This window comes from Achromobacter aloeverae, from assembly GCF_004121055.1.
Classification (GTDB): Bacteria; Pseudomonadota; Gammaproteobacteria; order Burkholderiales; family Burkholderiaceae_B; genus Bordetella_C; species Bordetella_C aloeverae.
In genome coordinates this window covers 343,019-400,689 of record NZ_PYAL01000006.1, presented here as the reverse complement: position 1 = coordinate 400,689, position 57,671 = coordinate 343,019, and the positions used below count along the sequence as shown (strand labels likewise).

47 protein-coding genes (1 of these 47 cut by a window edge) are annotated in these 57,671 nt (G+C 67.7%); 38 read left to right on the top strand and 9 right to left on the bottom strand.

The window, feature by feature from the left end:
* Positions 1–3: 3 nt before the first annotated feature.
* Entirely contained in the window at positions 4–2,814 is a 2,811-nt protein-coding gene (locus tag C7R54_RS21005) for an autotransporter outer membrane beta-barrel domain-containing protein (RefSeq protein ID WP_240039645.1), read from the bottom strand.
* A 249-nt stretch (positions 2,815–3,063) separates the two neighbouring features.
* On the opposite strand from C7R54_RS21005, the gene C7R54_RS21000 reads away from it, so the two are divergent.
* A complete protein-coding gene (locus tag C7R54_RS21000; protein ID WP_129152361.1) occupies positions 3,064–3,387 on the top strand; it encodes a putative signal transducing protein in 324 nt (107 codons plus the stop codon).
* On the opposite strand, the gene C7R54_RS20995 is transcribed toward C7R54_RS21000, so the two are convergent.
* Entirely contained in the window at positions 3,361–4,308 is a 948-nt protein-coding gene (locus tag C7R54_RS20995; protein ID WP_129152360.1) for a LysR family transcriptional regulator, read from the bottom strand. The genes C7R54_RS21000 and C7R54_RS20995 overlap by 27 nt on opposite strands.
* A gap of 313 nt (positions 4,309–4,621) precedes the next feature.
* On the opposite strand from C7R54_RS20995, the gene C7R54_RS20990 reads away from it, so the two are divergent.
* From C7R54_RS20990 to C7R54_RS20930, 13 genes are all read left to right on the top strand, one after another.
* Positions 4,622–5,617, top strand: a complete 996-nt coding sequence (locus tag C7R54_RS20990; protein WP_129152359.1) for an N-carbamoyl-D-amino-acid hydrolase — start codon at positions 4,622–4,624, stop codon at positions 5,615–5,617.
* 8 nt (positions 5,618–5,625) lie between these two features.
* On the top strand, positions 5,626–6,660 hold the full coding sequence (locus tag C7R54_RS20985; RefSeq protein WP_240039636.1) for a threonine ammonia-lyase: 1,035 nt from the start codon (positions 5,626–5,628) through the stop codon (positions 6,658–6,660).
* Between the two features lie 182 nt (positions 6,661–6,842).
* Positions 6,843–7,832 carry a Bug family tripartite tricarboxylate transporter substrate binding protein gene (locus tag C7R54_RS20980; RefSeq protein ID WP_240039635.1) on the top strand — a complete coding sequence of 330 codons (990 nt, stop codon included), beginning with the start codon at positions 6,843–6,845 and terminating at the stop codon, positions 7,830–7,832.
* Positions 7,833–7,933: 101 nt separating this feature from the next.
* Complete coding sequence (locus C7R54_RS20975; RefSeq protein WP_129152358.1) at positions 7,934–9,457, top strand: N-acyl-D-amino-acid deacylase family protein; 1,524 nt, start codon at positions 7,934–7,936, stop codon at positions 9,455–9,457.
* 126 nt (positions 9,458–9,583) lie between these two features.
* Entirely contained in the window at positions 9,584–10,828 is a 1,245-nt protein-coding gene (locus tag C7R54_RS20970) for a putative Na+/H+ antiporter (RefSeq protein ID WP_129152357.1), read from the top strand.
* A gap of 256 nt (positions 10,829–11,084) precedes the next feature.
* Entirely contained in the window at positions 11,085–12,671 is a 1,587-nt protein-coding gene (locus C7R54_RS20965; protein ID WP_129152356.1) for an aldehyde dehydrogenase (NADP(+)), read from the top strand.
* 350 nt (positions 12,672–13,021) lie between these two features.
* Entirely contained in the window at positions 13,022–13,936 is a 915-nt protein-coding gene (kdgD, locus tag C7R54_RS20960) for a 5-dehydro-4-deoxyglucarate dehydratase (RefSeq protein ID WP_129152355.1), read from the top strand.
* Positions 13,937–14,320: 384 nt separating this feature from the next.
* The gene (locus C7R54_RS20955; protein ID WP_129152354.1) at positions 14,321–15,055 is read left to right on the top strand and encodes a FadR/GntR family transcriptional regulator; all 735 of its coding nucleotides are present in this window, start codon (positions 14,321–14,323) and stop codon (positions 15,053–15,055) included.
* A 294-nt stretch (positions 15,056–15,349) separates the two neighbouring features.
* The gene (locus C7R54_RS20950; protein WP_129152353.1) at positions 15,350–16,366 is read left to right on the top strand and encodes an amino acid ABC transporter substrate-binding protein; all 1,017 of its coding nucleotides are present in this window, start codon (positions 15,350–15,352) and stop codon (positions 16,364–16,366) included.
* Positions 16,367–16,448: 82 nt separating this feature from the next.
* Positions 16,449–17,657, top strand: coding sequence for an aminotransferase class I/II-fold pyridoxal phosphate-dependent enzyme (locus tag C7R54_RS20945; RefSeq protein ID WP_129152476.1), 1,209 nt, complete (start codon positions 16,449–16,451; stop codon positions 17,655–17,657).
* Positions 17,658–17,660: 3 nt separating this feature from the next.
* Positions 17,661–18,851: an amino acid ABC transporter permease gene (locus C7R54_RS20940; RefSeq protein WP_129152352.1), complete on the top strand. Its 1,191-nt coding sequence runs from the start codon at positions 17,661–17,663 to the stop codon at positions 18,849–18,851.
* A 1-nt stretch (position 18,852) separates the two neighbouring features.
* Positions 18,853–19,953 (top strand): amino acid ABC transporter permease, encoded by a 1,101-nt coding sequence (locus C7R54_RS20935; protein ID WP_129152351.1) that lies wholly within the window; start codon positions 18,853–18,855, stop codon positions 19,951–19,953.
* Between the two features lie 154 nt (positions 19,954–20,107).
* Positions 20,108–20,848: an amino acid ABC transporter ATP-binding protein gene (locus C7R54_RS20930; RefSeq protein ID WP_129152350.1), complete on the top strand. Its 741-nt coding sequence runs from the start codon at positions 20,108–20,110 to the stop codon at positions 20,846–20,848.
* A 25-nt stretch (positions 20,849–20,873) separates the two neighbouring features.
* Here the strand turns inward: C7R54_RS20930 and C7R54_RS20925 are convergent, their stop codons facing one another.
* A complete protein-coding gene (locus C7R54_RS20925) occupies positions 20,874–21,767 on the bottom strand; it encodes a LysR family transcriptional regulator (RefSeq protein WP_129152349.1) in 894 nt (297 codons plus the stop codon).
* A 182-nt stretch (positions 21,768–21,949) separates the two neighbouring features.
* Here C7R54_RS20925 and C7R54_RS20920 point away from each other — a divergent pair, with 182 nt between their 5' ends.
* The 9 genes from C7R54_RS20920 (at position 21,950) to C7R54_RS20885 (ending at position 33,512) form a co-directional block, all read left to right on the top strand.
* Positions 21,950–23,311, top strand: a complete 1,362-nt coding sequence (locus C7R54_RS20920; RefSeq protein ID WP_129152348.1) for an acyclic terpene utilization AtuA family protein — start codon at positions 21,950–21,952, stop codon at positions 23,309–23,311.
* A complete protein-coding gene (locus C7R54_RS20915; protein WP_240039634.1) occupies positions 23,308–23,709 on the top strand; it encodes an AtuA-related protein in 402 nt (133 codons plus the stop codon). Before C7R54_RS20920 ends, C7R54_RS20915 begins: the two co-directional genes overlap by 4 nt.
* A gap of 97 nt (positions 23,710–23,806) precedes the next feature.
* A complete protein-coding gene (locus C7R54_RS20910) occupies positions 23,807–24,769 on the top strand; it encodes a Bug family tripartite tricarboxylate transporter substrate binding protein (RefSeq protein WP_129152347.1) in 963 nt (320 codons plus the stop codon).
* Positions 24,770–24,806: 37 nt separating this feature from the next.
* Complete coding sequence (locus C7R54_RS20905) at positions 24,807–25,571, top strand: SDR family oxidoreductase (protein ID WP_204524364.1); 765 nt, start codon at positions 24,807–24,809, stop codon at positions 25,569–25,571.
* 144 nt (positions 25,572–25,715) lie between these two features.
* Complete coding sequence (locus C7R54_RS20900; RefSeq protein WP_338026220.1) at positions 25,716–29,114, top strand: chemotaxis protein CheB; 3,399 nt, start codon at positions 25,716–25,718, stop codon at positions 29,112–29,114.
* Complete coding sequence (locus C7R54_RS29440; RefSeq protein WP_338026224.1) at positions 29,077–29,895, top strand: ATP-binding protein; 819 nt, start codon at positions 29,077–29,079, stop codon at positions 29,893–29,895. The genes C7R54_RS20900 and C7R54_RS29440 overlap by 38 nt, the downstream gene beginning before the upstream one ends.
* Before the next feature lie 71 nt (positions 29,896–29,966).
* Positions 29,967–30,827 carry a gluconate 2-dehydrogenase subunit 3 family protein gene (locus tag C7R54_RS20895; protein ID WP_129152346.1) on the top strand — a complete coding sequence of 287 codons (861 nt, stop codon included), beginning with the start codon at positions 29,967–29,969 and terminating at the stop codon, positions 30,825–30,827.
* On the top strand, positions 30,824–32,596 hold the full coding sequence (locus C7R54_RS20890; RefSeq protein ID WP_129152345.1) for a GMC family oxidoreductase: 1,773 nt from the start codon (positions 30,824–30,826) through the stop codon (positions 32,594–32,596). The genes C7R54_RS20895 and C7R54_RS20890 overlap by 4 nt, the downstream gene beginning before the upstream one ends.
* A gap of 1 nt (position 32,597) precedes the next feature.
* Positions 32,598–33,512 carry a c-type cytochrome gene (locus tag C7R54_RS20885; protein WP_240039633.1) on the top strand — a complete coding sequence of 305 codons (915 nt, stop codon included), beginning with the start codon at positions 32,598–32,600 and terminating at the stop codon, positions 33,510–33,512.
* A gap of 671 nt (positions 33,513–34,183) precedes the next feature.
* Here the strand turns inward: C7R54_RS20885 and C7R54_RS20880 are convergent.
* The gene (locus C7R54_RS20880) at positions 34,184–35,392 is read right to left on the bottom strand and encodes a zinc-dependent alcohol dehydrogenase (RefSeq protein ID WP_129152344.1); all 1,209 of its coding nucleotides are present in this window, start codon (positions 35,390–35,392) and stop codon (positions 34,184–34,186) included.
* A gap of 171 nt (positions 35,393–35,563) precedes the next feature.
* Between C7R54_RS20880 and C7R54_RS20875 the strand changes: the two genes are divergently transcribed.
* The 13 genes from C7R54_RS20875 (at position 35,564) to C7R54_RS20815 (ending at position 51,157) form a co-directional block, all read left to right on the top strand.
* Complete coding sequence (locus C7R54_RS20875; protein ID WP_129152343.1) at positions 35,564–38,314, top strand: ATP-binding cassette domain-containing protein; 2,751 nt, start codon at positions 35,564–35,566, stop codon at positions 38,312–38,314.
* 264 nt (positions 38,315–38,578) lie between these two features.
* Positions 38,579–39,892: a glycosyltransferase gene (locus C7R54_RS20870; RefSeq protein WP_420809126.1), complete on the top strand. Its 1,314-nt coding sequence runs from the start codon at positions 38,579–38,581 to the stop codon at positions 39,890–39,892.
* A gap of 130 nt (positions 39,893–40,022) precedes the next feature.
* On the top strand, positions 40,023–40,751 hold the full coding sequence (locus tag C7R54_RS20865) for an SDR family oxidoreductase (protein WP_129152342.1): 729 nt from the start codon (positions 40,023–40,025) through the stop codon (positions 40,749–40,751).
* Entirely contained in the window at positions 40,742–41,353 is a 612-nt protein-coding gene (locus C7R54_RS20860; RefSeq protein WP_129152341.1) for a D-glycero-alpha-D-manno-heptose-1,7-bisphosphate 7-phosphatase, read from the top strand. The genes C7R54_RS20865 and C7R54_RS20860 overlap by 10 nt, the downstream gene beginning before the upstream one ends.
* On the top strand, positions 41,350–42,546 hold the full coding sequence (locus tag C7R54_RS20855; RefSeq protein ID WP_129152340.1) for a glycosyltransferase family 9 protein: 1,197 nt from the start codon (positions 41,350–41,352) through the stop codon (positions 42,544–42,546). Before C7R54_RS20860 ends, C7R54_RS20855 begins: the two co-directional genes overlap by 4 nt.
* Before the next feature lie 15 nt (positions 42,547–42,561).
* Positions 42,562–44,307: a carbamoyltransferase family protein gene (locus C7R54_RS20850; protein ID WP_129152339.1), complete on the top strand. Its 1,746-nt coding sequence runs from the start codon at positions 42,562–42,564 to the stop codon at positions 44,305–44,307.
* Positions 44,304–45,296: a glycosyltransferase family 2 protein gene (locus tag C7R54_RS20845; RefSeq protein WP_129152338.1), complete on the top strand. Its 993-nt coding sequence runs from the start codon at positions 44,304–44,306 to the stop codon at positions 45,294–45,296. Before C7R54_RS20850 ends, C7R54_RS20845 begins: the two co-directional genes overlap by 4 nt.
* A complete protein-coding gene (locus C7R54_RS20840; protein WP_129152337.1) occupies positions 45,293–46,417 on the top strand; it encodes a glycosyltransferase family 9 protein in 1,125 nt (374 codons plus the stop codon). The genes C7R54_RS20845 and C7R54_RS20840 overlap by 4 nt, the downstream gene beginning before the upstream one ends.
* Positions 46,414–47,463, top strand: a complete 1,050-nt coding sequence (locus C7R54_RS20835) for a UDP-glucuronic acid decarboxylase family protein (RefSeq protein WP_129152336.1) — start codon at positions 46,414–46,416, stop codon at positions 47,461–47,463. The genes C7R54_RS20840 and C7R54_RS20835 overlap by 4 nt, the downstream gene beginning before the upstream one ends.
* On the top strand, positions 47,417–48,130 hold the full coding sequence (locus C7R54_RS20830; protein WP_129152335.1) for a PIG-L deacetylase family protein: 714 nt from the start codon (positions 47,417–47,419) through the stop codon (positions 48,128–48,130). The genes C7R54_RS20835 and C7R54_RS20830 overlap by 47 nt, the downstream gene beginning before the upstream one ends.
* Before the next feature lie 20 nt (positions 48,131–48,150).
* Entirely contained in the window at positions 48,151–49,137 is a 987-nt protein-coding gene (locus C7R54_RS20825; protein ID WP_129152334.1) for a glycosyltransferase family 2 protein, read from the top strand.
* On the top strand, positions 49,134–50,177 hold the full coding sequence (gene galE / locus C7R54_RS20820; protein ID WP_129152333.1) for a UDP-glucose 4-epimerase GalE: 1,044 nt from the start codon (positions 49,134–49,136) through the stop codon (positions 50,175–50,177). The genes C7R54_RS20825 and galE overlap by 4 nt, the downstream gene beginning before the upstream one ends.
* A complete protein-coding gene (locus C7R54_RS20815; RefSeq protein ID WP_192903713.1) occupies positions 50,174–51,157 on the top strand; it encodes a glycosyltransferase in 984 nt (327 codons plus the stop codon). Before galE ends, C7R54_RS20815 begins: the two co-directional genes overlap by 4 nt.
* 93 nt (positions 51,158–51,250) lie before the next feature.
* Here the strand turns inward: C7R54_RS20815 and C7R54_RS20810 are convergent, their stop codons facing one another.
* Genes C7R54_RS20810 through C7R54_RS20795 form a run of 4 tightly spaced genes read right to left on the bottom strand, consistent with a single transcriptional unit; the run spans position 51,251 to position 55,473 of the window.
* A complete protein-coding gene (locus C7R54_RS20810) occupies positions 51,251–52,432 on the bottom strand; it encodes a VWA domain-containing protein (protein WP_129152332.1) in 1,182 nt (393 codons plus the stop codon).
* Between the two features lie 16 nt (positions 52,433–52,448).
* Positions 52,449–53,399 carry a DUF58 domain-containing protein gene (locus C7R54_RS20805; protein WP_129152331.1) on the bottom strand — a complete coding sequence of 317 codons (951 nt, stop codon included), beginning with the start codon at positions 53,397–53,399 and terminating at the stop codon, positions 52,449–52,451.
* Positions 53,377–54,390 carry an AAA family ATPase gene (locus C7R54_RS20800; protein ID WP_129152330.1) on the bottom strand — a complete coding sequence of 338 codons (1,014 nt, stop codon included), beginning with the start codon at positions 54,388–54,390 and terminating at the stop codon, positions 53,377–53,379. The genes C7R54_RS20805 and C7R54_RS20800 overlap by 23 nt, the downstream gene beginning before the upstream one ends.
* Positions 54,391–54,402: 12 nt before the next feature.
* Positions 54,403–55,473: a S1C family serine protease gene (locus C7R54_RS20795; protein ID WP_129152329.1), complete on the bottom strand. Its 1,071-nt coding sequence runs from the start codon at positions 55,471–55,473 to the stop codon at positions 54,403–54,405.
* A 73-nt stretch (positions 55,474–55,546) separates the two neighbouring features.
* Between C7R54_RS20795 and C7R54_RS20790 the strand changes: the two genes are divergently transcribed.
* A complete protein-coding gene (locus C7R54_RS20790; RefSeq protein ID WP_129152328.1) occupies positions 55,547–56,611 on the top strand; it encodes a VWA domain-containing protein in 1,065 nt (354 codons plus the stop codon).
* Here C7R54_RS20790 and C7R54_RS20785 read toward each other — a convergent pair.
* Positions 56,601–57,554, bottom strand: a complete 954-nt coding sequence (locus C7R54_RS20785; RefSeq protein ID WP_129152327.1) for a GlxA family transcriptional regulator — start codon at positions 57,552–57,554, stop codon at positions 56,601–56,603. The genes C7R54_RS20790 and C7R54_RS20785 overlap by 11 nt on opposite strands.
* Positions 57,555–57,658: 104 nt before the next feature.
* On the opposite strand from C7R54_RS20785, the gene C7R54_RS20780 reads away from it, so the two are divergent.
* On the top strand, positions 57,659–57,671 hold the start of the coding sequence (locus C7R54_RS20780; RefSeq protein WP_129152326.1) for an SDR family oxidoreductase. 746 nt of this gene lie beyond the right edge of the window; the window shows 13 of its 759 coding nt (coding positions 1–13); it begins with the start codon at positions 57,659–57,661; its stop codon lies beyond the right edge, outside the window.

Sequence of the window (57,671 nt, the reverse complement as noted above, 5' to 3'; positions counted from 1 at the left end):
GCCTCAGAAGCGCCAGGTCAGGTTCACACTGGCCGTATGGTCGCGCGCGCCGCCGCCGAACTGGCCGGCATAGTCCACCCTGACCGCGGTGGACTTTCCGACCCGGACCTGGAACCCCGTTTCCACCAGCACGCTATCGCGCGCCACGGGCGCCCCGGTGACGGTAAAGCTGTCGCCCGCGTCGAAGGACAGGGAGGCCCGTGTCCGCAGGTTTCCCGCGTTGCGGCGCCACGCCAGCGCACCCGTCGCCAGCGCTTCATGGCGGCCCAGCTTCAGCGCCTGCGCGCCCCGCACGCCCACCGTCGCCGTCGTGGTATCGCCGCGTTGACGGCGTCCGGACAACGCCGCGCTACCGCCGCGCTCCGTGAAGGCGCGGCGGCGGTAGTCGGAATAGGACAGGCCCGCGTAGGGCTGCACGGTCAGTTCGGGCGTCACCGGAGTGTCGTAGCCCAGCTCCGAGAACAACTGCACCGTGTTGGCGGCGTAGTCGCCGCGCAGCTGCTGGTCCAGGCCGCCGCCGGACACCCGGCGCCTGGTCCGCACGTCGTGCCAGGTGTAGGCGCCGCCCAGCGCCAGATGGATGGCGCCCGGTCCCGCGGGGATGGCCTTGCCGCCGTAGACGATCGCGCTGTAGCTGGCCATCGTGGCCGAGGAGCGCAGGCTGGGAACGCTCAGGCGGCTATCCATGTAGCCCAACGCGCCGCCCATGCGCCAGCCGTCGCCGACCGCCGCATCGGCCCCCATGAAGACGCCCGCGCTGTTCTGGCGCCCTTTCGCGCTGTGTGCGCGGCCGCCCAGGTTTTGCCAATTTCCGACGATTTGCGCCCAGACCGGACGCTTCGCCGTGGATGGCAAGACGTCCGCCAAGGGCTCCGCATCGCCCAGGCCCGCGTCGGCGGTGTAGGCGCCCGGTTCGGGACGGCCATGCACGCTTGCGCGCAGCCGTGCCAGGGGCAGCTCCCGTTGCGTGTCGATGGAAGCGCGCATGCCTGCTTCCACCGTGGGGTGCAGTTCGCCGGAGACCGTATTGGTGAAGGACGCCAGGGCGCTCGGGTCCATCGCAAGTAGGTCAAGCGCGGCCTGCCGGACCGGATGCGAGGCGGGCAAGGCGTCCACGGCAGCGGCCGTGGACTTCTGGTTGGGGGTGGTGAGGAAGTCGGCAAGCTTGGGAGCGGGCGGGGTTTCCTCGAAGGAGGCCTCCGCCTGGATGGGGAGAGGGACGTCTTCCACGATCGCGGCGGCGGTGGCGCCCGCTTCGGCGATCGAATGCGGGTCGGCGTCCGCTTCCGGATCGCTTGTTTTCGGATCGCTTGTTTTCGGATCGCTTGTTTTCGGATTGGCTGTTTTCGGATCGGCTGCTTGCGGATCGGCTGCTTGCGGATCGGCTGCTCGTGGATCGGCTGCTCGTGGATCGGTTGTTTGCGGATTGGTTGTTTCTGGATTGCTTCCTTGTGGAATGCTTCCCTTTGGATTGCTTTCTTGTGGATCGCTTGCTTTCGGATCCGCAGTCTCTTGACGGGTAGCGCGTGGACCCTTCGCCTCTGTATCGGCTTGCGCCGGATGGTCGGCTGGCGCGGCGGCCGGAGCCGGACCGGCTGCCGGGGGATCGACCGCCATTGGACCCGTTGCGGCCGGCCGGCCCGCCATCGGACCATCAACCGCCGGGTTGACCGCAACGCCACCCCCCTCCTCCACGCGGACCGGCTCCGTTCCACCGCCCTCGATAGTCTCGCCCTCGAACACGCTCGTATCCGCCGATGCATCCTCCGCATCGTGGACGAGAACGGGGCCCGTCTTATCGTCGTTGAAGCCTGTGCTCCTGGGAACGTGGACGACAAGTACCGGCTCCGGGGCTGCATCGCCGCCCGGGCGTGTCGGCGGCGTCACCACATAGCGCCCTTTCGGCAAATCGTTCGCCCCGATCACCTCCTCGAACAGGATGTGCGGCGGATGCTGGGCGACATCCAGGCTTTGCATGGGAGGCCGCGGGTCCAGCCCGGGCTGGCCGGCTTTCTCTTTGTAGATGTAGTGAAACGTCGGCGCGGCACGCACAGTCGTCGTCACGCCCAGCTTCCTCTCGTTCTCCGGGGACTGGTAAGACACCAGCACCGGAGTGTATTCCCGCACGGCGTCGTCGACACCGGCGTGCCATTGCACGGTTTTGATTCCTACCCCGCCCTGCTGGTCAGCCGCGAATGCGCCGGTCCCAAGTTCGAATATCTCTCCCGGGCGCGGCACCGACGCCACGCCATCCCGCGGCTGCAGGACCAGGAGCGTCCGATTTCCGGTCGCGCTGTTGGCATGTATCGTCTGCCCCCTGTTCTTGTCCACGATCATTTCCAAGGCGTTATTGGTTCCCATGTCCAGGTGGCCAAGCTCGTGACGTCCTTCGTCCTGCAATTCAAGGCGTCCGTACTTGCCCAGAAAGGTCACGCTCTTGGGGGGCTTTGCGCGATTGCTCAATAGGAAGGCCCCGCCGCGGCCCCCCATCTCAAAATTCAGGTCGCTGTGCCAAGGCGAGTTCCACGTGTAGGCATAGTCCGTCACCCTGAGCACCCCGTCCCGTGGCCGCCCGGAAGGATCGAGAGGGCCCCCTCGCTTCGATCGGGTTGACGCGGCATGGATTTCCAGGCTGCCCGCCCAGGCGTCATCGCCGCCGCCGAGGGCGGCCGTCCCGCCCATCGTGACCCCCAACGCCAATGCCATGCGCAGACGCCGTCTCGGCGGTCGCTGCATCGCTCGGCGTACCCGCAGTTCATGAAACGTCCCAGGTTGACGGGATCTTCGTAAAGCATATCTTCTAATGGACGACATCTTGACCACCTATTCCAATGCTCAATGAAATGAGCCAACTAGCGACTCAACCTTTACATTCGAGGCGATCAGTAACTCACTTGCCCAGATAGTTTCAGAAGACGGAAAATTGAATGCGACTTATCTAACTTTATTAACGCTCATGCTTAAACGCGTCGCGCCATCCCGTATCACACGGCTTGCCCGGCAACGCGGCAACCGCATCGCCTTATCGTCGAGAAAGACCGGCCCACATCCATCGGAGACATCATGATCAGACTGCGGCGCGCGCCCAATCTGTTGATAGCCCAGCATTGGATCAACCTGCTGGAGCAGGCCCGCATCCCGTGCGAGCTGCACAACCGGTACATGCAGGGCGCGATGGGCGACATTCCCGTCGATCAATGCGGGCCGGAGGTCTGGCTGGAACATGCGGCGGACCTGCCCGCCGCGACGGGCATCATCGACGGCGAGGCGTCGTTGGCCGGCAGTTCACCGGTGCGCTGGCGTTGCGGGTCCTGCCGCGAATGGCTGGAGCCGCAGTTCACAACTTGCTGGAACTGCGGATCATCGTTTAGCGATTTCCAGCGCTGAAGCGGGGGTTTCCTTGATCACCTGGCGCAAGGCGCCGGCAAAGCGCCTTGCCGTGGTCGATAACGGACTGTTCGCCGCGTGCAGCAGCTGGATCTTGTGCGACAGGACCGGGTCCGTGGGACGAAAGACAAAATCGCGCTGGAAGTCGGGGTGGTAGCCGAAGGACTCGACCAGCGCCACGCCCACGCCCTGCCGCACCAACGCCAATGCCTCGGGCGTCGCGCGGATTTCGATGTCGGGCCGCACAGGGCTCGTGCCCGAGTTCAGGAAACGCGCGGCCAGGCGGCCGAACGGGGTCTGCGCCTCGTACCCGATCAGCAAATGGCCATGCAGGTCGTCCGCGCGGATACGCGAGCGCGCGGCCAGCGGATGGCCGCGGGGAATCGCGCAGCCCAGCCAGCCCTCCCCGATTTCCTCGGCCACGATGTTGGTATTGGCGGGCGGCGACATGGACGCGATGCCGAAGTCCGCATGGCCCAGCAGGATGTGCGGCAACAGCATATCGAACGCCAGGGGCCGGTAGCGTATCGCCGTGCCGGGATGCTTCTCGCGGAAGCGCTGGATGGTGCGGGGAATCAGCCACTCGCTGAAGCTGGGGCTCGAGACCAGGCTCAGCGTCCCGGCCGCGCCCGACCCCAGGCCGGTAGCCAGGGCGTTGAAGCGGCTGACGCGATCGAAGACCTGTTCGGATTCCTCGAACAGCCGCCGCGCTTCCGGCGTCGGCCGCAGGCGGCCCTTGACCCGCTCGAACAGCGGATAGCGCAGGCGGTTTTCCGCCGACGCCAGGATGCGGCTGACAGCCGGCTGGGTGACGAACAGCATGCGGCCCGCCTCGCTCAGCGAACCGGTCAGCATGATCGCGTGGAAGACTTCGATCTGCCGCAGGCTGAGGGCGGCGCCCTGGGGATGCAGGCCGGTCATGGTTCAGGTAAGGACGGAAACAAGCTTGCGATTGTAGGCGGTGGCTGCAGGCGGTGGGCGAGCGGACGCCGCTGCGGTCCACGCAACAGCCACGCATGATGAATTGCCCAGGGCCTATAACAAAAAGCGCATCCGGGTTTCCCCCTGCCCTGTCGGGACAGTCAAAAATCCTTCTTTCTTATCAACGACTTGCCGCGCCCCGCAGCCATCGATGCTGCGCCGCACCAGGGTCTACCCTTGGATTTACACCCCCGGCGCGACGGCCCATGCTTCACCGCAACAACGCCACGAACACTCCGAGGAGCCGCCTGCCATGTCCCGCACCATCACCGTCGCCGCCGCCCAGCTCGGCCCCATACAGAAATCGGAAGGCCGCGAGGTCGCCGTGGGCCGCATGCTGCGCCTGCTGGAGCGGGCCCATCAACGCGGCGCCGAGGTGGTGGTGTTTCCGGAGCTGGCCCTGACCACGTTCTTTCCGCGCTGGTACACGGAGAACCTGGACGACGCCGATCACTGGTACGAGCAGACCCTGCCGTCCGCGCAGACCCAGCCGCTGTTCGACGCCATCCGCCGCTATGGCCTGACCATCTACCTCGGCTATGCGGAGGTCACCCACGAGGCCGACGAGCAAGGCATCCCGCGCAAGCGCCGCTTCAACACGTCCGTGATCATTGCGCCGAACGGCGAGGTCATCCTGAAGTATCGCAAGGTCCACCTGCCCGGCCACGCGGAATTCGCCGCCCACCGCAAGGTGCAGCACCTCGAAAAACGCTACTTCGAAGTCGGCAACCTGGGCTTCCCGGTGGTACGCGCCCCGATCGGCCGGTCCGGGCTGGAAGTGAACGTGGGCATGCTGATCTGCAACGACCGCCGCTGGCCGGAAGCCTGGCGCGTGCTGGGCCTGCAGCAGGTCGAACTGGTCATGCTGGGCTACAACACGCCCGCGATGAACCAGGATAACCGCGGCTTCGAAGCGCATCACTTGCGGGTGGCGCACTCGCAGCTGTCGATCCAGGCCGGCTGCTACCAGAACGCCTGTTTCGGCGTGGCGGTGGCCAAGGCCGGCACGGAGGACGGCTTCGAACTGTTCGGCCACTCCATCATCGTCAACCCGCAAGGCGAGATCATCGCCATGGCGACCTCGTGGGACGACGAGCTGATCGTGGCCGACTGCAATCTGGACATGTGCGAGCTGGGACGCACCACCATCTTCAATTTCGAAAAGCATCGCCGGCCCGAAGCCTATGGCCGGATCACGCAACAGACCGGCAGCGTGGCGCCTCCGGTGTGGACCCCTACGCAGCCCTGACATCCAACATGAACCTGACGCCCCTCCCCGCCACCATCGAGCATGAAATGCTGGGCACCCTGCGCGTGCCCGGCTACGAAGATGTGCTGGCCGCCGCCGACCGTATCGCGCCCTATGTGCGCCGCACCGCGCTCCTGCGCTCGCCCACGCTCGATGACCTGGCGGGCGCGCCCGTCTGGCTGAAACTGGAAAACCTGCAGGTCACCGGATCGTTCAAGGCGCGCGGCGCCTTCAACGCCTTGCTCAATCTGCCGCCGTCCGTGCGCGCGCGCGGCGTCGTGGCTTACTCGACGGGCAATCACGGCCAGGCCGTCGCCTGGGCCGCGCGCACGCTGGACATTCCCGCGACCATCGTCATGCCGGCGGACGCCCCGGCCAACAAGGTGGACAAGGCGCGCCGCCATGGCGCCCAGGTCGTGCAATACGACCGCCAACGCGAGAGCCGCGAGACGATAGGCATGCGCCTGCTGGCGGAAACCGGCGCCACGCTGGTGCCGCCGGGCGACCACCCCGATGTGCTGGCCGCGCAGGGCACGCTGGCGCTGGAAGCCTTGCGCGACCTGCCGCCCGCTGCCCTGGAAAACCTGGGCCTGTTCGCCACGCCCTGCGGCGGCGGCGGCATGGCGGCCGGGTGCGCGCTGGCGCTGCAAGCCCTGGCGCCGCATGCCCGCCTGGTGGCGGCGGAGCCGGCCGGCTATGACGATACCGTGCGTTCGCTGGCCAGCGGCCAGCGCGTGTCGAATGTACCCGGGGCAACCACGCTGTGCGACGCCCTGATGGCCAGCATTCCGGCTGAACTTCCGTATGCGATCAATGGCCGTCGCCTGGATGGCGCGGTGGCCGTGACCGATGACGAAGTCTCGGCCGCCGTCCGCTTCGCCCTGGAGGAATTGCGCCTGGTGGTGGAACCCGGCGGGGCCGTGGCGCTGGCTGCCCTGCTGGCCGGGCATGTTTCCACCCAGGGCAAGGACGCTGTCGTCGTGCTGTCGGGCGGCAACATCGACCTGCCGCTGTTGGCGCGCATCGTGGCCACGGCATCTTAGTCGTAGCGCCGTAGTCGTAGCAGCGTAGTCGTAGCACCGTAGTGGCAGGGCCCAACAGCAGCACCGTAGTCGCAGCACTTATTCGCAACACCTATTCGCAACACCTCAGTCGTTTCAGGCGCGCCGCTCGCAGGGGGCGCGCCGCCAAAAAACTTCTATAACAGTCCAAGGAAGGAACCATCATGTCGTCTTCGTTCATGCGGCGCGCCGTGCGCCTGTTCACCGCCGGCTGCGTCGTGGCCTCGGCCGCGGCGCCCCTGGCCGCGCACGCCGAGTATCCCGACCGCCCCGTCACCATCGTCGTTCCCTTCAACACGGGCACCACGCCCGATATCGTGACCCGCCTGCTGGCGTCGGTCATCAGCAAGGACACCGGGGGCAATTTCGTCGTGCAGAACAAGGTGGGCGCGTCCGGGATCATCGGCACGCAGTACGTCGCCAACCAGCCGGCCGACGGCTATACGCTGGCCTTCGCCAACGTGGCGACGCTGGCGATCAATCAATCGCTGTATTCCAAACTGCCTTATGACGCCGACAAGCAGCTGGCGCCCGTCGCGTTGACCGGCTCGGTGCAGAACGTGCTGGCGGTACGGCCCAGCCTGGGCGTGAAGACGGTCGCCGACCTGATCGCGCTCGGCAAGAAGGAACCCGGCAAGCTGGTCTTCTCGTCCGGTGGCAACGGCACCACGGGCCACCTCAGCGCCGCGATGTTCGGCACCATGGCGGGCGTCAAGATGATGCACGTGCCCTACAAGGGTGGGGTCGAGGCCGACCTGGCGGTCCTGCGCGGCGAGGCCGACCTGGTGTTCGACAACATCTCCTCCATCGCGTCCTTCATGGACCAGGGCAAGGTCATCCCGCTGGCCGTGACCGGCGCCACGCGGGACCCGCTGCTGCCCAACCTGCCGACGCTGGACGAGCTGGGCCTGAAAGGCTACCGTGCCGTGGCCTGGACCGGCTATGTCGCCCCCGCGGGTACCGATCCCAAGATCCTCGATTGGCTGAACGCCGCCATGAACAAGGCGCTGGCCGAGCCGGAGGTGCAAGAGAAACTGAAGACGCTCGCCTACGTCCCGGCGATCAAGCCCCGCCAAGCCTTGTTCGACCTCGCCCACGAAGAGCGCCCGGTCTGGGCCAAGGTGATCAAGGACGCCGACGTCCACATCGATTGACGCCGTAATTCGGCCCCCCGGTTCCATGCCGCCCGCGCCGTCGCCGACAACAGGGGCCATCCGCGGCTCCCGTCGCGACGGCGCTTTTTTTCCGGACAACCATGCCCAGCACAGCCCACCCTCACAGCGCGGCCCGGTCACGCAGCGCAAACCGATCGCACTACGACATCGTCATCCGAGGCGGCATGCTCGTCGACGGGTCTGGCGGCCCGCGCCAGGTCGCCGACCTCGCCATCGAGGGCCAGCGCATCGCTGCCATCGGCGACCTCGCTGGCGCCAGCGCGGACCGGGTGATCGACGCCACCGGCAAGGTCGTGGCGCCCGGCTTCATCGATTCCCACACGCATGACGACCGCTACCTGATCGTGGACCCGGCAATGCCCGCCAAGCTCAGCCAGGGCGTCACCACCGTCGTCACCGGCAACTGCGGACTGAGCCAGGCGCCGTGGCTGCCCGGCAAGCGCAAGGAGGTGCCCGCGCCGATCAACCTGTTAAGCACCGACGCAGCCGATTTTCCTTTTGCGACCTTCCGCGCGTACCTGGAAAACCTGGAGCGCCACCCCGCCGCCGTCAATGCCGCCTGCCTGGTCGGCCATACCTCGCTGCGCGCGGCCGCCATGGACGATCTGGACCGGCCCGCCAACGATGCGGAAATCGCCCACATGCAGGCGCTCTTGCGCGAAGCCATGCAGGCGGGCGCCATCGGCCTGTCGACCGGCACGGCCTATCCCACCGCCATGCCGGCCACCACCGACGAGTTGATGGGCGTCGCCCAGGTGCTGCGTGAATACGGCGGCATCTATGCCAGCCACATCCGCGACGAAGCCGACCAGATCTTCGCGGCGCTGGACGAGGCCTTCGCGGTCGGCGCGGCGGGACAGGCGCCGGTACTGGTGTCCCACCACAAATTGATAGGGCCGGCCAACCATGGCCGCTCGGTGCAAACCCTGGCCCATATCGCCGAGGCCGCCGCGCGCCAGCCCGTGCGGCTGGACGCCTATCCCTATGTCGCGGGGTCGACCATCCTGCGCAAGGACCGCCTGGCCGTGTCCAGTCGGGTCATCGTCACCAAGTCGGCGCCGCTCCCGCAATACGCCGGCTGGGACCTGGACAAGATTGCCGCGGACCTGGGGGTGACGCCCGAGGAGGCGGTCGACGCCTTGCAGCCGGCGGGCGCCATCTACTTCATCATGGACGAGCGCGATGTCGAGCGCATCCTGGCCTACCCCGGCACGATGATCGGCTCCGATGGCATGCCGCACGATCCCGCGCCGCACCCGCGGCTATGGGGCACCTTCCCGCGCGTGCTGGGCCACTACTGCCGGGAGATGCGGCTATTCACGCTGGAAGAGGCCGTGCACAAGATGACCGGCATGACGGCGGGCTACTTCGGCCTGCCCGAACGCGGCCTGCTCAAGCCCGGCCACTACGCCGACATCGTGGTTTTCGATCCCGAGACCATCGCCGACACCGCCACCTGGTCGTCGCCGACGCGGCAGGCGCGGGGCATCGATTGCGTGCTGGTGAACGGGTCCATGGCCTGGCGCGATGGCGCGGGCACCGGTTCGCGCACGGGCGCCGTGCTGCGGCCGTCCAGGCACTGTGGAAGCGGTGGACGCGGCTGACGACCCGCATAAACGACGCTGGTAAACTTCCTGACCACCCGCTGACCGGCTCCGCGCAAGGTTGCAACTCAGTGCACCGTGCCGTGCCACGCCGGCGCAAGAAAAAGGAAGAACCGAGTGTCGACGATGAACTACGTCGCGGCCGCGCTGTTCGCGGTCGCGCTGCTTCACACTTTCTGCGCGCCGCTTTTTCTCAAGGCCGCCCATAAGAGCACGCGCCACAGCGGGCTGTTGCACCTGCTCGGCGAAGTGGAAGTGGTCTTCGGGTTCTGGGCCGCCATCCTGCTGATGGTCATGGCCCTCGTGGACAGCGGCGAAGGCGCCTTGAAGTATGCGGAGACACGCAACTATACGGAGCCGGTCTTCGTTTTCGTGGTGATGGTCATCGCCGCGTCGCTGCCCGTGCTGACGGCGGTGATGCGCTGCGTGGAAACCGCCGCTCGCCGGCTGCCGGTTCCCACCCCGGTCGCCAAGGCCTGGCTGTGCCTGAGCGTCGTGCCGCTGGCGGGTTCCCTGGTCACCGAACCCGCGGCCATGACCATCGCGGCGCTGATGCTGGCCCCGCAGGTCTTTCATCGCGAGATGCCGGAACGACTCAAATATATTGCGCTGGGCGTGTTGTTCGTCAACATCTCCATCGGCGGCACGCTGACCTCGTATGCCGCGCCGCCGGTGCTGATCGTGGCCCATACCTGGGGCTGGGACTCGGCCTTCATGCTGCAGCACTTCGGCTGGAAGGCGGCGCTCGCCGTGGCGGTCAACGGCACGCTGGCGACCTTGCTGCTGCGGCGCCACCTGCGCTCGACGGACACCCTGGGCGGCGCCGCCCCGGCCAGGCCGGTGTCCGCCACGGCCATCGCCGTGCACCTGGTCTTCCTGGTCCTGGTGGTGGTGATGGCGCACCACCCCATCATCTTCATGGGGCTGTTCCTGTTCTTCATCGGCTACACGCAGGCATACCAGAAAAGCCAGGACCGCCTCATCATCCGGGAAGCCTTGCTGGTCGGATTCTTCCTCGCCGGCCTGGTGGTGCTGGGCGGCATGCAGCAGTGGTGGCTGCAGCCCATCGTCAGCGCGCTGGAGCCCAAGGTGCTGTTCTTCAGCGCGGCGGCGCTGACGGCCATCACCGACAACGCCGCCCTGACCTACCTGGGATCGCTGATCCAGGGCATTTCCGACCAGGCCAAGTACATGCTGGTCGCGGGCGCCGTGGCCGGCGGCGGCCTCACCGTCATCGCCAACGCCCCCAACCCCGCCGGCGTCTCCCTGCTGCGCGGCAATTTCCGCGACGGCGCGGTCAGCGTGGGCGGCCTGTTCCTGGGCGCCCTCGTCCCCACCGCCATCGCCTGCGCCGCGCTGTTCCTGCTGTAGGCTGCCCGCGGCGACCGGCGGACGCCTGGCGGACGGTGGCGGACCGTGACGAGCCCGGCGTCGGCGCTCGCCATGGATGGCTGGATAGCTGGAGAGCTGGATTGAGGCTGGCCTCGCGTTGTTGTACGATGACATACGAGAACTGTCCCTCGCAGGTGCAATGATCCTATGGTCCGCCCCCGCGGCCGGGCATCACCCTTCCCCACACCCCACCCGCGCCGGCCGTCCCCGGCGCGCGCTTATCTCGGAGATATGCATGAACCTCACCGGATCCATGTTGATCGGCGCTTCGGCCGTGCGCGGCAGCGGCCGCGACCTGTACGCCATCGACCCGGCCCGCGGCGTCAAGCTGGAGCCCGCCTTCCCCGCGGGCACGCGCGACGACGTGGAACGCGCCGCCTCCCTGGCGCAGGCCGCCTTCGACACCTACCGCAACGTTCCGCTGGAAACCCGCGCCAAATTCCTCGAAACGATCGCCGAGAACATCCTGGCGCTGGGCGATGCGCTGATCGAGCGCACCCATCTGGAAACCGGCCTGCCCCTGGCCCGCCTGCAGGGCGAGCGCGCCCGCACGGTCGGTCAACTGCGCCTGTTCGCCCGCGTGGTGCGCGACGGCTACTTCCTCGACGCCACCATCGACCCCGCCCAGCCGGAGCGCCAGCCGCTGCCGCGCGTGGACCTGCGCCTGGCCAACGTTCCGCTGGGCCCGGTCGTGGTCTTCGGCGCCAGCAACTTCCCGCTGGCCTTCTCGGTCGCCGGCGGCGACACCGCCTCCGCCCTGGCCGCCGGCTGCCCCGTCATCGTCAAGGCGCACAACGCGCACCCGGGCACCGCCGAAATGGTGGGCCGCGCCATCCAGCAGGCCGTGGCCACGCATGGCCTGCCCGAAGGCACGTTCTCGCTGCTGTTCGGCGCCGGCAATGAAATCGGCACGGCGCTGGCGGAGCACCCCGCCGTCAAGGCCATCGGCTTCACCGGTTCGCGCCGTGGCGGCCTGGCCCTGCTGGCCGCGGCCAATGCGCGTCCCGAGCCGATCCCGGTCTACGCCGAGATGTCCAGCATCAATCCCGTCTTCCTGTTGCCGGCCGCGCTGTCGGCGCGCGCCGACGCCATCGCCCAGGGCTTCGTCGACTCCCTGGTGATGGGCGTCGGCCAGTTCTGCACCAACCCCGGCCTGGTGATCGGCATCGAAGGCCCGGACCTCGAACGCTTCCGCCAAGCTGCCGCCAAGGCGGTGGAAGCCAAGGGCGCGGCCACCATGCTCACCCCCGGGATTTTCTCCGCCTACGCCGACGGCGAAGCCGCCCTCGCCGGCAATGCGTGCGTGAAGACGCTGGGCCGGGGCGCCGCGTCCGATCCGGCCGCCAGCGCCGCGGGTCCGGTGGTGTTCGGCACCGATGCCGACCGTTTCCTGAAGCACCGTGAACTGGAAGCGGAAGTCTTCGGCCCCGCGTCCCTCGTGGTCGCCTGCAAGGACCAGGCGCAGGTGCGCGAGGTCGCGGAACACCTGGAAGGCCAGTTGACGGCCACCTTGTTCCTGGACGCCGCCGACGAGGCCGACGCCCGCGCGCTGCTGCCGGTGCTGGAACGCAAGGCCGGCCGTATCCTGGCCAACGGCTATCCCACCGGCGTGGAAGTCAGCCACGCCATGGTCCACGGCGGCCCCTTCCCCGCCACGTCCAACGCGGCCACCACGTCGGTCGGCGCCACCGCCATCCGCCGCTTCCTGCGCCCGGTCTGCTACCAGAACCTGCCGGACGCGCTGCTGCCCGACTGGATCAAGCAAGCCAATCCGCTGGGACTGACCCGCCTGGTGGACGGCACGCTGACCCCGGCCGCGTAACGTCCCGGTTCCGGGACCGGCCGCCCCCCCGGCCCCGGTCCCGGCCGGGTGGCGTCTGCGCCGCCTGCCCCCTGGCGCACGCGTCCGGCCATGAAACGCGCGGCCCGGCGTCCCTTTCCCACAACGGAAAACGGCACATGGCCAGGAACAAGGAATTCAGCGGTTCCTTTCCGCCCAAGTATGTTGTACGATGACATACATCAATGACTGCCAGCGTCATTGAAAAGAACACCGGCCAGGGCCGCAAGGACCGGCCACCCGGGGCAGCGATCCTGCCCCAACGAACACCGGGGCTTGCAACCGGGCTTTTATTTCACTGCTTCCTTTTCCACTTCCAGACGGATTCCATCATGACCACGCCGCAGGAACTCAAAACCATCGTCTCGGACGGCCTGCTGTCCTTCCCGGTTACCGACTTCGACAAGAACGGTGACTTCAACGCCAAGTCGTATGCCGCCCGCCTGGAATGGCTGGCCCCCTACGGCGCGACGGCGCTGTTCGCGGCCGGCGGCACGGGCGAGTTCTTCTCCCTGGCGCCCCAGGAATACTCGGACGTGATCCGCACGGCCGTGCAAACCTGCGATGGCAAGGTCCCCATCCTGGCCGGCGCCGGCGGTCCTACCCGCACCGCCATCCAGTACGCGCAGGAAGCCGAGCGCCAGGGCGCCAAGGGCGTGCTGCTGCTGCCGCACTACCTGACCGAAGCCTCGCAGGACGGCATCGCCGCCCACGTCGAGCAGGTCTGCAAATCGGTCAAGATCGGCGTGATCGTCTACAACCGCGCCAACTCGCGCCTGGGCGCCGCCCACCTGCAACGCCTGGCCGACAAGTGCCCCAACCTGATCGGTTTCAAGGACGGCGTGGGCGACATCGAAGCCATGGTGAGCATCCGCCGCAAGATGGGCGACCGCTTCTCCTACCTGGGCGGCCTGCCCACCGCTGAAGTCTATGCCGCCGCCTATCGCGCGCTGGGCGTGCCGGTCTACTCGTCGGCCGTCTTCAACTTCATCCCGAAGACCGCGATGGCGTTCTACAAAGCCCTGTCGAGCGGCGATGACGCGACCTGCAACAAGCTGCTGGACGAGTTCTTCCTGCCCTATCTGGAAATCCGCAACCGCAAGGCGGGCTACGCCGTCAGCATCGTCAAGGCCGGCGCCAAGCTGGTAGGCCATGACGCGGGCCCCGTGCGCGCGCCGCTGACGGACCTGACCGGCGAAGAAGAGGAAATGCTCGGCGCCCTGATCAAGAAGCTGGGTCCACAGTAAATCAAGCCGGGGCGCGGCGGTCGCACGCCCCCGGCGCGCTGGCAGGGGCATGGCTCCCGCCATCCTGCGGGCACCGCCCCCGGTACCCGCGCCAGCGCGGCAAGGCCGTCCCCTGGGGGACGGCGCCAGCGCAGTAAGGCCGTCGTCCCCGGGGACGGCGCCAGCACAGTAAGGCCGTCCCCCCCAGGGGACGGCCTTGTGCATCCTGGGCATGCGCTAACAACCAAGTTGACCGACATGTCTGCGGGTAGACCTGTATGTTGTCATACAGTACCTGGCGTTATTATCTCGCCTGTACCCCGACCGGCGCCGGCGTCCGCGCCCGTATCCGCCCCACCCACGCTCCCCGGCGCCGCGATTCGCGGCGTCCAAGAAACATCGCCCATGGAAAAGCCCTCCCGCCCGCGCTCACGCCTCACGGATGTCGTCATCGAGGCATTGAGCAAGCGCCTTGAAGACCGCACCTACCGGTCGGGGGACAAGCTGCCCTCCGAGCACGCCCTCTGCGAGGAATTCCAGGTCAGCCGCACCGTCGTGCGCGAAGCGGTGGCGTCCATGCGCCTGAGCGGGCAGTTGGTGAGCAAGCCAGGAATAGGCGTGTTCGTGACGGAAGACCGCGAAAAGCCCATCGACTTCGTGGTGGAACCCGCGGCCACCGACGCGCGCTGGGCGCTGCACATCATGGAATTGCGCGCCGGGCTGGAAATCGAGGCCTGTGGACTGGCGGCGGAACGTCGTTCCGCCGCCGAACTCAGCGCCATCGTCGAGGCCTTTGACGATTTCAACCGGGCTTCGCGCGATATGGAGGCCGCGGTCAAGGCGGATTTCGCCTTCCACCTGGCCATCGCACGCGCCTCCAACAACCCCCACTTCCCGTCCCTCCTGCAGGCCGCGGTGGGCGACGTGATGCTGGACCTGAACATCAAGCACGGCGGCAAGACGCCCGACGAGCTGGAACTGTACGAGGCGCGCAACGCGGTGGAGCACGAGGCCATACTCACCGCCATCATGCGGCGCGACCCGGGCGCCGCGCGCGCGGCCATGTCGCGCCACCTGGGCGACAGTATCGCCCGCTACCGCAAGCTGCTGTCGCAACCGGCCGCCGACCCGCGCCGCTGAACGGCATCGCCGGGGCCCGCGCGCACGGCGCCGGGTTCCGGTCCAGGGAAGCGCGCCTGGCAGGAATTCGGGTAATTCCTGATTACATACTTGTATGATGGCTGCCATCATATAAATGATGAGCGAGCAAGACCAGGGAGTGCCCGCAATGACCGGCATTCCCTTTTTTGCGCCTGCCCACTCCGTCGCACGGGAAAGAAGGGTGCCAGGGACGTATCGCCCCGCACCGCCGCCCCGGGCGATGCACCTGTCATACAACCAGCCGTATCCATTCCTCCTCGGGAGATCAGTTCCATGCGTAAGTTTCTGAGCACCGCCCTGGCGGCAGGCCTGCTGTGCGTCGCGGGCGCCGCCCATGCCGGCACCACCTTCGACGCCGTGAAGAAAAAAGGCTTCGTGCAGTGCGGTTTCGCCGGCATTCCGGGCTTTTCCGTGCTGGACAGCAAGGGGGAATGGACCGGCATCGACGTGGACATGTGCCGCGCCGTCGCCGCCGCGATGTTCGGCGATGCCTCCAAGGTCAAGGGCAACGTGCTGACCGCGCAGGCCAAGTTCACCGCCCTGCAATCCGGCGAAATCGACATGCTCTCGCGCAACACCACCCTCACCCTGACGCGCGACACCACGCTGGGCCTGATCGGCGTGGGCGTGAACTTCTATGACGCCCAAGGCGTGCTGGTGCGCAAGTCGCTGGGCGCAAAGAGCGTCAAGGACCTGGACGGCGCCACCATCTGCGTGCAGCCCGGCACCACCACCGAACTGAACCTGGCCGACTATTTCCGCGGCAACAAGATCAGCTTCAAGCCGGTGCTGGTCGAGAACTACGACGAAAACTTCCGCCTGCTGGAATCGGGCCGCTGCGACGCCTACACCAACGACAAGTCCAACACTGCCGCCAACATGCGCACCCGCCTGGCCAAGCCCGACGAGTGGGAAATCCTGCCGGAGAACCTGTCCAAGGAACCGCTGGGTCCCATGGTGCGCCAGGGCGACGAGCAATGGTTCAACCTGGTGCGCTGGACGCTGAACGTCATGATCGAAGCCGAGGAATACGGCATTACCTCGAAGAACGTCGACGAAATGCTCAAGAGCAGCAACCCGAACGTGCAACGCATCCTGGGCGTGACGCCGGGCATGGGCAAGAACCTGGGCGTGGACGACAAGTGGGCGTACAACATCATCAAGCAGGTCGGCAACTATGGCGAAAGCTATGACCACGCCATGGGCAAGGACAGCCCGCTGAAGCTGGACCGCGGCCTGAACCGCCTGTGGACGCAGGGCGGCATCATGTACGGCTGGCCCGTCCGTTAATTCGCAACACACCATGGCCGCCCAGCTACCCGCGGGCGGCCATCTTCGTTTTACGCCCCGCCTCACCTCCCTCCGCATCACCATGAACAGCATCGTCAACGCCCGCCTGAAACAGATCAAACCCTCCCCCAGCATGGCCGCCAAGATCGTCGTCGACGAACTCCGCCGCGAAGGCCGCGAGATCGCCGACTTCACGCTGGGCGAACCCGATATGAACACGCCCGCGCACATCGCGCGGGCCGGCCAGGAAGCCATCGCGCGCGGCGATATCCGCTATACCAGCCCGAACGGCACGCCGGGCCTGCGCAAGGCCATCATCGCCTACCTGGCGGGCAGCCTGGGCGCGCAATACGGCCTGGACCAGATCGCCGTCGGCGCGGGAGCGAAGCAGATCATCGGCGCCGCGCTGACCGCCAGCCTGGAGGCGGGCGACGAGGTCATCGTGCCGGCGCCGTTCTGGGTCTCGTATCCGGACATGGTGCTGCTGGCCGAAGGCAAGCCGGTCATCGTCCAGTGCCCCGAGTCGCAGCAATTCAAGCTGACGCCGGCCAGCCTGGAAGCCGCCATCACGCCGCGCACGCGCTGGCTGATCCTGAATTCGCCCAGCAACCCCAGCGGCGCGGTCTACAGCCAGGCCGAAATGCGCGGCCTGACCGAAGTGCTGCTGCGCCACCCCCAGGTCTGGATCCTCAGCGATGAAATCTACGCGCCCTTCTGCTACAGCGGCGAGCCCTTCGCATCGCCCGTACAGGTGGAGCCCCAGCTGCAATCGCGCACCCTGGTCGTCAACGGCATGTCCAAGGCCTACGCCATGACCGGCTGGCGCGTGGGCTACGGCGCCGGCCCGGTCGAGTTGATCAAGGCCATGAATACCGTGATCTCGCAAAGCACCAGCTGCGCCAGCGCCATCTCGCAGGCCGCCGCCCAGGCCGCGCTGGAAGGCGACCAGTCCAGCGTCGGCGAAATGGTTGCCCTCTTCAAGCAGCGCCGCGACCTGATCGTGCGCCGTCTGAACGAAATCCCCGGCATCTCCTGCGCCACGCCCGACGGCGCGTTCTACGTCTACGCCAACGTCGGCGGCCTGATCGGCCGCCACGGCCCCGCCGGCGAGATCAAGAACGACCTGGACGCCAGCCTCTTCTTCCTGCGCGAAGCCGGCGTGGCGGTGATCGACGGCGGCTCCTACGGCCTGTCGCCCTATGTCCGTTTCTCCTTCGCCACGTCGACGCAGACCATCGAGCAGGGCATGGACCGCCTGGCCGCCGCTGTCGGCAAATTGATGGCGGGCTGAAACGTGAGCACGAAATCCGTTTCCGCCCCCGTCCCGGGGGCGCGACGCCGGCTGTCCTGGAACGACCCCGGCGTGCGCGCCGTGGCCTACCAGGTGCTGGCCGTCGCGGCGGTGGGCCTGGTCATCTGGTTCCTGGTCAGCAACACGCTGCACAACCTGGCGGCCCGCAACATCGCCACCGGCTTCGGCTTCCTGTGGCGCGAGGCAGGCTTCGCCATTGGCGAGACCCTGATCGACTACGGTCCGGCCAATTCCTATGGCCGCGCCATCGTCGTCGGCCTGGTCAACACGCTGCGCGTCGCGCTCATCGCCCTGGTGCTGTCCACCTTGCTGGGCATTCTCATCGGCATCGCGCGGCTGTCCAGGAACTGGCTGATCAACCGCCTGGCCTCGGTCTACGTCGAAGTCATGCGCAACGTGCCGCTGTTGATACAGCTCTTCTTCTGGTACGCGGTGATCACGGAAAACATGCCGGCGCCGCGCCTGGCCCTGCATCCCTTGCCCGGCGTCTTCATCTCCAACCGCGGGCTGAAGCTGCCGGCGCTGCAAGGCGACGCCCTGGACTGGATGCTGTGGGGGCTCGCGCTGGCGATCGTCGCCATCGTCGGCCTGCACCGCTGGGGCGCAAGACGCCAGGACGCCACCGGCAAGGTCTTCCCGCTGGGCCGCGCCGCGCTGGGCCTGGTCGTCTGCCTGCCGGCGCTGGGCTGGCTGGCCAGCGGCGCATCGCTGACGCTGGACATGCCCGTGCTCAAGGGCTTCAACTTCCAGGGCGGCATGACCTTGACGCCGGAATTCGCGGCGCTGCTGGCGGGCCTTACGATCTACACCTCGGCCTTCATCGCCGAAGTGGTGCGCTCGGGCATCCAGGCGGTCAACCACGGCCAGACGGAGGCCGCCAGCTCGCTGGGCCTGCGCCGCGGCCTGGTGTTGCGCCTGGTGGTGCTGCCGCAAGCCTTGCGCGTGATCATCCCGCCCATGACCAGCCAGTACCTGAACCTGACCAAGAACAGCTCGCTGGCGGTGGCCATCGGCTATCCGGACATCGTGTCGGTGGTCAACACCACGCTGAACCAGACCGGCCAGGCCATCGAGGGCATTCTCATCATCATGGCCGCCTACCTGACGGTCAGCCTGTCGATCTCGATTTTCATGAACTGGTACAACAAGCGCATCGCGCTGGTGGAGCGTTGATATGAATGCCTCGATATCATCCCGCGCCGCCGAACTGCCGCCGCCGGCGACGCAATCGGGCGCCTGGGCCTGGCTGCGCGCCCGGCTGTTCTCGTCGCCCGGCAATATCCTGCTGACCGTGATCCTGGCGTGGCTGGTGCTCATGGCCATCCCCGCGCTGGTCGAATGGGCCTTCGTGAAATCCAGCGTGCACGCGGCCAATGCGATGGAATGCCGCGCCGCCGGCGGCGCGTGCTGGGCCTTCATCGTGGAGAAGCATCGCCTCATTCTGTTCGGCACCTATCCCTACGACGAACAATGGCGTCCCCTGCTGGCCACGCTCATCCTCATCGCCGTCATCGTCATGAGCGGCATGCGCCGTTTCTGGAACCGCGGGCTGGCCGTCATCTGGACGGTGGGCCTGGTCGCGGTGGCCGTGCTGATGTGGGGCGGCGTGCTGGGCCTGACGCCGGTGGAAGACGGTCGCTGGGGCGGCCTGCCGCTGACGCTGATCCTGGCCACCTTCGGCATTGCCTTCGCCTTTCCCATCGGCGTGTTGCTGGCGCTGGGACGGCGGTCGAAGATGCCGGCGATCAAGGCCATGTGCGTCGTGTACATCGAGTTGATCCGCGGCGTGCCGCTGATCAGCCTGCTGTTCATGTCGTCCGTGATGCTGCCGCTGTTCCTGCCGGAAGGCTTCTCCATCGACAAGCTGCTGCGCGCGCAGATCGCCATCATCCTGTTCGCCGCGGCCTATATCGCGGAGACCGTGCGGGGCGGGCTGCAGGCCATTCCGAAAGGGCAGTACGAGGGCGCCGATTCGCTGGGCCTGACCTACTGGCAGCAGATGCGCAAGATCATCCTGCCGCAGGCGTTGAAGATCGTCATCCCGCCGCTGGTCAGCATCTTCATCGCGCTGTTCAAGGATACGTCGCTGGTGGTGATCATCGGCATCTTCGACCTGACGCTGGCGGCCAAGGCCGCGCTGTCGGACGCCGCCTGGCGCGGCTTCGGGGTCGAGGCCTACCTGTTCATCTCGCTGATCTACTTCGTGTTCTGCTACGCGATGTCGCGCTACAGCCAGGCGCTGGAGCGGCGCCTCGCCACCGGCCACGCGCGTTGAAAAGTCCAATCGGTGGCCAAATCGGTGGCCAAATCGTTGGCCAAATCGTTGGCCAAATCGGCGGCTCGGGACAGCCTCGCGCCCCTGGTCCGCCGCTGGTTAGAATTCCGCCGGGCGCGCGTCGCGCCCGGCTCCAAAATACAGGAGCACCGGCATGTCCAATGCCATCATCCGCCTGCAAGGCGTCAACAAGTGGTATGGCCAGTTCCACGTCCTGCGCAACGTCAACCTCGACGTCGCGCCGGGCGAGCGCATCGTCATCTGCGGCCCGTCGGGGTCGGGCAAGTCGACGATGATCCGCTGCATCAACCGGCTGGAAGAACACCAGCAGGGCCAGATCGTCGTCGACGGCACCGAGTTGACCAACGACCTGAAGAATATCGAGACCATCCGCCGCGACGTCGGCATGGTGTTCCAGCACTTCAACCTGTTCCCCCACCTGACGGTGCTGGAGAATCTGACGCTGGGCCCGGTGTGGGTGCTGAAGAAGTCCAAGGCCGAGGCCGAGGCCACCGCCATGAAGTACCTGGAACGCGTGCGCATCCCGGACCAGGCGAAGAAATTCCCGGGCCAGCTCTCCGGCGGCCAGCAGCAACGCGTGGCCATCGCGCGGTCGCTGTGCATGAATCCCAAGGTCATGCTGTTCGACGAGCCGACCTCGGCGCTGGATCCGGAAATGGTGAAGGAAGTGCTGGACGTGATGGTGACGCTGGCCCAGGAAAGCGGCATGACCATGCTGTGCGTGACCCACGAAATGGGCTTCGCGCGCAAGGTGGCCAATCGCGTCATCTTCATGGACCGCGGCGAGATCATAGAGCAGAATGCCCCCGACGCGTTCTTCGATAATCCGCGGAACGAGCGCACCAGGCTCTTCCTGAGCCAGATCCTGCATTAAGGCGCAGGGGTGCCGCGGCATCCCTTCACCGGCCCGGCAGCGGCGCCGCGCCGATACGTTTCCACATCGCCTCGGCGGCCGCCGACAGGCTGCGGCCACGCTGGCGGATGCGATAGATCGGCCGGTAGGCGCCGGGGTCGGAGATAGGCACGGCGGCCAGTTCCGGCCGCGAGCACAAGGCCAGCGCGAAGCGCGGCACGATGCTGATGCCAAAGCCGGCGGCCACCAGGCCGGCCAGCGAGCCGAACTGCGCAACCTCCAGCCCGCTATCGCGGATGCCGGCGGCAGCCAGCAGCGGCCGCGTGTAGTGCCATACGCTGCCGAATCGCGTGGTTTGCACGGCCACTCGCCCGGCCAGGTCCTTCAAGGCGATCGAACGTCGCCGCGCCACCGGATCGTCGCGGTGACACAGCAGGTGAAAGGGCTCGTTGAACAACAAGGCCGATTCGAATTCCAGGTCGCTGCCCGGCACCGCGTTCAATGCGAAATCCACGTCGCCGGCGGCGATCAGGTCCAGGCTCTGCTCCGAGATCGCGTCATGCACGCGCAGGACGATGCCCGGATGATCGCGGCGGAACGCCGCCAGCAGTCGCGGCAGCCAGTCGGAACACAGGGACGGCGGCGCGGCGATCGCCACCTGCCCCTCGTTCAAGAGCGCCTGGTTGCGTATCGCCGACAGCGATGCCTGCAGCTCGGTCTGCATGCGGCGGGCGCCCACCAGGAAGATCTGGCCTTCGGAGGTCAGGCTGACATTGCGTGTGTCGCGATCGAACAGTCGCGCACCGACCAGTTCCTCCAACCGCGCGATGGACTGGCTGAATGCCGACGCGGATACATTGCATCGCTGCGCCGCGACGGCGAACTTGCCTGTCTCCGCCAATGCGATGAAGGCGTCGAGCAATCGTCCCGAAATATTCATGCCAGTCGTTTATCCTGTTTTTCTAAATAATTCTTCGGATAAATCGATTTTACTTATCTCCCGCCCTCCAGCAAGCTAGGCGTCCGTCCAGCAGTCACGAACCAGCAGTCACGAACCAGCAGTCGTCGAACGATGCCGGACGGGACACCCCGATAAACAGGGTAGCCATAGCAGGAGACGCCATGGAAGAACTCTACGTGGGATGCGGCGCCGGTTTCTCCGGCGACAGGCTGGACGCGCCCGGCCCGGTCGTGGATACGCTGATCGGCCTGCCCGGACGCAGGTTCATGATGTTCGAATGCCTGGCCGAGCGCACGCTGGCCTTCGCGCAGATCGCACGCCGCGCGAACCCCGGCCTCGGGTACGAGGCCCTGCTGGTCCCCTTGCTGCGCCCCATCCTGGCCGCCTGCGTGGAGCACGGCATCACGCTGGTCGGCAACTTCGGCGCCGCCAACCCGCCCGGCGCCGCGCGCGCCATCGCGGCGCTGGCGGCCGAACTGGGCCTGGCGCCGCCACGCATCGCGGTACTGGAAGGCGACGACATGACACGCGGCGAGGGCGGCCCCGCCCTGCTGCGGCGCCTGGTCGGACCACGCTATGACGCCGATCCCTTCGTCAGCGCCAACGTCTACCAAGGTGCGTTCCAGATCGCCGCCGCCATCCATGCCGGCGCGCAGATCGTGGTCGCCGGCCGCGTCGCCGACCCGTCGCTGACGCTGGGCCCCGCCATCGCGCACCATGGCTGGCGGTGGGACGACTGGGACCTGCTGGCCGGCGGCACCATGGCCGGCCACCTTCTCGAATGCGCCGCCCAGGTGACGGGGGGCTATTACGCGGACCCCGGCCGCAAGGATGTCGCCGGCATGGACAACGTGGGCTTTCCCATCGCACGCATCGCGGCGGACGGCACCTGCGTGATCGGCAAGGCCGCGGGCACTGGCGGCGCGGTCAACGCGCGCACGGTCAAGGAGCAATTGCTGTACGAGGTCCACGACCCTGCCGCGTACCTGACGCCCGACGTGGTCGCGGACATCAGCGAGGCCACCGTCGACGAGATCGGACCGGATGAAGTGCGCCTGGCGGGCGTGCGCGGTCATGAGCGTCCTCCCACGTTGAAGGCAGCGGCCTTCTTCGAGGGCGGCTGGATGGGAGACGCGGAAATTTCCTACGCGGGCCCCAATGCCGAAGGGCGCGCCCGCCTGGCCATGGACATCCTGCGCAAGCGGCTGGGCGGCGACCTGGTCCTGCGCTTCGATCTCATCGGCGTATGCAGCATCCTCGGTGACGACGCCGGCCGCATGCTGGCCGCCACCCCGGCCGGCAAGGCGACCGACGTGCGCCTGCGCGTGGCGACGCGGCACGCCGACGTGGCATGGATAGACCGCCTGCACCGCGAAGTGACGGCCTTGTGGACAGGCGGACCGGCCGGCGGCGGAGGGGTGAAGACCAGCAAGCGACAGCGGCTGGAAATGGTCAACTTCATGGTCCCGCGCGAACTTGCGCCGGCGACCTTCCACTTCCATGATCCGGAGGCGGCGCAATGATCGACACGGCAACGGCAAGCGCAACAGCGACCACGCCACAGGCGGCGACGACAACGGCAAGCGGCCACTCCTGGCCGGCGTCCACTCCCCTTTATGACCTGGCGCACGCCCGCACGGGCGACAAAGGCAATCATTCGAACATCAGCCTGATCGCCTATCGCGGGGAGGACTACGAACTGCTGGTCCGCCACGTTACCCCCGAGCGCGTCGCCGCCCACTTCGCCCATCGGCGCCCGCGCGCGGTGCACCGCTATCTCCTGCCGCGCCTGGGCGCCATGAACTTCGTGCTGGAGGACGTGCTGGACGGCGGCGTCAATGACTCGCTGGACCTGGACCTGCATGGGAAGTCGCTGTCCTTCCATTTGCTGGCCATGCCGCTAATCGCCTCGCCTGCCTGACCCGCCTCACCCGACTTACCTGCATCGCCCGCCGCACCCGCCTGACCGACGACCCGGGCCGCCCCCCGGCAAGAATCAATATAACGAGGAGACAACCATGCTGCGCAGAGCCCTGCTTGCCGCCATCGCGGCGACGTCCGTGTTGGGCGCCGCCGCCGGCGCCGCTTCCCCCTATCCCGACCGCCCCATCCGTATCCTGGTCCCCTTCCCGGCCGGCAGCGCCACCGACCAGCTGGCCCGCCTGGTCAGCGGCGAGATGCAGAAGATCCTGGGCCAGCCCCTGATCATCGACAACCGGCCTGGCGCCCAGGGCATCATCGCGGTGGACGCTTTGACCACCAGCAAGCCGGATGGCTACACGCTGATGATCAGCGCCAACACGGCCATCGCCGCCAACGTCAGCCTGTTCAAGAAGCTGCCATACGATCCGCGCAAGGACTTCACGCCCGTCGCCGGCCTGGGCGCCAACCTGCTGGTGCTGATGGTGCGCCAGGATTTCCCCGCCCGGGACACGCGCGAATTCATCGCCTACGTCAAGCAGCACCCGGGCAAGCTGTCGGCCGGCTACGGTTCGTCCAGCTCCCAGGTCTCGCTGGCGATGCTGGCATCGAAGGCGGGACTGGACGTGCTGGCGGTGCCTTACAAGGGCATTCCCGATGCCGTCACGGACGTGCTGGGCGGCACGCTGGACTTCACCTTCGTCGACGCGGCCAATGCCCTGGCGCAAGCCAAGGGCGGCCGCCTGCGCGCCATCGCCACCACCGCCAAGGACCACAGCCCGTTGACACCGGACTGGCCGTCGCTGGCGCAGGAAATCCCGGATTTTGACATCACCGCCTGGTTCGCCATGGTCGGCCCCGCGGGAATGTCCAGGGATGTCGTGCAGAAGCTGTCCGATGCCGCGCACAAGTCCCTGACGGACCCCGGCCTGGCCCGGCGCATGGTGGAAAGCGGCATCGCGCCCGCCTGGCAGGACCCCGCCACCCTGGCCCGCTTCATCGACGCGGAGATAGACAAGTGGGGCGCGCTGGTGAAGCAGGCGGGCATCCAGCCGCAATGAGCAGGCGGCATCCACGACACCAGCCGGAGCAAGCAAGATGACCGAGAAAGCGAAGACGAACCGGCCCATCATGGTCGTTACGGGCGGCGGCCGCGGCATAGGCGCGGCCATCGCGCGACAGGCCGCCCGCGCCGGCTACGCGGTCTGCGTCAACTATGTGCGTAACGGCGACGCCGCCGCCACGCTGTTGCGGGAAATCCTGAAGGAAGGCGGCGAGGCCATCGCGGTGCAGGCCGACGTCGGCGTCCAGCACGAAGCGACGCACCTCTTCGAGCAGACGGATGCCTTGCTGGGCCGCGTCGACGTGCTCGTCAACAATGCCGGCGTGCTGGGGAACTGCAGGGTCGCCGACATGGACGAGGCAGCGCTGGACAGCCTGTTCCGCGCGAATGTCTACAGCATGTTCTTCTGCGCGCGCGAGGCGGTCCGTCGCATGTCCACGCGCCTGGGGGGCCCCGGCGGGGTCATCGTCAACCTGTCGTCCGTCGCCTCGCGGCTGGGCGGCCTGCCCGGCGGCAGCCACTATGCGGCCAGCAAGGGCGCCATCGACACCTTTACGCTGGCGCTGGCCAAGGAAGTCGGCGCCGAAGGCATACGGGTCAACGCCCTGCGTCCCGGGCTCATCCATACGGACATCCACGAAATCCACGGCGGCGCCACGGCGGTGGACACCCTGGGCAGGACCACCCCGATGGGCCGGGCAGGCAGCGCCGACGAAGTCGCCGAGGCCGCCCTGTGGCTGGCCTCGGCGCAGGCGTCCTATGTGCACGGCGCCATACTGGACGTGGCGGGCGGCCGCTGAGCAGGGCCGCGCATGGTGGGAGGCCGGTCCGCGAATTGCTGACCGCAGCATGAAGATAACGAACCATCTTTACGTGCCGCCAACGGTCATCCGGCGGGCTACGGCGGTTATGATGGCTCGAAACCAACCTCCTCCCCACCAGCCATGTCCACCGACGACGCCCAGCCGCCGAAGAAAACGCCTGTCATTCCCAGCGACCTGCATTTCCCAGTGGTTGGAATCGGCGCGTCCGCGGGCGGAATCGAAGCGTTGAGGAAGTTTTTCGAGCACATGCCCGCCAGCCCCGGCATGGCCTTCGTCGTCGTGCTGCACCTGTCGCCCGAGCATGACAGCGTGCTGGACCGCATACTCCAGGCTTCCACGGACATGCCCGTGATCCAGGTGACCGACAGCATCGCCGTGCAAGCGGACCACGTCTATGTCATTCCGCCGGCAGCCAGCCTGGAAATGAATGACAGCTACCTCCGCACCAAGCCGATGAAGCGGCAGGGACATCCGGTAGCCATCGACCAATTTTTCCGCACCCTTGCCGACGTCCACAGGCAGCGCGCGGTGGGCATCGTGCTGACCGGCGGCGGCTCGGACGGCTCGGTCGGGCTGGCGCGCATCAAGGAGCGGGGCGGCATCACGATGGCGCAATTGCCGGAGGATGCGGCCTACGACAACATGCCGCGCAGCGCCATCGCCACCGGCGCGGTGGACATCATATTGCCCGTCGCCGACCTCCCCGACCGGCTGAGCAGCATCGCGGAGAACATGTCCCGCATACACATGCCGGCCCCCATCGGCCAGGTCCTGGACCCCGACGAGCAGAACCCGGACGCGGAAACCCCGGCCGAACGCAACGCATTGCGCGACATCCTGACCGTGCTGCGGGCACGCACCGGCCACGACTTCAAGCACTACAAGAAGGCGACGGTGCTGCGCCGCATCGAGCGCCGCATGCAGGTCACCGGCCTGCCCGACATGCCGGCCTATGCCACGCTGCTGCACGAGGACGCCGACGAAACGCCCAAGCTGCTCAACGACATGTTGATCGGCGTTACGCAATTCTTCCGCGACACGGACGCCTTCGAAATCCTGGAGAAGCGCGTTATCCTGAAATTGCTGGAAGATGGCAAGGGGGAATCGCCCGCGCCCCTGCGTACCTGGGTCGCCGGATGCTCCAGCGGAGAAGAAGCCTATTCCGTGGCGATGCTGCTCTGCGCGCATGCCGAAGCGATGGAGACGCCGCCGAAGATCCAGGTGTTCGCCACGGACATCGACGAAACTTCGCTGGCCATGGGAAGAGCCGGCGTCTATCCCAGCGCCATCGAGACCGATGTCTCGCCGGCCAGGCTGCAGGAGTTCTTTACCCGCGAGGGGGTGAACTACCGGGTCAAGAAGCAACTGCGCGAACGCGTGCTCTTCGCGCCGCACAATGTGCTGCGCGATCCGCCCTTCTCGAAGCTGGACCTGGTCAGCTGCCGCAACCTGCTCATCTACCTGGACCGCGAGGTGCAGGCCGATGTGCTGAGGATGTTCCATTTCGCGCTGAAGCCGGGCGGCTACCTGTTCCTCGGCAGCTCCGAATCCGCCGACGCCTGCGAGAACCTGTTTTCGGTCGTCGACAAGCGCTATCGCATCTACCAGGCGAAGAACACGGCCTCGCAGCACCGGCCAGTTCCCTTGCTGCCCCTGCCCGCTTCCGACCGCGTGCCGCTGACCACCGCGCCCGCCTTGGCCGTACGCGGACGCCGCGTTTCCTTCGCCGACATCCACCAGCAGGCGCTGGAGCAGTACGCGCCCCCCAGCGTCATCGTCGACCATGACTCCAACATCGTCCACATGTCGGAGCGCGCGGGCAGGTTCCTGCGCCATGTGGGCGGCGAACCCTCCCGCAACCTGACGGCGCTGGTCTATCCCGACTTGCGCATGGAACTGCGCACGGCCTTGTTCCAGGCGCTGCACTCGCGCAAGAGCGTGGAGGCCCGCCGCGTCGCGATGAAGCTTGGCGAACGCAGCGTCTACATCAATATGGTGGTGCGGCCCTTCCGCCATGAAGATACCAGCGGCGACTTCATGCTCGTGATCTTCGATGAAGTCGATGCGGTCATGAGCATCAACGAAGGCGATGGCGAAGCGAAGGTGCCGTCCAGCGTGCTGTCCCAGCTGGAAGCGGAGCTCCAGCGCACCAAGGAGCAATTGCAGTTGACGATGGAGCAATCCGAAACGTCGACGGAGGAGTTAAAGGCGTCGAACGAGGAACTGCAGGCCATCAATGAGGAGCTGCGCTCCACCACCGAAGAGCTGGAAACCGGGAAGGAAGAACTGCAGTCGGTCAATGAAGAGCTCATCACGGTAAACTCCGAGTTGAAGAGCAAGGTCGAGGAAACGGCCAAGATCAACGACGACCTGCAGAACCTGATCGCATCCTCCGACATCGCGACGGTCTTCGTCGACCGGTCCATGCGCATCAAGTGGTTCACGCCGCGCGCCACGGACATCTTCAGCGTCATCGCCAACGACGCGGGACGTTCGCTGCTGGACATCACCCATCGCCTGGAATATCCGGACCTGGCGCGCGACGCCGCCGCGGTCTTCGAGTCGCTGCAAACCATAGAGCGCGAAGTCCGCAGCGCCGACAACCGCTGGCACCTGGCCCGCCTGCTGCCCTATCGCAGCGCCGAGCATCGCATCGAAGGCGCCGTGCTGACCTTCATCGACGTGACCGATCGCCGCAATGCGGAAGCGCGCATCAATGCGATGGCCCAGAGCACCAAGGATTTCGCCATCATCACGATGTCGGAAGACGGCCGCATCGTCAGTTGGAACGCCGGCGCGCAGCTGATGTTCGGCTATACCGAAAGAGAGGCGCTGGGCAAGGACCTGTCCATCATCTTCACGCAGGCGGACATCGATGCCGGCGTTCCCGCGCGCGAACTTCGACGGGCCAGCGAGCATGGCTATGCCACCGACGAGCGCTGGCACCGCCGCAAGGACGGCACCCGCATTTTCTGCGTCGGCGGCGTCAATCCCATCGACGACCCCGTTGCACCAGGCTACGCCAAGATCGCCCGCGACATCACATCGCAGAAGCAGCTGGAAATGGACCAGGTCAACCGCCTGGAGAGCAGCCGCGCCGACAGTACGCTGAAGGACGAGTTCTTCGCCGTCATGTCGCACGAATTGAAGCATCCGCTGAACCTGATCCAGTTGAACGCGGAGCTGCTGTCCCGCATGCCCGAGGTGCGTGGGGGTCCCGCGGCCGCGCGCGCCGCCGACGCCATCCGGCGCGCCGTGCGCAGCCAGGCGCGCCGTGCGCAGCCAGGCGCGCATCATCGAGGACCTGCTGGACATCGCCCGCGCCCAGACAGGCAAGCTGAAACTGAACAAATCCATCGTCAGCCTGACCGCCACGGTGGACAGCATCGTCAACACATTGCAACCGACCCTGATCGACAGCGGCATCACGCTGTTGAAGGATTACGAACTCAACGACACGCTGTATATCGACGCCGATCCCGTGCGTGTCGAACAGATTGCGTGGAACCTGATCAATAACGGAATCAAGTTCACGCCCCCGGGCGGATCTGTGACGATAGGCCTTGCGCAGGACGAACGCATGGCGCGGCTGGTGGTGACGGACACGGGTGAAGGCATAGAGCCCGATTTCCTGCCACGCCTGTTTGAAATGTATAGCCAGGGCAAGACCCAGGACGGGCCGCAGAAACGGATGGGCCTGGGCATCGGCCTGGCGGTGGTGAACCAGTTGATCCAGGCGCACGGAGGCCACGTCCACGTGACGTCCGAAGGGAAAGGGAAAGGGGCGTCCTTCACCGTCTGGCTGCCCCTGGCGGCGCATGTCTACGGCCCGGCGTCGCAAGACGCGGACGAGGAGACAGGCGGCCAGCTGGAAGGCATCCGCATCCTGCTGGTGGACGACTCGCCCGAACTGCTGGACGCCTTCGGCGAATTGCTCAGCATGGAAGGCGCAAGGGTGCAGACCGCGAGTAGCGGCGAGCTGGGGCTGGAAGCCTTGGCCGAGGGTATTTTCGACATCGTGATTTCCGACATCGGCATGCCTGAAATGGACGGCTATGCCTTCATCGCGGCAATGCGGGCCGTGGGGCATTCGATGCCGGCGATCGCGCTGACGGGCTTCGGCGCGAAGAAGGACATCGACCAGGCTAAGTCCGCCGGCTTTGCCGCGCATGTAGGCAAGCCGGCGCCGCTGGACCAGATGATCTCCATTATCCAGAACATCCTGCGTGGAAATGAAGTGATGCAAGCCGAAGCGTCGGAGAGCCGCGACCCGGCAAAGGACGGCGAACCGAAGCCGTAGCGATGGCACCCGACGGGGTGCCCGGGTATATGATTTGCTGACCGCGCGGCTTCCACCGCGAAGGAGCGACGATGAAGCCTGATCATCCGGTCACCCGGCGCCAAATGCTCAAGACGTTGGGGGCGGGCCTGCCAGGCGCCACGCTGCTGGCCTTGGCGCCCGAGGCGCGGGCCCAGGCCCCCGCCGCCGATCCCTCCGCCACGACGGCCGCCGCGCCGCCCGCCGCCGCTCCCACCTGGAAATTCTTCAACGCCGAAGAGGCCGCCTTGATGGACGCCATCGCGGCGCGCCTGATACCCGCGGACGACCTCGGCCCGGGGGCCAAGGAGGCGGGCGTCACCGCCTTCATCGACGGACAGCTGGCCGGCGCCTGGGGCACGGGCGACCAGTTCTACCGCAACGGTCCTTACGCGCCAGGCACGCCGCAGCAAGGCTACCAGCTGTCCTATACGCCGGCGGAAATGTTCCGTACCGGGCTGGCGCGTTTCCGCGATGCCGTCGGCCGCGCCCACGGGGGCCAGGACTTCGCGGCCCTGGACGCGGCCGCCCAGGACGCGCTGCTCACCCGCATGCAGGCCGGCCAGCTGGATTTTTCGCCGCTGCCCGCGGCCATATTCTTCGCCGCCCTGCTGGACGCCACCATCGAAGGCTTCTTTTCCGATCCCATCCATGGCGGCAACCGCGACATGGTGGGCTGGAAGCTGGTCCAGTTCCCGGGCGCCTACGCCAGCTATTCCAATGACATCGAACGCCATGGCGTGGCGCTGGTGCGCGCGCCCGTCTCGATCGCCGACGGTCCGCGGCACGGCATGGACATGCAGGACATGCATGGTGCGTCGGGTGCGTCGGGCGCACACGGCACCGGCGCGCCGGCGCCCCGGGGCGCCGCGCCCTCCCCCGCCACCCGCCCCCAGACCAAGGAGCCGCGATGACCCGCACGCTGCCCGCCGTGGACGTCGCCATCATAGGGGGCGGCTGGACCGGCTCCATCATCGGCAAGGAGCTGGCCGCGAACGGCCAGAAGGTCGTGGTGCTGGAACGGGGCGAACCACGCTGGCCGTCGCCCGACTTCCAGGGACCGATGGTGCACGACGAATTGAAGTACACCCGCCGCCATGCCCTGCACCAGAACGCGGCCCAGGAAACCTACACCTTCCGCAACAACACCGGGCAGACCGCCCTGCCCATGCGGCGCTGGACTTTCGCCTATCCGGGCACGCACCTGGGCGGCGCGGGCAATCACTGGTCAGGCGCCTACTACCGCTTCGACGAGGTCGAGTTCCAGCTGCGCTCCCACTACACGCAGAAATACGGCGCCGGGATTTTCGAGGACGACATCACCGCGCAGGACTGGCCCGTGCGCTACGAGGAGCTGGAGCCCTACTACGACCGCTTCGACAAGCTCATCGGGGCATCCGGCTACGCCGGCAACCTGAAAGGGCAGAAGCAGGACGGCGGCAATCCCTTCGAGCCGTGGCGGTCCCAGCCCTATCCCAATCCGCCCATGAAAGTGCCTTATGCCCCGGCGCTGTTCGGCGAGGCGGCGCGCAAGCTGGGCTACCACCCCTACGTACAGCCGTCCGCGCTCTGTACGCGGCCCTACGTCAATCCGGAAGGCCTGCACATGAACGCCTGCGTCTACTGCGGCTTCTGTTCCAACTATGGCTGCGAGCACTTCGCCAAGGCATCGCCGCAGGTGTGCATCCTGCCGGTGGCCATGAAGCTGCCCAACTTCGAGATCCGCACGCGCACCCACGTGCTGCGCGTGGAGTTGGACAAGGACAGGAAGCGCGCCACCGGCGTGACCTATATCGACGAGTCGGGCCAGGAGGTATTCCAGCCCGCCGAGCTGGTGTTCCTGTGCGCGTTCAGCATCAACAATGTCCGCCTGCTGCTGTTGTCGGGCATCGGCAAGCCCTACGACCCCGCCAAGGGCGAAGGCGTGGTCGGCCGCAACTACACGCACCAGACGACGTCCGGCGTCGGCCTGTTCTTCGACGAGAACACGCCCATCAACCCCTTCATGGGCGCGGGCGCGGTGGCCGTGACCATGGACGATTTCTGCAGCGACAACTTCGACCATGGGCCGCACGGTTTCGTCGGCGGTGCATATATACAAATCCAGGTGGTGAGCGGCGCGCCCATCGGCAACCATCCAGTGCCGGCCGGCACGCCCAGCTGGGGCACGCAATGGAAGCAGGCGGTGCGCCGCTACTACAACCATTCCATTCCCATCACCATTACCGGATCGGCCCTGCCCACGCGCGGCAGCTACCTGGACCTGGACCCCACCTACAAGGACGCCTGGGGCCAGCCGCTGCTGCGCATCACCTACGATTTCCCCGACAACGATATCCGCATGTCGAAATTCGTCACGGAAAAGGGCGATGAAATCGGCAAGGCCATGCGCGGCGTCGTCAAGACCGAGCCCGCGCCGCGCACGCGGCCGTATTCGGCCGCCACCTACCAGTCGACGCACCTGACCGGCGGCGCCGCCATGGGCGCGGACCCGCGCACCAGCGTGGTCAACCGCTATGGCCAATGCTGGGACGTGCCCAACGTCTTCGTCACGGGCGCGTCCCTGTTCCCGCAGAACTCCTGCTACAACCCCACCGGCACCGTGGGCGCGACGGCGTACTGGATCGTCGACGCGATCAAGCGTGAATACCTGAAGGCGCCGGGCCCCCTGGTGCGAGTCTGACATGAACGCCAACATGGCCGCGCTGTCCAAAGGCGCACTGTCCGTAATCGTGGTGGTGGGCGTGGCGATCGCTATCATCGCGACGCTGATGGACCGGTCGCCCGACGCAGGGCCACGGGCAGGTCGCGGCGGCACGCCCACCGGCGCGCCCGCGGGCAAGGTAGGCGCCAACGCGCCGGCGCCGGGAGGCCAGGGCAACACGCCCGCCGCGCCTGGCGCGGGCCAGGCTGGGGCTGGGTCCGGGGCTGGGTCCGCCGCGCCACGGGCCGCCCAGGTCGCCGCCCCGCCGCCGCGCAAGAGCACGGACTTTTCAGCCGTCGACGAACCCTGGCGCCACGCCCTGGATGCCAGCACGGACAAGGCCACGGCGCTGGCGATCGCCAACGGCGGCAAGTCTTCGGCCGGACTGGCCGGCTGTTCATCCTGCCACGGCGCGCAGGGCATACCGGCCGCGGGCACGAACTTCCCCGCGCTGGCGGGGTCGTCGCCGGAGTATCTGGCCAAGCAACTCATGGACTACCGCAGCGGCGCGCGCCAGAACGTGATCATGGCCAGCATCGCGAAAGGGCTGGACGAGGGCGAGATAGGGGCGCTCGCACGCTACTACGGCGACCTGCCCCCGCCCGCCTTGCCGGCGGCGGTGTCTGGCGGGCGTGGCCAGCAGTTGCATGACTTCGGCGATAACGGCCTTGCCCTCGCCGCTTGCGCCAATTGCCACGGCGCGCGCGGGTCCGGCGAATCCCCCCTGCTGCCGCGCCTGGCCGGCCAGCCCCCGGCGTACTTCACCAGCCAGATGGAAGCGTTCCGCAACGGCAGCCGCGCCAACGATGACGTCGGAACGATGCGGGCCATCGCGCAGCGCCTCACGCCGGCGGACACGGCGGCATTGGCGCAGTACTACGCCGGAGGGCATTGACGGCGGCGAGGACCGCGCCCATGCCCATGACTGCGCCCCGTCCGCAGCAGCGGCGGGGCGGCACGGCGGCGCTTCAACGCGACCCGGGTTATTGCTGCATATTCGTCTTGTGCGGAACCTGGGGCGCCGGAATCTGGGGCGCCGGCGAGGGCGGCGGGGGCTGCGTCCGACCGGGATTTCGAGGCGGTGGGTCGGATGGCCGGCGCGTCTCCGGTACAGGTGGCGCCGGTGGCGTCGGAGGCGTCGCATCCCGTCGATCGCCCTGGTGCTCGCCCGGTCCGACCGCGCCCGATCCCGATGGACTGGTAGCGCCGGACTCCGGATGTTTCCATTGTCCGCCTTGGCCGCCCTCTGGCAGCTGGGCCACCCGCACCGGCGCGCCTGACTGGGCGGGCGCCCCCGCCCGCCCATCGCCGCTTGCCATTCCCAATGTGGCGGCCAGCAGCGCCAGCAAGGCTGGCCGCATGATGCCCTTCGATCCGGATCGCGTTGCCATGGCTATCTCCTTGCATGGAAGTACGCGCCGCAGCGGCGCGGCGCCATGGAACCAGCAGGCAAGCGCCGTGCACGTCCCTCGCCGGCGCCCCTGCCAGCATCTTGCCAGCCGCCTGGTCGGCCACCTTCTCAGCCATCTTGCCTTATGGCGCCGGCCTTGCTCCACGGCGTCGGCGTTATTCCGCCGGTTCCAGCGCAACCTTGATCCACCCGGGCTCGCGCTTGTCGAAGGCCTCGTAGGCCTCGATCGCCGAGCTCAACGGCTCGCGCTGGGTCAGGATCGCGACAGGGTCCACCTTGCCGGTCCGCACCAGGTCCACCAGCATCGGCACGTATTTACGGTGGTTGCAGTTGCCCATGCGCAGGGTCAGGTTCTTGTTCATGGCCATGCCGATGGGGAAGGTCTTCGCGGTAGGCGGATAGACCCCGATGATGGAAATGGTGCCCGCCTTGGCGACCATCTCCACAGCCCATTCCAGCGACTGCGACGGCGCATCGCCGGGCACCCAGTTGCCGTCATGGGGATGGGCATGCGGGGCGATCTGCCGGGACTGCTTTTCCTGTTCCTGCGCGGCCTCGGGATCGTGCGCGGGACCATGGTGGGCATGCTGCGCGTCCACGCCGACGGCGTCGATGACGCAATCCGCGCCGATGTCCCCGGTCAGTTTCTTGACAGCCTGGACCGGGTCCTCCTTCTCGAAGTCGATGGCCTCCGCCCCTTGCGCCCGCGCCATGCCCAATCGATCCGGCAGCGCGTCCACGGCGAAGATGCGGCCGGCGTGCATCAACCTGGCCGAGGCGATGGCGAACTGTCCCACCGGGCCGCAGCCCAGCACCACCACCGTGTGCCCGGGCTTGATACCCGCCATGTCGGCGCCAAAATAGCCCGTCGGAAAAATATCCGACAACATGATCGCCTGTTCGTCATCCACCTCGTCCGGCAGCTTGACGAGGTTCACGGCGGCGTAGGGTATACGCGCCTTCTCGGCCTGCAAGCCGTGGAAAGGCCCCGTCTGCTTCGGCCCTCCGTAGAAAGACGTGCCGGCTGCCTTGCCGTTGGGATTGGCGTTGTCGCATTGCGCGTAATAGCCCGCGCGGCAATAGGAACAATATCCGCACGCGATGGTCGACGGGATGACCACGCGGTCGCCCACGTTCAGATTGCGCACCTGAGGGCCCAGCTGCTCGACGATGCCCACGCCTTCGTGTCCCAGGATGGTTCCGGGCTCGACGCTTTCCGCGGTGCCGCGGATGAAGTGCAAGTCGGTGCCGCAGATGGCGCTCGTGGTCAGGCGCACGATCGCGTCGGTGTCCTCCGCGATCGTGGGCTCGGCGACGTCGTCCAGGCGTATATCGCCGATGCCGTGGAATACAACAGCTTTCATGGTGGCTACTCCTCTATAGGCATGGGCCGCGGAATGCGGGCACCGAGGCAAGCGCGGTTCGCGGGACGGCTCGCGCGCAAGCCCCATACCCCGCATGAGCGGGAACCGCTCTTGCTGCCGCTGCGTCCCCGCTGCGTCCCATTCGGATGCGCCGCGCACGGAGGACCAAGGATGGCCAGAAGATCAATCGCATCGCGCGCCGCCCGCCGCGAAATCCTGCGACTGTTGTGGGAAGCCCTGCACCGCTACCATCGCCGCGTCGGCGCCGCATTGGCGCTCCTGGTCGTCGCCAAGCTGCTGACGGTGGCCGTGCCCTGGGTGCTCAAGCGCATCGTCGATCACCTCAGCGCGCCGGCCGTCGCGGTGCTGCCCGTTTTCCTCTTGCTGGGCTATGCCGTCTTGCGCTTCTCGGGCGGGCTGGTCACGGAACTGCGCGACCTTGTGTTTGCCCGCGTGGCGCTTACCACGGTCGCGCACTTCAACGCGCGCCTGGCGGCCCATCTACACCAGCTGGGGGCGCGCTTCCATGCCGGACGGCAGACAGGCGCGCTGGCCCGCGATGTCGAGCGGGGAACGGTCGGCTTGAACTTCCTGCTGGGCACCGCGCTCTTCACGGTACTGCCCACGCTCGTTGAAATCGTGTCAGTCGTACTCATCCTTGCCCTGGGCTACAACGTCGGCTTCACGTGGATCATCGGGGCGACATTCGTCATCTACGCCACCATCACGTCCCTGCTGACCGCGCGACGCACGCGCTACCAGCGCCAGTTGAACGAGCTGGACTCGCGCGCGGGCGGCCGCCTCATCGACGGCTTGCTCAATCACGACACCGTCAAATATTTCAACAACGAGGCGCTCGAAGATCGCCGGCTGCGCGAAACGCTGAACGAGTGGACGCTCGTCGGCGAGGAAAACCAACGAGCGCTGTCCACGCTGCATATTTGCCAGAGCGCCGTCATCGCCCTGGGCGTGGGCGCCGTCATGCTGCTTGCCGGCCAGGACGTACTGGGCGGACAGTTGACCGTGGGCGACCTGGTGCTGGTCAACGCCTACATCATCCAGATCTGCCTGCCGCTCAATACGCTGGGCATGGTCTTTCGCCAGACCCGCGAAGCCACCGTCAATGCCGAACGCGCCTGCGAGCTATTGACCTTGCCCACCGAGTCCTCCGAGGTTTCCTCCCCCGCCGGCGGCGGGCCCTCCGCCGCGCGGGTCCTGCGGGATCCGCGTGGGCCCTTGCGCTTCGAACAGGTCGACTTCAGCTACGAGCCCGGCAGGCAAATCCTGCACGGCGTCAGCTTCGCGGTTCCGGCCGGCAGCACGGTGGCGGTGGTGGGCGGCAGTGGTTCGGGAAAATCCACCCTCGCCCGCCTGTTGTTCCGCTTCTACGATCCCGATAGCGGCCATATCACGCTGGGCGGCCAGGACCTGCGTGAAGTGGAACATGCCAGCCTGCGCGCCGCGCTGGGCATCGTGCCGCAGGAAACCATACTCTTCAACGAGACCATCGCCTACAACATCGGCTATGGCCGGCCCGGCGCATCGATGGCCGAAATCATCGAGGCCGCGGCCGGCGCGCGCGTGCACGACTTCATCAAGAGCCTGCCGGCCCAGTACGAAACCGTGGTGGGCGAACGCGGCGTCAAGCTGTCCGGCGGCGAACGGCAGCGCATCGCCATCGCCCGCGCCTTGCTGAAGAATCCGTCGGTCCTGGTTTTCGACGAGGCCACGTCCGCGCTGGATACCCGCACCGAGCGGGCGATCCAGGCCGAACTGGAACGCGTCGCGCGCGGACGCACCACGCTGGTCATCGCCCACCGCCTGTCCACCGTCGTCGGGGCCGACACCATCCTGGTCCTCGAACAGGGCCGCGTGGTGGAGCGCGGTACCCATGACGAACTGCTTGCGGCCGGCGGCATCTACAACCAGATGTGGAACCTGCAACGCCAGGAGGCCGCATTGATCACCGCCGAATCACGCCTGCCGCCTCAACCCATCCATCTCGGCGCGCTGGTGGCCAACCTGCTCGACATCGTGCGCGGTCCCATGGAAGAGAAAGGCATACGCCTCTATACCGAGCTGGGCGGAGACGGCAGCCGCGTGACCGGCGATCCCAGCCTGGTTCATCACGTCCTGTGGGAACTGCTGACCAATGCCGTGGCGGTGACGCCGCCGGACGGCCGCATCGAGATCCGGCTGCAACCTGCCGACGGCAAGGTGCGCATCGCCATCACCGACGGGCGGCTGGCGCCCGCCGACGCGGCCGCGCAATCGCCCGATGAACGCCGCCATCCGCTGGCGCCTGATCATGCGCCGCCCGATCCGGGCCGCCTGGCCGCGCAGGTGCGCCAGGCGGGGGGCGCCTTCGGCGTGCAACGCCCGGCCGGCGGCTACGGCGCCACGTATTGGCTGGAGCTACCTCAACGCACGGCGCCGGACACGGCTGCCATTCCCTCCACGCCCATGCTGGCCGGCCCCAGGCTGTTGCAGGGGCTGCATATCGCCTTGACGGCGCGCAATGCGGCGGAACGCGAGGATTTGAAGGACCGCCTTTCCGCTGCCGGCGCGCGCGTGGACGTGTATGGATCCGGTCACGCCTTGCTCGACTGGTTCAGAACGCACGTTCCCGCCGAGTGGCCCAGTGTGCTGGTGGCCGACGTGGTGCTTGAGGATATGGACGGCTATGCCTTGATCGGCGCGCTGCGCGTCATCGAGACCGAGCGCGGCATCCCGCTGTCCGGCCGGCTGCCGGCGATTGCCGTGTCCAGCCCCGCCGCGCGCGAAGGCCGCCTGCGCGCCTTGCTCGCGGGCTACCAGGCCCATGTGCCACGCGGCGCCGTCGGCGATGATCTGGTGCATCAGGCCCAGGTGCTGGCCGCCACCGCGCATCGTTTACAGCCGGTTCGCGCCAACGCTGAGTAAAGCGTCCAAAGGCAGAGTAGCGAACTACTCGCTTTCATGGGGACGTGAAAATCAATATACCGGCCCTAATGCCGCCGACCGCGGCGGCGCGGACGGACACCAAAGAAAAATATCCATGCCTTCTCCATAGGAGAACCGTGGTGTGTGCAGCGCGTTTGCGCTTTACGAGAAGGGTGGTGGCACGCCCGTTGCCGTGAGGGAGGTCCGCGCACAAAGTCCGGCGCGCAACGAGCGGTCGATATGGCCGCGCACCTGGAGACCCTCATGCTGAAGATCGCCCTCATCAGCGAGCACGCTTCCCCACTGGCCATGGCGGGCGGCGTGGACAGCGGCGGCCAGAACATCTATGTCGGAAAAGTCGCGGAATACTGCGCGCGCGCCGGACACCATGTCGATGTCTTCACGCGCCAGGAAGACGTGCTCGCGCCGCGCATCGTGCAATGGCGCCCCGGCGTGCGCATCGTCCACGTCCCCGCCGGCCCCCCCCGCGTGGTGCCGAAGGAAGAGCTGCTGCCGTACATGGGAGAGTTCAGCCGCTACCTGCGCCAGTGGTTCCACGGTCAACTGCTGCATGGGCACGGTTATGACGTGGTGCACGCCAACTTCTTCATGTCGGCCATGGCCGCGCAGCCGGTCGCCCAGTCGCTGGGTATTCCGTTGGTGGTGACCTTCCATGCGCTCGGACGCGTACGGCGGCTATACCAGGGCGACGCCGACCGCTTCCCCGACAGCCGCTTCGATATCGAAGAGGATATCGTGCGCCACGCCGACCGCATCATCGCGGAGTGCCCGCAGGACAGGCGCGACCTGCTCGACCTTTACCATGCCGATCCGCGGCGCCTGGCCACCGTCCCCTGCGGCTACGAGCCCAAGGAAATGACGCCCCAGGACCGGCTGGCGGCACGCGCGCAACTGGGCTGGCCCGCCGAGGCGTTCACCATCCTGCAACTGGGCCGCATGGTTCCTCGCAAGGGCGTGGAGGACGTCGTGCTGGCGGTGGCCCGGTTGCGCGAGCGTCACGGGGTGCACGCACGCCTGTGCGTAGTGGGCGGCAACAGCGATACCCCTTGCGAAGTGCTCACGCCGGAGATCGGCCGCTTGCGCAAGCTTGCGCATGAGGCTGGCGTGGCCGACCAGGTCGAGTTCATCGGCCGTCGCGACCGCTCGAAGCTCCGCACCTACTACTCGGCCGCCGACGTCTTCGTGACGACGCCCTGGTACGAGCCCTTCGGAATTACGCCGCTGGAAGCCATGGCTTGCGGCCGCCCGGTGATAGGCAGCGATACGGGAGGCATCCGCTACTCGGTGGTGCATGGCGAAACGGGCTTCCTGGTTCCTACCCGCAATCCGGCGGCAGTGGCGGACCAGCTTGCCGTACTGGCGCGCGACAGCGGGCTGGCGCGGCGCATGGGCGAGGCCGGCCTGCGCCGCGCCCGCCGCCGTTTCACCTGGCGCCACGTCGCCGAGCAACTGCTGGCCGTGTATGCCGACCTCGTGCCCTCCTCCGCGACCAACGCCACTTTGTCCACAGCTCGCGAGCGTGCCCCTGCCGCGCGCCGCGAGCGCGTACCTGCCTAGCGGCTCTGCCTAATGTCGCCGCTTAATGTTGCTGCTCAACGGCGCTGATTAACGGCGCTGCTTAACGTCCTTGCCTAACGTCCTTGCCTAACGTCCCTGCTCAACGTTTTTGCATGATTAAGGAGCCTGCATGACCCTCACTACCACTTCCACCTTGCGCGACCGAGTCATCCTGGTTACTGGCGGCGCCCGCGGCCTGGGTAAGGCCATCTGCGAAATGCTCGCCGAGGAAGGCGTCCGCATCGTGCTGGCGGACCTGGACCTGGAAGGCGCCCGCGCCTGCGCCCGGTCGCTGTCCTCCGAACAGGCGCTTGCGGTGCAGCTCGACGTCGGCGATCCGGACAGCGTGGCGCGCTGCGTCGCGCAGGCCGTCGATCGCTACGGCCAGCTCGACGCCGTCATCAACAACGCGGGCGTGGACGTCACCCTGCCGGTGCAGGAACTGCAGGTCGCCGACTGGGACCGGGTGCTGCGCACCAACCTTACCGGCCCGTTCCTGCTGTCGCGCGCGGCCTGCCCGCATCTGAAGAGCGGCGGCCACATCGTCAACATCGCCTCGACGGCGGCGCGCCGGGCATGGCCCAATGCGTCGGCCTACCATGCGAGCAAATGGGGACTGCTGGGACTGTCGCATGCCTTGCATGCGGAGTTGCGACCGCGCGGCATCAAGGTATCCGCGCTGATCGCGGGCGGCATGCGCACGCCTTTCCTGCTGGACCGCTTCCCCGACATCGACCCCGAGACGCTGCAGGAGCCCGCCAACGTCGCCCATGCCGTGCGCTTCCTACTGACCCAGCCCGAGGCCACGGTGATCCCGGAGATCATGGTGCTGCCGATGAAGGAGACGTCATGGCCCTGACGCCCGGCATTTTCCTGGACAAGGACGGCACGCTGCTTTGCGACGTGCCCTACAACGTCAACCCGGACCGCATGCGCTTCGAGCATGGGGTCGAGGAAGGGTTGCGCCGGCTGGCCCGGCTGGGCTGGCCCCTGGTCGTCGTCAGCAACCAGCCCGGCGTCGCCTTCGGGCTGTTCGATATCGACGCGCTGGAAGCGGTGCGTCGCCGGCTGGCCGTCATGTTCAGGGATGCCGGGGCGACGCTGACGGCGATGTACTGCTGTCCGCACCGCCCTGCCGGCTACCCCGGGTTCGAGCCCTGCACCTGCCGCAAGCCCGCGCCTGGCCTGCTGTTGCGGGCCGCGGCCGAGCACGGCATCGACCTGGCACGTTCGTGGATGGTGGGCGATATCCTCGACGACGTCGAGGCGGGCGCCCGCGCGGATTGCCGCACCGTGCTGGTCCACAATGGCAACGAGACGGAATGGCTGGATGGCCCCTTGCGCCGGCCTACGCTGTGCGTTACCGATTTCGATGCCGCTGCCCGCGCCATCGAGCAGCGCGCGCGGCTCGACGACAATGCGGCCGAGCGCGCCGCGCCCGGCATGCCGGAGGCCGCATGAAGGACAGCCGACTATCCGACGACGCCTGGCGCGATGCCCGCCGCGTGCTTTGCGTGCGCCTGGACAATATGGGCGACGTGCTGATGACCACGCCCGCCATCCGCGCGCTGCGCGACGCCGCGCCGGAGCGGCGCATCGGGCTCTGGTGCTCGCCTTCCGGCGCGGCCATCTCCCGCATGGTGCCGGAGATCGACCATACGGTGGTCGCCCGCGTGCCATGGATGAAGGTCCCCTGCGCAAGGCCGGACGACACGCTGTCCATGGTCGAGGCCCTGCGCGACGGCGCCTACGATGCCGCCGTGATCTTCACGGTCTACAGCCAAAGCTCGCTGCCGGCCGCGTTGGCCTGCCATCTGGCCGGAATACCCCGGGTGCTGGCGCACTGCCGGGAAAATCCCTATCACCTGCTGAGCGACTGGGTTCCGGAAACCGAACCCGACTCGCGGCTGCGCCACGAGGCGCAACGGCAGCTGGACCTGGTCGCCCACGTCGGCTGCCGGCCGGGCCATGCCCGCCTTTCCCTGTCGGTGCCGCCGGGTGACCGCCGGCGCCTGCGCCGCAAGCTGGACGCTCTCGGCGTCCCGGCCGCCAGTCGCCGTATCGTCGTGCACTGCGGTGCCACCGCGCCATCGCGCCGCTACCCCGCGGCGCAGTACGCGGAGGTCATCGCGCATCTCGGGCACCGGCACGGGCCCGTCCTGCTCACGGGATCCTCCGAGGAAAAGGCGCTGGTGGCCGGCATTGCGCGGGAGGCCGGCAAGGCCGCCGTCGACCTGGCCGGCGCACTGAGCCTGGGGGAGATGGCGGCATTGATCGACGACGCGGCCCTGCTGATCTCCAACAACAGCGGCCCCGTCCACATGGCGGCCGCGCTGGGTACGCCCGTGGCTGTCCTGTACGCACTCACCAATCCCCAGCACACGCCGTGGGAGGTGCCGCACCGCGTCCTCTATCACGATGTGCCGTGCAAGTACTGCTACCGCAGCATCTGCCCGGAGGGGCACCACGCCTGCCTGGCCTCCGTGACGCCGGCCGAAGTCATCGCGGCAGCCGAGGCGCTGCTGGATACCGCGCGGCCGGCCAGCCCGGGGGCCCCGCCCGCCCGACTGTCGCCGGCCATTCCCGCCATTCCTGTCGTTCCGGTGGCGCACGGCGCCGTCGCCGGCCCGTCGCCCCGTTTCCTCCTGCCGTGAATCGTCGAGGTCACCATGTATACGCTAGGCATCAACGCCGCATTCCACGATTGTTCCGCCGCCCTGGTACAGGACGGCATCCTGTTGGCGGCCTCCGAGGAGGAACGCTACACGCACGTCAAGCACGGCAAGCGGCCTGTACCGTTCTCGACGTGGCAGCTGCCTTATCACGCGATCGATGACTGCCTGGCGCGCGCCGGCATCACGCTGGCCCAGGTCGACCGCTACGCCTATGCCTTCGATCCGCGCCTGCTCGTGCCGGGAGGCCGCCTGCCCGACAGCATGACCCTGCCGCTGGAACCCTCCGCGGCGCCGCGCGTCGACCCGGGCCACTCGCCTTGGGAGGCGCTGTTCCTGTCCTATATCGCCAACGCGCCGCGGCAACTGGTCGACGGCGTGCCGCACCACCTGCGGGCGCGCTGGCGCGATGCCACCCACGCGCAGGTCCGCGCGGGCTGGCGCTTCGTCGAGCACCATGCCGCGCACGAGGCCAGCGCCTACCTGGCATCCCCCTTCCAGGAGACGGCGGTGCTGTCGCTGGACGGACGCGGCGAACGTGTCACCACCAGCCATGGCGTCTTCCGTGACGGCATCTTCCAGCGGCTGAAGCAGGTCGAGATGCCCCATTCGCTGGGCCTGCTGTACGAGGACTTCACGCAGTACCTGGGCTTCCTGCGCTCGTCGGACGAGTACAAGGTCATGGCGCTGGCATCGTATGGCCAGCCCACTTTCCGCGACGCGCTGCGAGACATCGTCCGTACCGACAACGACGGCGGCTATCGTATCGAGCCGGTCGACCTCGTGGAAAAATTCGGTCCCGCCCGCGAGCGCGGCGGGCCGCTCGAACAGCGCCATTACGATATCGCGCGTTCGTTACAGGAAACGCTGGAAGAGACCGTCTGCGGCATGGCGCGCTGGCTGCGCAAGGCCAGCGGGGCGCCCAACCTGGTTCTGGCCGGCGGCGTGGCGCTGAACTGCGTGATGAACGCCAGGCTGGATGCGCTGGGCATCTACGACGATATATGGGTGCAGCCCGCCGCCGGCGACGCCGGCACGGCGCTGGGCGCGGCGTTGTGGCTGGACTACGCGGAACGGGGGAATCGCGATCGGCGCTGGGAGATGACGCATGCCTACCTGGGGCCCGCCTATTGCGACGACGAAATCGAGGCTTTCCTGCGCCGCGCCCGCCTGCCCTACCGGCGCGTGGACGACGTGGCCCGGGAGGCCGCCCGCCTGCTGGCCGGCGACAGGATCATAGGCTGGTTCCAGGGCGGCATGGAGTTTGGGCCCCGCGCGCTGGGCGCGCGCTCCATCCTTGCCTCGCCCATCCACGCCCAGATGCAGGAACGCCTGAACGAACTGAAGGACCGCGAGGATTTCCGGCCGGTGGCGCCGGTGGTGCTGGAGAGCAAGGCGCACGAATGGTTCGACGCCCGCGGCCACGTTCCGCTGCGCGCGCCGTTCATGCTGTTCGTCTACGACGTACTGCCCCACGCGGCCGAACGCATACCCGCGGTGCGCCATGTCGACGGCACCGCACGCGTGCAAACCGTACGCCGCGACCAGAACCCGCGCTACCACGACCTGCTCGTCGCATTCGAGGACCTGACCGGCATACCGGTCCTGGTCAACACGTCCTTCAATACCCGTGGCGAGCCCATCGTCTGCACCCCGCGCGACGCGATCGAATGCTTCTGGACGTCGCCGCTGGACGCCCTGTCCATCGGGTCCTTCTTCCTTTACAAGGAGGGCGTGGAATGAGGCAAGCGACCCCTCCGTCCTCCCCCGTCGTCGCGGTGGTCGTGCCCACCTACCGGCGCGCCGACCTGCTCGACCGCTGCCTGGGCGCCTTGTGCGCGCAAACCCTGCCCTCGTCCCAATACGAAATCATCGTCTGCGACGATGGGCCGGACGAAGTGATGCGGGAAACCGTCCTGCGCCACGCCCGGCGCCCGGGCGCGCCCGCGCTGGCCTACCTGCCGGTGACCGCCACGCAGGGCCCCGCCGGCGCGCGCAACGCCGGCTGGCGCGCCACGCAGGCGCCCATCATCGCCTTCACCGACGACGACACCGTGCCGCGGCCGGACTGGCTGGCCGCGGGCCTCGCCGCGATGCGGCCGGGCGTAGACGCGGTGGCCGGCGCCATCGTCATGCCCATCCCGCCCAATCCCAGCGACTACGAGCTCGACGCCAGCCACCTGCAGGAGGCCGAGTTCGCGACCGCCAATTGCCTGGTCCGCCGCGCCGCGCTGGATGCGGTGGGCGGCTTCGATACGCGCTATGGCATGGCCTGGCGGGAGGACTCCGACCTGCAGTTCGCCCTGCTGGAAGGCGGCTACGACATCGAGCGCGCGCCCGCCGCGATCGTGGAGCACCCGTTGCGGCCCGCGCCCTACGCGGTCGCGCTGCGGGCGCAGCGCAAGGTCCGCTACGACACGCTCCTGTACAAGAAATACCCTCGCCTGTACCGGGAGCGCATACGCCGCGGGCCGCCCTGGCACTATCTGTCGATCTGCGCCCTGCTGGCCGTCGTCGTGCTGGCGCTGGCCGCCGGCCAGCGGGGCCTCGCCGTCGCCGCCGGGCTTGGCTGGCTGGTCCTGACCGCGCGCTTTTTCCTGCGCCGCATACGCCCCACGCGCAAGGACCTGCCGCACCTGGTCGAGACCCTGATCACGTCCATCGCCATTCCGCCGCTGTCCATCTATTGGCGCATCGTCGGGTCGCTCGCCTACCGCGCGGGGTTTCCATGAGCACGGTCATCGACACCGCCACGCCGGCCGACCCGATCGCCGGCGCCTCCGCGTCGCCGCACGCCATCGCCGTCTTCCGCGCGCTGCAACTGGGCGACCTGCTGTGCAGCGTCCCGGCGCTGCGGGCGCTGCGGCAGGCCTATCCGGACGCCCATGTCACGCTGGTCGGGCTGCCCAATGCAGCGCCCTTCGTCGAGCGCTTCGGCGACTATGTGGACGAACTGATGGTGTTCCCCGGCATCGCCGCGTTCCCCGAGCAGGCGGCGCGGGAGGATGAACTCCCGGCCTTTTATGCCCGCGCCCGCGCCCGCCATTTCGATCTCGCCATACAGCTGCACGGCAGCGGCCGGCAATCCAATGCCATCGTCGAGGGACTGGGCTCGACGCGATGGGCCGGCTTCGTGCCTGACGCCTGCCAGGCGCGCGCGGGCTGTCGCATGTTGTGGCCCGACGGACTGCCGGAGCCGCTGCGCTATACCGCGCTCATGCACCACCTGGGCGTGCGCGTGGACTCGCACGACCTCGAATTTCCGCTGACCGCCGCGGATCGCATCGCCGGCCAGGCCCTGGCCCGACAAGCGGGATTGCGGCCCGCGCAGACCATCCTGATGCACCCTGGCGCCCGCCTGCCGTCGCGCCGCTGGCCGGTCGAACGATACGCCGCCGTGGGCCGCGCGCTGCAAGCGCAAGGCTGGCGCGTGGCGATCACAGGATCGTCCGACGAAGCGGCCCTTGCCGCCACGCTCCGCGCCGCCTTGGGTTCCGACGCGGTCGACTTGTCGGGACGCACGCAGCTGGGCGCGCTGGCGGCCCTGATGCGCGACTGCGCCCTGCTGGTCTGCAATGACACCGGCGTGTCGCACATCGCCGCCGGCGTGGGCGCGCCCAGCGTGGTGATCGCCTGCGGCAGCGATGCCGCCCGCTGGGCGCCGCTCGACCGCACCCGCCACAAGGTGCTCTTCCACGACCTGCCTTGCCGGCCCTGCGCCCATCGGGTATGTCCGATCGGACATCCCTGCGCCACCGCCGTCGGCGTCGAGGACGTGCTGGCCGCGGTCCAGGCCAAGCTGGGCATCTGCGACGCCCCCAAGCCCCAACCCGTTACCTGGAGTACATCATGATGATGGACATGCGCGCCCCTGCGCCGATGCAAGGCGGAAAACATGGCGGGAAACGTATCCTGGTCGCCGGCGGCGCCGGTTTCATCGGGTCGCATCTATGCGCCCGCCTTCTGCGCGAAGGCCACGAGGTGATCTGCCTGGACAGCCTGCGCACCGGCTCCTTGCGCAATATCGCGGCATTGAGCAATCATCCGGGCTTCACGCTGGTGCGCCATGACGTGATCGTGCCGTATGAAGCGCGGGACATCGACCAGATCTACAACCTGGCCTGCCCCGCGTCGCCCGTGCACTACCAGATCGATCCCGTGCACACCCTGCGCAGCTGCGTCGAGGGCGCGATACGGCTGCTGGACCTCGCCCAGCGGACAGGCGCCCGCATCCTGCAGGCATCGACCAGCGAGGTCTATGGGGATCCCCACGTGCATCCGCAACGGGAGGACTACTGGGGCAACGTCAACCCTGTCGGGCCACGGTCCTGCTATGACGAAGGCAAGCGCTGCGCCGAAACCCTGTTCCTCGACTACGGACGCCAGAATGGCCTGTCCATCAAGATCGCCCGCATCTTCAACACCTATGGGCCGCACATGGCGGTCGGCGACGGCCGCGTGGTCTCCAACCTGATCGTCCAGGCCCTGGGCGGCCAGCCGCTGACGCTGTACGGCGACGGACGGCAGACCCGCGCCTTCTGCTATGTGGACGACCTGGTCGAAGGCCTGGTCCGGCTCATGAACAGTCCCGCGCCCGTGACGGGGCCCGTCAACCTGGGCAACCCGCAAGAGATCAGCATGCTGACGCTGGCCCGCCACGTGCTCCGCGAAGTGGGAAAAGACGAGGCTCCGCCCATCCAGTTCCGGGAACTGCCTGTCGACGATCCGACGCAACGCTGTCCCGATATCGCGCTGGCGCGGTCCACGCTGGGCTGGCAGCCGCGTATCGACCTGGAAACCGGCTTGCGTCGCACCGTCGCCTATTTCCGTCAACTTGGCCTGGAGCGTATCGATGCTCCCGTTCAGCCGACGCCTGCTCGTGATTTCGCCGCATCTTGACGATGCCGTGCTCAGTTGCGCCTGGGCGATGGGGCACAGCGGCGAAGCGGTCGCGGCCACCTTGCTGGCCGGCGAACCGGAGGGCGATCCGCCGCTGACGCCCTGGGACCGGCGCTGCGGCTTCGCATCCGCCCGGCAGGCCATGCAGGCGCGGCGCCGTGAAGACCGGGCGGCGGTGGGCCAGCTGGGCGCCGTGGCGCGACAGCTGGATTTCCTGGATGCGCAATACGGGCCCACCCACACGGAGAAGGACCTGGCTGCCGCCATCCTGGCGTTGCTGATGGAAATCGGACCGGACACGGTGCTGCTTCCTCTGGGCCTCTATCACTCGGATCATTTCCAGGCGCACGAAGCGGCGTTGCGCGCCCGGACACGCGATCGGGGCGCACAGCGGCGTTGGCTTTGCTATGAAGACCTTCCCTATGCACGCAAGCGGGGGCTGCTGCAGGAGCGGCTTGCCGGCCTGCATGCGTTGGGGCGCCGGTTGACGCCGCTGGCAGTGGACGCCCCCACCCGCGAAGACCTGGCGGAAAAGGAACGCGCCCTGCGCCACTATCGAAGCCAGCTCGGCGAAATGGGCCTGGCCGGCGCCGACGCCAATGGCGCGGCGCTGCCGGCCGAGCGCTACTGGCAGCTCGACGAGGAGCGGGCAGGAGGGAACCCATGACAGACGCGATGACAGAGGTCATGACAGCCCCCACCGGGCAGCCCACGACGCAAGCCCTGCCGGGGGCCACGGCTTCGGCCGACCCGCCTCGGCCGCGCGTGGCGATCGTCGTCCTCACCTACAACCGTCGGGAAGAACTCATCGCCAACCTGCGCGTCATGGCGCGCACGCAGGCGGATATCCCCATCGTGGTGGTCGACAACCATTCCACCGATGGCACGGCCGCGGCGCTGGCGCGGCACTTTCCCGGCATCCAGGTCCTGCGCACGGACCACAACATGGGCGCGGCGGCCCGCAACGTCGGCGTGCAGGCTTGCGCGACGCCCTATGTCGCCTTCTGCGACGACGATACCTGCTGGGCGCCCGGTGCGCTGGCGCGCGCCGCGGACATCCTGGACGCCCATCCTGGCCTCGCCATCGTCAGCGGCAAGGTACTCGTCGGCGCGGCGCAGCGGGTCGATCCGACTTGCGAGGAAATGGCGCGCAGTCCGCTGGGCCGCGTGGCCGACCGCTGGCCGGTCCTGCTCGGGTTCATGGCCGGCGCCTGCGTGGCGCGCCGGTCGGCCTTCCTGGATGCCGGCGGCTACGAACCCCGCTTCTTCCTGGGCGCGGAAGAAACGCTGCTGTGCCTGGACCTCGTCGCGGTCGGATGGCGGATCGCGTATGCCGACGAAGTGGCGACCCATCACTATCCCTCGGCCGCGCGCGACGCACGCCGGCGCGGCTGGCTGCTTGCCCGCAATGCCATCTGGGTGGCCTGGTTGCGCCTGCCGGTCGCCTGCGCCTGGCGCGAAACCGTCCAGCAACTGCGGTTGTCGGGCCAAACCGGCCTGCGCCTAGGAGTGCGCACCGTATGGGAGACCCTGCTGGGCATGCCCTGGGTGTTGCCGCGGAGGCGCGTCGTGCCGGACGCGGTCGCGGCCATGTGGCGCCGGCTCCACGGACCGGCCCCGAATGCAAGCACCAGCCTGCCCGCCGGCCCCAGCCTGCACGGAGATGGACGATGAGCGAACGCATACTGGTGACGGGCGGCGCGGGCTATATCGGCAGCCACATCCTGGTCGAACTGGCGAAGGCCGGGCACCGTCCCGTCGTCCTCGACAACCTCGCCACGGGAAATGCCGCCGCCGTGGCGCAAGCCGGCCTGCTCGCGGGCATGGAGATCCCGCTCTGGCGTGGCGACGTACGCTCGGCCGCCACCTTGCGCCGGATATTCGAGACCTGGCGGCGGGCCGGCGACCCCATCCGCCAGGTCATACACCTGGCCGGCATGAAATCCGTGCCGGAATCCATGGCGGCGCCGCTCCAGTATTACGACGTCAACCTGCATGGCAGCACGAACCTGGTGCGGGCGATGCTGGCCTACGACGCACGACACCTGGTCTTCAGTTCGTCCGCCACCGTCTATGGCGCGCCTGCCCGCTTGCCCATCCGCGAGACGGCGGCGCTGTCCCCCTGCACGCCCTACGGACACAGCAAGCGCGCCGTCGAGCAAATGCTGGCCGACGTCTGCAACGCGCGCGCGGATTTCCGCGCCACGGTGCTGCGCTATTTCAACCCCGTGGGCGCGCATCCGTCGGGACGGATAGGCGAAGCGCCCGCCGCCCCCTCGTCGAATCTCTTTCCCTGCATCGCGCAGGTCGCGACGGGCCTGCGCCCGCATCTCGTCGTCTTCGGCCGCGACTATCCGACCCGCGATGGCACGGCGGTGCGCGACTACCTGCACGTATCGGACCTTGCACTGGGCCACGTGAAGGCGCTGTGCGGGGACCGGCCCGGCGGCGGCTGGCGCGCGCTGAACCTGGGTACGGGCCAGGGCAGCACCGTCATGGAATTGCTGGACGCCTTCGAGCGGCAAGCCCATGCCCATATCCCCTACGTCACGGCGCAACGCCGCCCGGGCGACGTCGCCGAACTCTGGGCGGACGTCGCCCTGGCGGAACAGGAGCTGGGCTGGCGCGCCACCCGGAGCCTGGACCAGATGTGCCGCGATGGCTGGCGCTGGCAGGCCAGCCACCCGGATGGATACAAGGAGCCTCGCCGATGACACTGCAAGCCCCGACCACGCACCTGCGTTCGCCGCGCCGCCGCCTGCGCATACTCACCTGGCACGTGCACGGAAACTACCTTTACTCCCTGACGCGGATCCCGCACGACTTCGTCATTCCGTACAAGCCCGGCACGGTTCCGGGCTACTCGCCGCTGGGCCCCCGCATCCCCTGGGGCTCCAACATCACCGCATGCCCCGCCGAAGAGATTGCCGGGCAGGACGTCGACTGCGTCATCTACCAATCGCGGCAGGTGTATGAAGAAGATCGCCTGACCCTGTTGTCCCCGCTGCAGCGCGCGCTTCCCAGCATCTACCTGGAACACGATCCGCCGCAGCCGCATCCGACCAATACCACGCACGGTTTCCGGCATGAGCGGGGCGTACTGGTCCACGTCACGCACTACAACGACCTGGCCTGGGATGCCGCGGGTATGCCCACCCGCGTCATCGAGCACGGCGTGCCGGTGCAAGCGGGACTGGTCCACACCGGAGAGCAGGCGCGCGGCATTACGGTGATCAACGGCCTCGCGCAACGCGGGCGGCGCATGGGCGCGGATCTCTTCCAGTGGACGCGCGAGCAGGTTCCGCTGGACCTGATCGGCATGCAATCGGAGGCGCTGGGCGGGCTGGGCGAGCTGCCCAACCTGGAAGTCGCGCGCCGGGTGGCGAGCTATCGCTTCTTCTACACGCCCATCCGCTACACCAGCCTGGGCCTGGCGCTGGTCGAAGCGATGTTGATAGGCGTGCCGGTGGTGGGCGTGGCGGCCACGGAACTGCCCACCGTCATCGTCAACGGCGTGAACGGCTTTGTCCACACCGACCGCCGGTTGCTGGTCGACTGCATGCGCCAGTTGCTCGAAGAGCCGGCCCTGGCGCGGCAATGGGGCGAGGCCGGGCGCAGGACCGCCCTGGAACGCTTCGGCATGCCGCGTTTCATCGACGACTGGAACCGGGTGCTGGACGAAGTGACGGGATGATGCGCGCCATCGGCTGGAAGCGCGAGATGGTACAGGCGTACCGCGGGCTTGCACGACTCGCGGGACCTGCGGCGCCCGCAGGCCCCGCGGCGTCTAAAGGACCCGCCCGTACCACCATAGCGACAACAGCGCCGCGCACGCCGCCAGCAAGGCCCCAAGGGCGGCGAACAGGCTGGAGATTTCCACCAGTTCCGTCCTGTCGAAAGCCAGCCGCGCGCTGAGCGACTGGTAGACGCGCTTCAGGCCCTCGGCATCCTGCGCGCGGAAGTACTCGGCGCCGGTCATGTCCGCCACCTGTTTCAGCGCCTGCTCTTCCAGCCGCACGCGCGCCGACCAGCCCTCGACGGAAATCACCACGCCTTCGGGGCTGCCGATGCCGACGGTATAGACCCGCACGCCGTGGTCGGCGGCGACCCGCGCGGCATCCACGGTTTCGGGGCCGGTGTTGTTGTCGCCGTCCGTAAGCAGCACGATGGCCACGGAGCGATTCGATCCCGGTCCGGCCGATTTGTCGCTCGTGCCGCCGCCGGCCCGCGCGGCATCGCTGGCGAAACCGCCGCGCTCGCTGCCGACCGCCGCGTTGCCGCCGCCGCGCCGGCCCGGCGCGCCTCCGTCCATGCGGGGGCCGGCCTGCGGCTTCGCGCCGCGAGACTTGGCGGCATTGTCGGCCGATGCCTGCATGAAGGCGTCGACGTCGATTTCCCCCTTGGGCAGCAAGGTGGCCAAGGCAATGATGAGGCCATTTCCCAGCGCCGTCCCGCGCTGCGGTTGCAGGCGATCCAGCGCGGCGATCACATCGTCCTTCCTGCGCGTGGGACGTTGCGCGACGGACGCGGTGCCCGCCACGGAAACCAGGCCCACGCTCACGCCCACCGGCTGTTCAGCCAGGAACTGCTTGGCGGCCTCGCGCGCGGCATGCATGCGGTCGGGCTTGATATCCTGCGCTCGCATGCTGCCCGACGTGTCCATGGCAAGGATGACGGTCTGGATGCGCGACGGCAGCGTCATCGTGGCCTGCGGACGCGCGACCGCGAAGAGGAAAGCCGTCAACGCCAGCAGCATCAGCACCGGCGGCGCATGGCGGCGCCAACCCGACGCGCCCTGCAAGACCAGCCCCGCGACGTTCAGCGCCGATTGGCGCGCGGCCGCGCGCCGCCGCCTGCGGCGCTCGTGCAGCACGAACAGCAAGGCCGCGAGGGGAACGAGCGCCAGCAGCCACAACATCCTGGGCCACAGGAAATTGATCGTAGGGAGGTGGTTGAGCATAGCCTGCATGACGGCACCGTTGGTTTCATCTCCGTTTGCGGCGGCGGGCGAATTCCAGCAAGGCCTGGTCCAGCCGCTGCGCCGTGGTCAACGACAGGCAGTCGACGCCGCAACGCGAAAAAGCCTCTTTCAGCGCGGTCTCGCGCGCGTCGGCGGCGGCGCTGAAGCGGGCGCGGAAGCCGGCATCGTGCGTATCGACAAGCAGCTGGTCGCCGGTCTCCGCGTCCTCCAGCATCACCAGGCCGACATCCGGCCATGCCGTTTCCAGCGGGTCCGTCAGCCGCACCGCGATCACCTCGTGATGGCGGCTCAACATGCCCAGCGGCGCCTCCCAGCCCGGTTCGCTGATGAAGTCCGACACCACGAACAGCAGGGACCGGCGCTTGAGCACGCCGCGCGCGTGGTCCAGCAGCTCCCGCAGGCGCGTCTCGCCGCGTGGCGCGGCCGCCGTCGCGCGCAAGCGGTCCAGCACGTGCAACAGGTGCCGCCGGCCGGATCGCGCAGGCAGCACGGCAGGCCGCGTGCCCGCGCCGCCGCTGTACAGCATGGCGCCCACGCGGTTGCCATGGCCGGTCAGCAGCCGCCCCATGACGCCCGTGAAATCGGTGGACAGGGCGCGCTTGCGCACGTCGCCGGACCCGAAGTCCACGGAACCGCTGAGGTCCAGCAGGAACCAGGCGGCGATCTCCCGGTCTTCCTGGAATTCGCGCACGTGCGGCGCCTGCAAGCGCGCGGTGACGTTCCAGTCCATGTAGCGCACGTCGTCGCCCGGAAGGTATTCGCGCAGGTCGGCGAAGTCCAGGCCCGCGCCACGGAACAGGGTGCGATAGTCGCCTTGCAGCAGGCCGTCCAGACGGCGGACGACGGTCCATTCCAGCTTGCGCAGCAAGGCGTCCGCCGGCCCCGCCGCCGGCGCGACGGGGCCCCCGGCGCCCGCGGGCGCCCCGCGCCGCTCAGCCCGCCGCCACCCGAACATGGCTTTCCAATGGGCGCTCGGGCGCCGGCAAGGCCTGCAGGATGCGGCCGATAAGCTGGTCCGGGCTGGCGCCGTCGGACAAGGCCTCGTACGACAGCACCAGCCGATGCCGCAGCACGTCGGGCACCAGGTCGACCACATCCTCCGGCAAGGCGTAATCGCGGCCGCGCAAGTACGCCAGGGCTCGCGCGCCCTCGATCAACGCGATGCTGGCGCGCGGGCTCGCGCCGAAGGTGACGTAGCGCTGCATGTCCGCCAGCCCGCAACTGGCGGGCGCCCGCGTGGCGGCCACCACGCGGACGGCGTACTGGATGAGCTGGGGATCCACGTACACGCGCCGGCATTCGTCCTGCAGCAAGACCAGCTGTTCCGGTATGGCGACAGGACTCACGTCGATGCGTGGTCCCGTCACGCGATTGACGATGACCACTTCCTCCTCTTCGCTGGGATAGCCGACCAGCACCTTCATCATGAAGCGGTCGATCTGCGCCTCGGGCAAGGGATAGGTGCCCTCGGTCTCGATGGGGTTCTGCGTGGCCATCACCAGGAAGGGCGTGGGCACGGCATGGGTTTCCCCGGCGATCGTCACCTGGCGCTCCTGCATGACCTCCAGCAAGGCGCTCTGCACCTTGGCCGGCGCGCGGTTGATTTCGTCGGCCAGCAGCAGATTGGCGAAGACCGGCCCCAGCACCGTGGAGAATTCGCCCGTGCGCTGGTTGTACATGCGGGTGCCCACCAGGTCCGCCGGCAACAGGTCCGGCGTGAACTGGATGCGCTTGAACGATCCGCGCATGGTCCTGGCCAGCGTGTTCACCGTCAAGGTCTTGGCCAGGCCGGGCACGCCTTCCACCAGCAGGTGGCCGCGCGCCAGGATGGCGACCAGCACCCGCTCCAGGAAATGATCCTGCCCGACGACGATGCGCTTCACCTCGTACAGCAGGCGTTCCATCAGGTTGGCGCTGTCCACGGCGCCCATGACTGGTTGGTTCATAGTCCTCCGCCCTCAGAAAGGTGAAATTCCCACGGCGCTGCCCGCGCTTTCTATGGTCGTGGCAAAGCCGATGCCGACAAAAGTCTTGGCGTTGGTGGGGTTGAGTATCGCGGTCACGATGCCCACCACTTCGCCATTCATGTTCACCAGGGGGCCGCCCGAATTGCCGGGATTGGCCGCCGCGTCGAACTGGATCAGGTGATCGAGGTCCTGGTGGTTTTCCTCCGACACGAATTCGCGGTCCAGGCCGGACACCACGCCGGCCGATACCGAAGGGCCGATGCCGAAGGGAAAACCGACCGCCACCACCTCGTCGCCCGGCGCCAGGTCGCGGCTGGACCCCAGCGTCGCCGCCGGCAGGTCGTCCGGCAGCGACGCCGCCTTGATGACGGCGAGATCCTTTTCAGGTTGCGCGCCTATCACCGTGGCGTCGGATTCCTGTCCATCATAGAACCGGACCTTGAGCCGGGCGGCGCCGGCGATGACGTGATAATTGGTAAGGATGACCCCTTGTTCGGTGATAACGACACCCGAACCTATGTTGACGCGCTCGTCGTCCTCATCGTTTCCCTTTTTGGCCTGATCCTTGGGCTGTTCCCTGGCCGGGTCCTTGGCCGGGTCTTTGGCCGGGTCTTTGGCCTGATCCTTGGCCTTATCCTGGTCCGCCCGTCGCGGATCGGCCTTGGGCGGGTCGGCGCTGCCTGGCGGCGGCGTGCCGGCATCCGGCTTGCCGGGGCTTGCCTTGCCCTGCCCGTCCGGCCCCGGCGGCTTGCCGCTGCCGGGCGGAGCGGTCGGCTTTTCGCCGGGCCTCTCGCCCGGCTTCTCGGCGGAATTTCCGGCCGGCTTCTCGGCGGGCTTCGGGTAACCGATGATTTCGACAACGGATGCGCGCACGGCCTCGGCGGCGCGTGCCGGCCGCGAAGGCAGGCGCTTGGTCTGCAGAGTGTGGAGCACGGCGGAATCGATATCGTCCTGCGTCAGCGTGCGCAAGCGCGGCTGCATCAGCCAGGCAGTTCCCAGGCCTGCAACGAAAACCAGCGCGATTGCCGCCGCCGACCATCCGTAACGCGCAACTCGTTTCATGGTTGCCACCGGAGTTCCGTCCCGTCGTGGATCTAAAGTACCATCGTCCTACCGACCCGCCAAGGAGAACGACATGCGGTTTCTCTGGCCGGAGTTACTCTGGCTGCTGCTCGCACTTCCCCTGCTGGCAGCGGCATATCTTTATGTCATGACGCGGCGCAAGCGCGCGGTCGTGGTTTACCCCAACCTGACGCTTGCGCGCACCGCGATGGGGCCTGCGCAAAAACTGCGCCGGCATATCCCCCCGCTGCTTTGCTGGCTGGCGCTGGCCATGGCCTTGCTGGCATTGGCGCGGCCCAGCGCGACCGTCACGCTGCCCGCCGATACCTTGACGCTCGTGCTGGCGATGGACGTTTCACGCAGCATGGAGGCCGGCGACGTGGCGCCCACGCGCCTCAGCGCGGCGCAGGAAGCGGCGCGCCATTTCGTCGAGGGTTTGCCGTCCAGCGTGCGCCTGGGCATCGTTTCCTTCGCGGCGTCGGCCACCGTGGTGCAGCCGCCGACGGAAGATCACCAGGACATGATCGAAGCCATCGACCGGTTCGAACTGCAGACGGGCACCGCCACGGGCAGCGGACTCATCGTCGCGCTGTCGACCCTGCTCCCCGATGAGCGGGCGAATCTCGAAGCCCTGCTGCTTAACGACCAGTTCTCCAGCTTCGGGGGGATACCGGCGCCGCTGGGCAAGAACAGCGAAGTGGAAGCGGCGCGAAAGCGGGAAGAGGAAAGGCCTCCCGTCGAACCCGGGTCGTACCGGAACGGCGCCATCATCCTGCTTACGGACGGCCGCCGCACGACTGGCCCCGATCCCATAGGCATCGCGCGCATGGCCGCCCGTCGGGGCGTGCGCGTCTATACCGTCGGCTTTGGCACGCCGCAAGGCGGGATGGTGGGCGGCGACGGCTGGTCGTATTTCATGCAGCTGGACGAACCCACGCTGCGAACGATCGCCAAGCTGACGGGCGGCGAATATTTCCTGGCGGGATCGTCGGGCGACCTGAGCAAGGTCTACAGCAATCTAACGACCCGTTTCTCGCTGGAACGCCGTGATACCGAAATCAGCGCGCTGCTCGCCGCCACGGCGGCCTTCCTGCTATTGCTTGCCTGCCTGCTGTCGATCCGCTGGTTCAGGCGCTGAGCGTCGGCGGCGCATCCCTGCGCAGGGATTGCGGCGGCACGCCGAAGCCGCGCAGGAATACCTCCCGCATGTGGCGGCGGTCGCGGAATCCGGTCTCGCGCGCGATGACCTCCATCGGATGGCGGCTGCGCTCTATCATCAGGCGCGCCGCTTCCAGCCTCAACCCCTCGATCGCCTTGGCCGGCGACAGCCCGATTTCCTCGGTGAAGATGCGGCTGAACTGCCGCGGACTCAGGTGGACCTGCTCCGCCAGCACCTCCACGGTCAGGGGTTGGGCCAGGTTCTTGCGCGCATAGTTCAACGCGGTCTGGATGCGGTCCGACTTCGGCGCGAGGTCCAGCATCTCGGAATGTTGCGACTGGCCGCCCGAGCGATGCTGGTGCATGACCAGCTTGTGCGCCACGCGGCGCGCGATGTCCGGCCCCAGGTCTTTTTCCACCATGGCCAGCGCCAGGTCCAGGCCCGCCGTCATGCCCGCCGACGTCCATAGCGAGCCATCGACGATGTAGATGCGGTCGCCTTCCACCTGGATGTCCGGGTGACGGGCCTGCAGCGCGTCCGCGTAGAGCCAATGGGTGGTGGCCCGGCGGCCCGCCAGCAGGCCCGCTTCCGCCAGGGTATAGGCGCCCGTGCATATGGCGGCCATCCGGCGCGACGCCTGCGCGGCCTGCCGCACGAATGCCCGTTCCCGGGGCAGGGACGGCTGCTCGATCGGGTTGAGCACCCCGCCCAGTATCCAGGTGTCCGCATACGTGGAAGGCGTCACCTTGACGGTCATCACCGGCACCCCGGACGAGGCGCGCACGCTGCCGCCCGGCAGGGAGTAATGGGCGATTTCGTAGAAATCGTCGCCGGCGGCCAGGTTCGCGAATTCGAAGACCGATAGGGTCGCCAGCGACATCAACTGGAAACCGTCCTTCAGCAGATAGCCGATCCTGTGCATGTCCGTATCGATTCCGCTCGCGTCCTAAAACACGACCATATACGTCATTTGAGAAATGAGCAAGCCTGCCTAAGATGGCTTCGTTCCCCACTCAAGGATGCATCATGAACATGACCG

Coding starts and splice junctions, on each gene's coding strand:
- C7R54_RS21005 (WP_240039645.1), bottom strand. CDS start 2,814: ATGTCGTCCATTAGAAGATATGCTTTACGAAGATCCCGTCAACCTGGG.
- C7R54_RS21000 (WP_129152361.1), top strand. CDS start 3,064: ATGATCAGACTGCGGCGCGCGCCCAATCTGTTGATAGCCCAGCATTGG.
- C7R54_RS20995 (WP_129152360.1), bottom strand. CDS start 4,308: ATGACCGGCCTGCATCCCCAGGGCGCCGCCCTCAGCCTGCGGCAGATC.
- C7R54_RS20990 (WP_129152359.1), top strand. CDS start 4,622: ATGTCCCGCACCATCACCGTCGCCGCCGCCCAGCTCGGCCCCATACAG.
- C7R54_RS20985 (WP_240039636.1), top strand. CDS start 5,626: ATGAACCTGACGCCCCTCCCCGCCACCATCGAGCATGAAATGCTGGGC.
- C7R54_RS20980 (WP_240039635.1), top strand. CDS start 6,843: ATGTCGTCTTCGTTCATGCGGCGCGCCGTGCGCCTGTTCACCGCCGGC.
- C7R54_RS20975 (WP_129152358.1), top strand. CDS start 7,934: ATGCCCAGCACAGCCCACCCTCACAGCGCGGCCCGGTCACGCAGCGCA.
- C7R54_RS20970 (WP_129152357.1), top strand. CDS start 9,584: ATGAACTACGTCGCGGCCGCGCTGTTCGCGGTCGCGCTGCTTCACACT.
- C7R54_RS20965 (WP_129152356.1), top strand. CDS start 11,085: ATGAACCTCACCGGATCCATGTTGATCGGCGCTTCGGCCGTGCGCGGC.
- kdgD (WP_129152355.1), top strand. CDS start 13,022: ATGACCACGCCGCAGGAACTCAAAACCATCGTCTCGGACGGCCTGCTG.
- C7R54_RS20955 (WP_129152354.1), top strand. CDS start 14,321: ATGGAAAAGCCCTCCCGCCCGCGCTCACGCCTCACGGATGTCGTCATC.
- C7R54_RS20950 (WP_129152353.1), top strand. CDS start 15,350: ATGCGTAAGTTTCTGAGCACCGCCCTGGCGGCAGGCCTGCTGTGCGTC.
- C7R54_RS20945 (WP_129152476.1), top strand. CDS start 16,449: ATGAACAGCATCGTCAACGCCCGCCTGAAACAGATCAAACCCTCCCCC.
- C7R54_RS20935 (WP_129152351.1), top strand. CDS start 18,853: ATGAATGCCTCGATATCATCCCGCGCCGCCGAACTGCCGCCGCCGGCG.
- C7R54_RS20930 (WP_129152350.1), top strand. CDS start 20,108: ATGTCCAATGCCATCATCCGCCTGCAAGGCGTCAACAAGTGGTATGGC.
- C7R54_RS20925 (WP_129152349.1), bottom strand. CDS start 21,767: ATGAATATTTCGGGACGATTGCTCGACGCCTTCATCGCATTGGCGGAG.
- C7R54_RS20920 (WP_129152348.1), top strand. CDS start 21,950: ATGGAAGAACTCTACGTGGGATGCGGCGCCGGTTTCTCCGGCGACAGG.
- C7R54_RS20915 (WP_240039634.1), top strand. CDS start 23,308: ATGATCGACACGGCAACGGCAAGCGCAACAGCGACCACGCCACAGGCG.
- C7R54_RS20910 (WP_129152347.1), top strand. CDS start 23,807: ATGCTGCGCAGAGCCCTGCTTGCCGCCATCGCGGCGACGTCCGTGTTG.
- C7R54_RS20905 (WP_204524364.1), top strand. CDS start 24,807: ATGACCGAGAAAGCGAAGACGAACCGGCCCATCATGGTCGTTACGGGC.
- C7R54_RS20900 (WP_338026220.1), top strand. CDS start 25,716: ATGTCCACCGACGACGCCCAGCCGCCGAAGAAAACGCCTGTCATTCCC.
- C7R54_RS20895 (WP_129152346.1), top strand. CDS start 29,967: ATGAAGCCTGATCATCCGGTCACCCGGCGCCAAATGCTCAAGACGTTG.
- C7R54_RS20890 (WP_129152345.1), top strand. CDS start 30,824: ATGACCCGCACGCTGCCCGCCGTGGACGTCGCCATCATAGGGGGCGGC.
- C7R54_RS20885 (WP_240039633.1), top strand. CDS start 32,598: ATGAACGCCAACATGGCCGCGCTGTCCAAAGGCGCACTGTCCGTAATC.
- C7R54_RS20880 (WP_129152344.1), bottom strand. CDS start 35,392: ATGAAAGCTGTTGTATTCCACGGCATCGGCGATATACGCCTGGACGAC.
- C7R54_RS20875 (WP_129152343.1), top strand. CDS start 35,564: ATGGCCAGAAGATCAATCGCATCGCGCGCCGCCCGCCGCGAAATCCTG.
- C7R54_RS20870 (WP_420809126.1), top strand. CDS start 38,579: ATGCTGAAGATCGCCCTCATCAGCGAGCACGCTTCCCCACTGGCCATG.
- C7R54_RS20865 (WP_129152342.1), top strand. CDS start 40,023: ATGACCCTCACTACCACTTCCACCTTGCGCGACCGAGTCATCCTGGTT.
- C7R54_RS20860 (WP_129152341.1), top strand. CDS start 40,742: ATGGCCCTGACGCCCGGCATTTTCCTGGACAAGGACGGCACGCTGCTT.
- C7R54_RS20855 (WP_129152340.1), top strand. CDS start 41,350: ATGAAGGACAGCCGACTATCCGACGACGCCTGGCGCGATGCCCGCCGC.
- C7R54_RS20850 (WP_129152339.1), top strand. CDS start 42,562: ATGTATACGCTAGGCATCAACGCCGCATTCCACGATTGTTCCGCCGCC.
- C7R54_RS20845 (WP_129152338.1), top strand. CDS start 44,304: ATGAGGCAAGCGACCCCTCCGTCCTCCCCCGTCGTCGCGGTGGTCGTG.
- C7R54_RS20840 (WP_129152337.1), top strand. CDS start 45,293: ATGAGCACGGTCATCGACACCGCCACGCCGGCCGACCCGATCGCCGGC.
- C7R54_RS20835 (WP_129152336.1), top strand. CDS start 46,414: ATGATGATGGACATGCGCGCCCCTGCGCCGATGCAAGGCGGAAAACAT.
- C7R54_RS20830 (WP_129152335.1), top strand. CDS start 47,417: ATGCTCCCGTTCAGCCGACGCCTGCTCGTGATTTCGCCGCATCTTGAC.
- C7R54_RS20825 (WP_129152334.1), top strand. CDS start 48,151: ATGACAGCCCCCACCGGGCAGCCCACGACGCAAGCCCTGCCGGGGGCC.
- galE (WP_129152333.1), top strand. CDS start 49,134: ATGAGCGAACGCATACTGGTGACGGGCGGCGCGGGCTATATCGGCAGC.
- C7R54_RS20815 (WP_192903713.1), top strand. CDS start 50,174: ATGACACTGCAAGCCCCGACCACGCACCTGCGTTCGCCGCGCCGCCGC.
- C7R54_RS20810 (WP_129152332.1), bottom strand. CDS start 52,432: ATGCAGGCTATGCTCAACCACCTCCCTACGATCAATTTCCTGTGGCCC.
- C7R54_RS20805 (WP_129152331.1), bottom strand. CDS start 53,399: ATGTTCGGGTGGCGGCGGGCTGAGCGGCGCGGGGCGCCCGCGGGCGCC.
- C7R54_RS20800 (WP_129152330.1), bottom strand. CDS start 54,390: ATGAACCAACCAGTCATGGGCGCCGTGGACAGCGCCAACCTGATGGAA.
- C7R54_RS20795 (WP_129152329.1), bottom strand. CDS start 55,473: ATGAAACGAGTTGCGCGTTACGGATGGTCGGCGGCGGCAATCGCGCTG.
- C7R54_RS20790 (WP_129152328.1), top strand. CDS start 55,547: ATGCGGTTTCTCTGGCCGGAGTTACTCTGGCTGCTGCTCGCACTTCCC.
- C7R54_RS20785 (WP_129152327.1), bottom strand. CDS start 57,554: ATGCACAGGATCGGCTATCTGCTGAAGGACGGTTTCCAGTTGATGTCG.